57 protein-coding genes (2 of these 57 cut by a window edge) are annotated in these 56,366 nt (G+C 62.4%); 11 read left to right on the top strand and 46 right to left on the bottom strand.

The annotated features are described in order from the left end of the window. Window positions 1–470 carry the 5' end (the start) of a subclass B3 metallo-beta-lactamase gene (gene bla, locus O3298_RS23320; RefSeq protein ID WP_289905704.1) on the bottom strand. It extends 487 nt beyond the left edge of the window, so the window shows 470 of its 957 coding nt (coding positions 1–470); the start codon lies at window positions 468–470; its stop codon lies off the left edge, out of view. Between the two features lie 86 nt (window positions 471–556). On the opposite strand from bla, the gene O3298_RS23315 reads away from it, so the two are divergent. After that, window positions 557–1,414: a metallophosphoesterase family protein gene (locus O3298_RS23315; RefSeq protein WP_305060629.1), complete on the top strand. Its 858-nt coding sequence runs from the start codon at window positions 557–559 to the stop codon at window positions 1,412–1,414. Here the strand turns inward: O3298_RS23315 and O3298_RS23310 are convergent. Continuing rightward, window positions 1,411–1,938, bottom strand: a complete 528-nt coding sequence (locus tag O3298_RS23310) for a dihydrofolate reductase family protein (protein WP_305060628.1) — start codon at window positions 1,936–1,938, stop codon at window positions 1,411–1,413. The two genes, O3298_RS23315 and O3298_RS23310, sit on opposite strands and share 4 nt — an antisense overlap. Window positions 1,939–2,015: 77 nt before the next feature. On the opposite strand from O3298_RS23310, the gene O3298_RS23305 reads away from it, so the two are divergent. Further along, complete coding sequence (locus O3298_RS23305; protein WP_305060627.1) at window positions 2,016–2,579, top strand: TetR/AcrR family transcriptional regulator; 564 nt, start codon at window positions 2,016–2,018, stop codon at window positions 2,577–2,579. On the opposite strand, the gene O3298_RS23300 is transcribed toward O3298_RS23305, so the two are convergent. The 26 genes from O3298_RS23300 to O3298_RS23175 form a co-directional block, all read right to left on the bottom strand. Further along, the gene (locus tag O3298_RS23300) at window positions 2,576–3,355 is read right to left on the bottom strand and encodes an enoyl-CoA hydratase (RefSeq protein WP_289919372.1); all 780 of its coding nucleotides are present in this window, start codon (window positions 3,353–3,355) and stop codon (window positions 2,576–2,578) included. The two genes, O3298_RS23305 and O3298_RS23300, sit on opposite strands and share 4 nt — an antisense overlap. Before the next feature lie 73 nt (window positions 3,356–3,428). After that, complete coding sequence (locus O3298_RS23295) at window positions 3,429–4,625, bottom strand: acetyl-CoA C-acyltransferase (RefSeq protein ID WP_035824191.1); 1,197 nt, start codon at window positions 4,623–4,625, stop codon at window positions 3,429–3,431. Window positions 4,626–4,685: 60 nt separating this feature from the next. Next, window positions 4,686–5,183, bottom strand: a complete 498-nt coding sequence (locus O3298_RS23290) for a PaaI family thioesterase (protein ID WP_289905710.1) — start codon at window positions 5,181–5,183, stop codon at window positions 4,686–4,688. 11 nt (window positions 5,184–5,194) lie between these two features. After that, the gene (locus O3298_RS23285; RefSeq protein WP_289912338.1) at window positions 5,195–7,594 is read right to left on the bottom strand and encodes a 3-hydroxyacyl-CoA dehydrogenase/enoyl-CoA hydratase family protein; all 2,400 of its coding nucleotides are present in this window, start codon (window positions 7,592–7,594) and stop codon (window positions 5,195–5,197) included. A 14-nt stretch (window positions 7,595–7,608) separates the two neighbouring features. Then, the gene (locus tag O3298_RS23280) at window positions 7,609–9,399 is read right to left on the bottom strand and encodes an acyl-CoA dehydrogenase C-terminal domain-containing protein (RefSeq protein ID WP_034753387.1); all 1,791 of its coding nucleotides are present in this window, start codon (window positions 9,397–9,399) and stop codon (window positions 7,609–7,611) included. A gap of 78 nt (window positions 9,400–9,477) precedes the next feature. Further along, complete coding sequence (locus tag O3298_RS23275; RefSeq protein WP_070278980.1) at window positions 9,478–10,080, bottom strand: TetR/AcrR family transcriptional regulator; 603 nt, start codon at window positions 10,078–10,080, stop codon at window positions 9,478–9,480. A gap of 259 nt (window positions 10,081–10,339) precedes the next feature. Further along, on the bottom strand, window positions 10,340–10,729 hold the full coding sequence (locus tag O3298_RS23270) for an RNA-binding S4 domain-containing protein (RefSeq protein WP_077398991.1): 390 nt from the start codon (window positions 10,727–10,729) through the stop codon (window positions 10,340–10,342). After that, window positions 10,726–11,889, bottom strand: a complete 1,164-nt coding sequence (clsB, locus tag O3298_RS23265; RefSeq protein WP_099665671.1) for a cardiolipin synthase ClsB — start codon at window positions 11,887–11,889, stop codon at window positions 10,726–10,728. The genes O3298_RS23270 and clsB overlap by 4 nt, the downstream gene beginning before the upstream one ends. A 9-nt stretch (window positions 11,890–11,898) precedes the next feature. Beyond that, entirely contained in the window at window positions 11,899–12,720 is an 822-nt protein-coding gene (locus tag O3298_RS23260) for an endonuclease/exonuclease/phosphatase family protein (protein WP_251349339.1), read from the bottom strand. Window positions 12,721–12,791: 71 nt separating this feature from the next. Then, window positions 12,792–13,094, bottom strand: coding sequence for a hypothetical protein (locus O3298_RS23255; RefSeq protein ID WP_289912339.1), 303 nt, complete (start codon window positions 13,092–13,094; stop codon window positions 12,792–12,794). Window positions 13,095–13,163: 69 nt separating this feature from the next. Beyond that, window positions 13,164–13,457, bottom strand: coding sequence for a hypothetical protein (locus O3298_RS23250; RefSeq protein ID WP_305060626.1), 294 nt, complete (start codon window positions 13,455–13,457; stop codon window positions 13,164–13,166). 19 nt (window positions 13,458–13,476) lie between these two features. After that, the gene (gene nudB, locus O3298_RS23245; RefSeq protein WP_289912341.1) at window positions 13,477–13,941 is read right to left on the bottom strand and encodes a dihydroneopterin triphosphate diphosphatase; all 465 of its coding nucleotides are present in this window, start codon (window positions 13,939–13,941) and stop codon (window positions 13,477–13,479) included. An 87-nt stretch (window positions 13,942–14,028) separates the two neighbouring features. Further along, a complete protein-coding gene (gene aspS, locus O3298_RS23240; RefSeq protein WP_180278639.1) occupies window positions 14,029–15,831 on the bottom strand; it encodes an aspartate--tRNA ligase in 1,803 nt (600 codons plus the stop codon). Window positions 15,832–15,894: 63 nt separating this feature from the next. After that, window positions 15,895–16,536: a DUF502 domain-containing protein gene (locus tag O3298_RS23235; RefSeq protein WP_077398981.1), complete on the bottom strand. Its 642-nt coding sequence runs from the start codon at window positions 16,534–16,536 to the stop codon at window positions 15,895–15,897. A 40-nt stretch (window positions 16,537–16,576) separates the two neighbouring features. Further along, entirely contained in the window at window positions 16,577–16,885 is a 309-nt protein-coding gene (locus O3298_RS23230; protein ID WP_077398979.1) for an FmdB family zinc ribbon protein, read from the bottom strand. Window positions 16,886–16,964: 79 nt separating this feature from the next. Then, window positions 16,965–17,567, bottom strand: coding sequence for a methyltransferase (locus O3298_RS23225; RefSeq protein ID WP_289912342.1), 603 nt, complete (start codon window positions 17,565–17,567; stop codon window positions 16,965–16,967). Window positions 17,568–17,585: 18 nt separating this feature from the next. Then, window positions 17,586–19,157, bottom strand: a complete 1,572-nt coding sequence (ubiB, locus tag O3298_RS23220) for a ubiquinone biosynthesis regulatory protein kinase UbiB (protein WP_289912343.1) — start codon at window positions 19,155–19,157, stop codon at window positions 17,586–17,588. Continuing rightward, window positions 19,154–19,792: an SCP2 domain-containing protein gene (locus O3298_RS23215; RefSeq protein ID WP_289912344.1), complete on the bottom strand. Its 639-nt coding sequence runs from the start codon at window positions 19,790–19,792 to the stop codon at window positions 19,154–19,156. The genes ubiB and O3298_RS23215 overlap by 4 nt, the downstream gene beginning before the upstream one ends. 152 nt (window positions 19,793–19,944) lie before the next feature. Continuing rightward, the gene (locus tag O3298_RS23210; RefSeq protein ID WP_289912345.1) at window positions 19,945–20,889 is read right to left on the bottom strand and encodes a Tim44 domain-containing protein; all 945 of its coding nucleotides are present in this window, start codon (window positions 20,887–20,889) and stop codon (window positions 19,945–19,947) included. Between the two features lie 42 nt (window positions 20,890–20,931). Continuing rightward, on the bottom strand, window positions 20,932–21,666 hold the full coding sequence (gene ubiE, locus O3298_RS23205) for a bifunctional demethylmenaquinone methyltransferase/2-methoxy-6-polyprenyl-1,4-benzoquinol methylase UbiE (protein ID WP_034753359.1): 735 nt from the start codon (window positions 21,664–21,666) through the stop codon (window positions 20,932–20,934). Between the two features lie 29 nt (window positions 21,667–21,695). Continuing rightward, on the bottom strand, window positions 21,696–22,937 hold the full coding sequence (locus O3298_RS23200) for an RNA polymerase sigma factor (protein WP_305060625.1): 1,242 nt from the start codon (window positions 22,935–22,937) through the stop codon (window positions 21,696–21,698). A gap of 2 nt (window positions 22,938–22,939) precedes the next feature. Next, complete coding sequence (locus tag O3298_RS23195; protein ID WP_289912347.1) at window positions 22,940–23,284, bottom strand: YciI family protein; 345 nt, start codon at window positions 23,282–23,284, stop codon at window positions 22,940–22,942. 95 nt (window positions 23,285–23,379) lie between these two features. Next, window positions 23,380–23,832 carry a DUF971 domain-containing protein gene (locus O3298_RS23190; RefSeq protein WP_289905722.1) on the bottom strand — a complete coding sequence of 151 codons (453 nt, stop codon included), beginning with the start codon at window positions 23,830–23,832 and terminating at the stop codon, window positions 23,380–23,382. A gap of 9 nt (window positions 23,833–23,841) precedes the next feature. After that, entirely contained in the window at window positions 23,842–24,291 is a 450-nt protein-coding gene (locus O3298_RS23185) for an HIT family protein (protein WP_099665682.1), read from the bottom strand. After that, window positions 24,291–28,331 carry a DUF3683 domain-containing protein gene (locus O3298_RS23180; protein ID WP_305060624.1) on the bottom strand — a complete coding sequence of 1,347 codons (4,041 nt, stop codon included), beginning with the start codon at window positions 28,329–28,331 and terminating at the stop codon, window positions 24,291–24,293. The genes O3298_RS23185 and O3298_RS23180 overlap by 1 nt, the downstream gene beginning before the upstream one ends. A gap of 269 nt (window positions 28,332–28,600) precedes the next feature. Further along, window positions 28,601–29,092, bottom strand: a complete 492-nt coding sequence (locus tag O3298_RS23175; RefSeq protein ID WP_077398959.1) for a YqaA family protein — start codon at window positions 29,090–29,092, stop codon at window positions 28,601–28,603. Between the two features lie 201 nt (window positions 29,093–29,293). Between O3298_RS23175 and ilvA the strand changes: the two genes are divergently transcribed. From ilvA to rapZ, 5 genes are all read left to right on the top strand, one after another. Next, the gene (ilvA, locus tag O3298_RS23170; protein WP_099665685.1) at window positions 29,294–30,829 is read left to right on the top strand and encodes a threonine ammonia-lyase, biosynthetic; all 1,536 of its coding nucleotides are present in this window, start codon (window positions 29,294–29,296) and stop codon (window positions 30,827–30,829) included. An 82-nt stretch (window positions 30,830–30,911) separates the two neighbouring features. Next, window positions 30,912–31,754: an NADPH-dependent 7-cyano-7-deazaguanine reductase QueF gene (gene queF, locus O3298_RS23165; protein WP_305056644.1), complete on the top strand. Its 843-nt coding sequence runs from the start codon at window positions 30,912–30,914 to the stop codon at window positions 31,752–31,754. A gap of 333 nt (window positions 31,755–32,087) precedes the next feature. Beyond that, the gene (locus O3298_RS23160) at window positions 32,088–32,570 is read left to right on the top strand and encodes a PTS sugar transporter subunit IIA (protein WP_071079718.1); all 483 of its coding nucleotides are present in this window, start codon (window positions 32,088–32,090) and stop codon (window positions 32,568–32,570) included. 36 nt (window positions 32,571–32,606) lie between these two features. Next, window positions 32,607–33,542 (top strand): HPr(Ser) kinase/phosphatase, encoded by a 936-nt coding sequence (hprK, locus tag O3298_RS23155; RefSeq protein WP_034753337.1) that lies wholly within the window; start codon window positions 32,607–32,609, stop codon window positions 33,540–33,542. 221 nt (window positions 33,543–33,763) lie between these two features. Then, window positions 33,764–34,627 carry an RNase adapter RapZ gene (gene rapZ / locus O3298_RS23150; RefSeq protein WP_099665687.1) on the top strand — a complete coding sequence of 288 codons (864 nt, stop codon included), beginning with the start codon at window positions 33,764–33,766 and terminating at the stop codon, window positions 34,625–34,627. Here rapZ and O3298_RS23145 read toward each other — a convergent pair whose 3' ends face one another. From O3298_RS23145 to O3298_RS23110, 8 genes are all read right to left on the bottom strand, one after another. Then, window positions 34,628–35,713 (bottom strand): enoyl-CoA hydratase/isomerase family protein, encoded by a 1,086-nt coding sequence (locus tag O3298_RS23145; protein WP_305060623.1) that lies wholly within the window; start codon window positions 35,711–35,713, stop codon window positions 34,628–34,630. A 128-nt stretch (window positions 35,714–35,841) separates the two neighbouring features. After that, a complete protein-coding gene (hpf, locus tag O3298_RS23140) occupies window positions 35,842–36,204 on the bottom strand; it encodes a ribosome hibernation-promoting factor, HPF/YfiA family (RefSeq protein ID WP_034778388.1) in 363 nt (120 codons plus the stop codon). A gap of 69 nt (window positions 36,205–36,273) precedes the next feature. Then, window positions 36,274–37,752 carry an RNA polymerase factor sigma-54 gene (locus tag O3298_RS23135; RefSeq protein ID WP_305060622.1) on the bottom strand — a complete coding sequence of 493 codons (1,479 nt, stop codon included), beginning with the start codon at window positions 37,750–37,752 and terminating at the stop codon, window positions 36,274–36,276. A gap of 4 nt (window positions 37,753–37,756) precedes the next feature. Continuing rightward, window positions 37,757–38,512 (bottom strand): LPS export ABC transporter ATP-binding protein, encoded by a 756-nt coding sequence (gene lptB, locus O3298_RS23130; RefSeq protein WP_077398949.1) that lies wholly within the window; start codon window positions 38,510–38,512, stop codon window positions 37,757–37,759. Next, complete coding sequence (gene lptA / locus O3298_RS23125; RefSeq protein ID WP_077398947.1) at window positions 38,512–39,093, bottom strand: lipopolysaccharide transport periplasmic protein LptA; 582 nt, start codon at window positions 39,091–39,093, stop codon at window positions 38,512–38,514. The genes lptB and lptA overlap by 1 nt, the downstream gene beginning before the upstream one ends. Window positions 39,094–39,118: 25 nt before the next feature. Then, window positions 39,119–39,730, bottom strand: coding sequence for an LPS export ABC transporter periplasmic protein LptC (gene lptC, locus O3298_RS23120; RefSeq protein WP_289905730.1), 612 nt, complete (start codon window positions 39,728–39,730; stop codon window positions 39,119–39,121). Window positions 39,731–39,772: 42 nt separating this feature from the next. Next, window positions 39,773–40,306, bottom strand: a complete 534-nt coding sequence (locus O3298_RS23115) for an HAD family hydrolase (protein ID WP_077398943.1) — start codon at window positions 40,304–40,306, stop codon at window positions 39,773–39,775. Then, entirely contained in the window at window positions 40,306–41,340 is a 1,035-nt protein-coding gene (locus O3298_RS23110) for an SIS domain-containing protein (RefSeq protein WP_369811625.1), read from the bottom strand. The genes O3298_RS23115 and O3298_RS23110 overlap by 1 nt, the downstream gene beginning before the upstream one ends. An 84-nt stretch (window positions 41,341–41,424) precedes the next feature. On the opposite strand from O3298_RS23110, the gene O3298_RS23105 reads away from it, so the two are divergent. After that, on the top strand, window positions 41,425–43,404 hold the full coding sequence (locus O3298_RS23105) for a monovalent cation:proton antiporter family protein (protein WP_305060621.1): 1,980 nt from the start codon (window positions 41,425–41,427) through the stop codon (window positions 43,402–43,404). Here the strand turns inward: O3298_RS23105 and O3298_RS23100 are convergent, their stop codons facing one another. The 3 genes from O3298_RS23100 to O3298_RS23090 form a co-directional block, all read right to left on the bottom strand. Continuing rightward, entirely contained in the window at window positions 43,405–44,565 is a 1,161-nt protein-coding gene (locus O3298_RS23100) for a diguanylate cyclase (RefSeq protein WP_305060620.1), read from the bottom strand. A gap of 34 nt (window positions 44,566–44,599) precedes the next feature. Further along, a complete protein-coding gene (locus O3298_RS23095) occupies window positions 44,600–45,451 on the bottom strand; it encodes an MOSC domain-containing protein (protein WP_305053868.1) in 852 nt (283 codons plus the stop codon). Between the two features lie 128 nt (window positions 45,452–45,579). Then, entirely contained in the window at window positions 45,580–46,674 is a 1,095-nt protein-coding gene (locus tag O3298_RS23090) for a type II asparaginase (RefSeq protein WP_099665695.1), read from the bottom strand. A gap of 133 nt (window positions 46,675–46,807) precedes the next feature. On the opposite strand from O3298_RS23090, the gene O3298_RS23085 reads away from it, so the two are divergent. The 3 genes from O3298_RS23085 to O3298_RS23075 are packed head-to-tail and all read left to right on the top strand — an operon-like array spanning window position 46,808 to window position 48,134. Continuing rightward, a complete protein-coding gene (locus O3298_RS23085; protein WP_305060619.1) occupies window positions 46,808–47,302 on the top strand; it encodes a hypothetical protein in 495 nt (164 codons plus the stop codon). Then, entirely contained in the window at window positions 47,299–47,931 is a 633-nt protein-coding gene (locus O3298_RS23080; RefSeq protein ID WP_305060618.1) for a MipA/OmpV family protein, read from the top strand. The genes O3298_RS23085 and O3298_RS23080 overlap by 4 nt, the downstream gene beginning before the upstream one ends. After that, window positions 47,814–48,134, top strand: coding sequence for a MipA/OmpV family protein (locus tag O3298_RS23075; RefSeq protein ID WP_305060617.1), 321 nt, complete (start codon window positions 47,814–47,816; stop codon window positions 48,132–48,134). Before O3298_RS23080 ends, O3298_RS23075 begins: the two co-directional genes overlap by 118 nt. A 12-nt stretch (window positions 48,135–48,146) precedes the next feature. On the opposite strand, the gene O3298_RS23070 is transcribed toward O3298_RS23075, so the two are convergent. From O3298_RS23070 to O3298_RS23040, 7 genes are all read right to left on the bottom strand, one after another. Continuing rightward, the gene (locus tag O3298_RS23070) at window positions 48,147–50,600 is read right to left on the bottom strand and encodes a TonB-dependent receptor (RefSeq protein ID WP_305060616.1); all 2,454 of its coding nucleotides are present in this window, start codon (window positions 50,598–50,600) and stop codon (window positions 48,147–48,149) included. Window positions 50,601–50,706: 106 nt separating this feature from the next. Then, window positions 50,707–51,690 carry a siderophore ABC transporter substrate-binding protein gene (locus tag O3298_RS23065; protein ID WP_305060615.1) on the bottom strand — a complete coding sequence of 328 codons (984 nt, stop codon included), beginning with the start codon at window positions 51,688–51,690 and terminating at the stop codon, window positions 50,707–50,709. A 1-nt stretch (window position 51,691) separates the two neighbouring features. Next, window positions 51,692–52,462 carry an ABC transporter ATP-binding protein gene (locus O3298_RS23060; protein ID WP_305060614.1) on the bottom strand — a complete coding sequence of 257 codons (771 nt, stop codon included), beginning with the start codon at window positions 52,460–52,462 and terminating at the stop codon, window positions 51,692–51,694. Further along, entirely contained in the window at window positions 52,459–53,409 is a 951-nt protein-coding gene (locus O3298_RS23055; RefSeq protein WP_305060613.1) for an iron chelate uptake ABC transporter family permease subunit, read from the bottom strand. The genes O3298_RS23060 and O3298_RS23055 overlap by 4 nt, the downstream gene beginning before the upstream one ends. Beyond that, the gene (locus O3298_RS23050; RefSeq protein WP_305060612.1) at window positions 53,406–54,362 is read right to left on the bottom strand and encodes an ABC transporter permease; all 957 of its coding nucleotides are present in this window, start codon (window positions 54,360–54,362) and stop codon (window positions 53,406–53,408) included. Before O3298_RS23050 ends, O3298_RS23055 begins: the two co-directional genes overlap by 4 nt. Then, window positions 54,359–56,143, bottom strand: coding sequence for an ABC transporter ATP-binding protein (locus O3298_RS23045; RefSeq protein WP_305060611.1), 1,785 nt, complete (start codon window positions 56,141–56,143; stop codon window positions 54,359–54,361). Before O3298_RS23045 ends, O3298_RS23050 begins: the two co-directional genes overlap by 4 nt. Further along, window positions 56,137–56,366, bottom strand: the 3' end of a protein-coding gene (locus O3298_RS23040; protein WP_305060610.1) for an ABC transporter ATP-binding protein. Its footprint extends 1,537 nt past the window's final position; the window shows 230 of its 1,767 coding nt (coding positions 1,538–1,767); its start codon lies beyond the right edge, outside the window; its stop codon occupies window positions 56,137–56,139. The genes O3298_RS23045 and O3298_RS23040 overlap by 7 nt, the downstream gene beginning before the upstream one ends.

Here is a 56,366-nt window from a genome sequence, read left to right as displayed (position 1 = left end):
TCGCCCGCTTGCGGGTCCATGGCGAGCACCGAGCCCGCGCGCAGCGCCTCCGCTCCCAGCGGGCTGGCGATCACTTGCGCGCCGCTGTCGCGGGCCAAGGCGGCGATGCCGCCCGAATGATCGAAATGCGCTTCCGTACTCAGGATGAACTTGATGTCTTGCAGGCGAAAGCCCAGCTCGAGGATATGTTCCTTGATGGCGGCCACCGATTGCGGCAATGCGCCATCGATGAGGATCAAGCCTTCGCGCGTGTCGATCAGCACCACGCTCAAGCCGCCCACGCCCACGTAATACGTGTCGCCGTGGATGCGCGCCGGCTGCTGCGGACGGTTCCACTGCGCCGCATACGGCGAGGCGATCGGCTGCGTCAGGGGATCGACGGCGGGCGTGGCGGCATGCGCCGTCAACGGCAGCGCCATGGCGGCCAGCGCGATACTGAGCAAGGTCTTGGGAAGGAAGAAAGGCGGCATGCGGCTCCAGGAAGATAGGCAGTATGAATCAATGCCACAGGGTAACGTCGCTACCCTCGCGCGGTCAAGCAGACGGGCGTGGCGACTTGCGCTACGATAGAGGCCCATCGACTGCCGTGCGCCTTGCCGCGCCCACTGCCATGCGTTTGCTGATCCTGTCCGACCTGCACCTGGAAGTCTGGGGCGAAAACACGCCCGCCATCGACCTTGCCGCCTGCCGCCCCGACGTGGTGATCCTGGCCGGCGACATCGACACGGGCAGCAATGCCATCGCCTGGGCCGCGCGCACCTTCGGCGCCCTGCCCGTGCTGTACGTGCACGGCAACCACGAAGGCTACGGCCACCAGCTCGAACGCATGCAGGACGCCGTGCGCGACGCCTGCGCCAGCGCGAATGCGCACGGCGCCAACATCCGTCTGCTCGACGGCGACGCCGTGGCACTGAACGGCGTGCGCTTCCTCGGCGTCACGCTATGGACGGATTTCCTGCTGTTCGGCGCGCAGCGCCGGGAAGAAGCGCTGAACGCGGCGCAAGCCTACATGCCCGATTACAAGCGCATCAGCACGGGCGGCGACACGCCCCGCCTGCTGTGCGCCAGCGACACGGCGCAGCTGCACGCGCAGCACCGCGCCTGGCTGGAGAGGCAGCTGGCGCAACCGTTCGATGGCAAGACGGTCGTCATCACGCACATGGCGCCATCGATGCTGTCGGTGGAAGCGCAGTATGCAGACAACCTCGGTTCGCCCGCCTTCGCCTCGCAGCTGGACGCGCTGGTGGCGCAAGCGGACCTGTGGGTGCATGGCCACATGCATGCCTCGCTCGACTACCGCGTCCAGGACTGCCGCGTGGTGTGCAACCCCTGCGGCTACAAACGGCCGGACGGCACGCCCGAGAACGAACGTTTTGACACAGGCTTCATCGTCGACCTGGCCAGCGCCGCTTAACGTTTTCCATAGCGCAGCTGCACCACGCCGCTGGGCAGCTGGCGCGTGCCGTCCAGCCGCCAGTCGCTGCGCGGCAAGCCATCCTCGAACAGGCGCACGCCCCGGCCCAGCACCACGGGCAGCACGGACAAGGCGACGCTGTCGACGACACCCTCGCGCAAGCCGGCGCGGATGACGGCGCCGCCATCGAGGTACACGTGGCGGCAGCCTTCCGCTGCCAGTCCCTTCAGCACTTCCCGCACGCTGCCTTCGCGGCGCTGCTCGCCATGGCGCGGCGCGAAGTCGCGGTGGCTCAAGACCACCACGCGCTTGCCCGCATACGGCCACGGCTCGAAGCCCAGCACGGCGTCATACGTGGTGCGCCCGATCAGCAGGGTATCGACCTGCTCCATCAATTGCGTATAGCCGGTGGCGTCGGGCGAGTCGGGGGCCAACTCGGCCAGCCAGGACAGGTCGCCGTTTTCCCCGGCGATGCAGCCATCGAGGCTGATGCCGAGAAAAACGCTGACGAAAGGTTTTTGCATGAGTGTTCCTTGATTTAATTCTACGGTGTAGAATTATGCCCATGAAAACCCTAAAACTTCAAGCCATGGAATCTCCTGTGCGCCGAGCGGGTCGTCCGCGCCGCGCCCTGCCCGCACTGGACAACGCCAGCATCCTGCACGCGGCCCTGGCCCTGCTGGAAGAAAAAGGCGAGGCGTTTTCCATGCGCGCGCTGGCACAGAGCCTGGGCGTCGACGCCATGGCCCTGTATCACTACTACGCGGGAAAAGAGGAATTGTTGCTGGCCTTGATGGCGCAACGTTTTGCCGCGCTCGACCCGCGCCAGCCGCCGTTTACGCGGCGCCAGGCAGCGCCACGGCGTGTGCTGGCGCTGTGCGCGCTGTACCTGGAACTGGTCAGCGCCACGCCGTATTTCGTGCGCCTGATGGCGCGCGGACTGGTGGAGCAAGCCGACGTTGCCGAACGCTTCACGGTGCTGTTCGAGCTGGCCGTCGAGGGTCTCGCGCTGGACAAGAAAACCCGCTTGCGCGGGCGCGATGCGCTCGTCGATTTCCTGCACGGCTATGCGCTGGCGGGCCGGCCCGCCAGCGAGACCGGCTGGCACGCCTCGGTCGCCCTGATCCTGGCCGGCATGCAGGCCAGTGTTGAAACAAGCGCTTAATTGAACTGCTTGAAATCCGGCTTGCGCTTCTGGAAAAAGGCCGTAAACGCTTCCTTCGCCTCGGCGCCGCCCAGCATGGCGCTGAACAGTTTGTTTTCGTCGGCGATGGCGGCCTTCATCGGCTCCATGCGGCTTTGCTTCATCAGGCGCTTGGTGGCGCGAATGGAGGCGGCTGGCAGAGCCACCAGCTTGGCGGCCTGGCCTTGCGCGAAGGTCATCAGCTCGTACAAGGGCACGACTTTCGACACCAGGCCCATTTCCAGCGCTTCACTGGCCGGGAACGACTCGCCCAGCATCAGCTTTTCCGCCGCGCGCGGGTAGCCGGCCAGTTGCGTGAGCAGCAGGCTGGAACCGAATTCCGGGCACAGGCCCAGCTGCGTGAACGGCATCGAGAAGCTGGCATTGTCGGCCGCGTAGACCAGGTCGCAGTGCATCAGCAAGGTGGTGCCGATGCCGATGGCCGGGCCGGAAACGGCCGCCACCACGGGCTTGCTGCTGCCGTACAGGGCGCGCATGAACTGGAAGACGGGGCGGTCATGGTCGAGCGAGCCATCCTTCGGGCGCGCCGTCTTCATGAAGTCATCGAGGTCGTTACCGGCCGTGAAAATCTCGCGCTTGCCGCAGATCAGGATGGCGCGCACGTCGTCGTCCGTCTCCGCCGCCACCAGCGCATCGGCCAGGGTCTGGTACATGGCGCCCGTGATCGCATTCTTGCGTTCCAGGCGATTGAATTCCAGGGTCAGAATGCCCTCGCTCTTGCTGCACAAAATATCCATGTCGTCTCCAAAAAGATAAAGGGCGCCGGGGTAATCCCGCAGCGCCCTGTTTTATTGCTTTAGCCCGTCGAACTTAGACGCGTTCAAAGATACCTGCTGCGCCCATGCCGGCACCCACACACATCGTGACCATGCCGTACTTCTGCTTGGTACGCTGCAGCGCGTGGATCACGGTGGCTGCGCGGATGGCGCCGGTGGCGCCCAGCGGGTGGCCCAGGGCGATCGCGCCGCCCATCGGGTTGACCTTCGATGGGTCCAAACCCAGGTCGCCGATGACGGCCAGCGCCTGTGCGGCAAACGCTTCGTTCAGCTCGATCCAGTCCAGCTGGTCTTGCGTGATGCCGGCGGCGGCACATGCTGCAGGAATGGCGAATTTCGGACCGATGCCCATGATTTCCGGCGGCACGCCGCGCACGGCGAACGACGAGAATTTCGCCAGCGGGGTCAGGTTGTGCTCGCGCAGGATTTTTTCGCTGACGATCAGCAGCGCGCCGGCGCCGTCGGACATCTGCGAGCTGTTGGCGGCCGTGACGGAACCCTTGGCCGCGAAGACCGGTTTCAGTTTTGCCAGCGACTCCATCGACGAATCGGCGCGCGCGCCTTCGTCGGTGTCGACCGTGCGGCGCGTCACATCCACCTGGCCGGTAGCCAGGTTCGGCGTGCGCGTGATGATTTCCACGGGCGTCGTTTCCGCCTTGAAGAAACCGGCTTGCTGCGCGGCGATGGCGCGGCGGTGCGATTCGACGGAGAACGCGTCCTGCTGTTCGCGCGACACTTTCCATTGCTGCGCCACTTTTTCGGCCGTCAGGCCCATGCCGTAAGCCATGCCGATGTTCTCGTCGCTGAACATGTCGAGGTTCATCGACGGGTGGTGGCCCATCATCGGCACCATCGACATCGATTCGATGCCGCCGGCGATCATCACGTCGGCTTCGCCCACGCGGATGCGGTCGGCCGCCATGGCGATGGCCGTGATGCCCGAAGCGCAGTAGCGGTTGACGGTGACACCGCCCACGGTTTTCGGCAAGCCGGCCAGCAGCACCGAGTTACGCGCGATATTGAAGCCCTGCTCCGCTTCCGGGAACGAGCAGCCGATGATGGCGTCGGTGATCAACGCCGGGTCCAGGCCAGGCGCTTGCGCCAGGGCCGATTGCAGCACGCGCACCAGCAGGTCGTCCGGGCGGGTGTTTCTGAACATGCCGCGCGGCGCCTTGCCGATCGGGGTCCGGGTTGCAGAGACGATGTACGCGTCTTGAAGTTGTTTGCTCATTTTGTTCTTTCAAAGATGTTGAACGAGGTTCGTGTTCTGTCGAATGTCCGGGGTAGAGGCTTATCGCTTCTGCGACAAATACCAGTCCACCGTCACCTGTGCCGCCAGCGTGCCTTCGGAGTCGAAAATATCGACTTCCACGGGAAACGCCACCTTGCCATCCTGCGCCAGCTGCGCCTTCAAGGCAGCCAGGTCGCCCGGTACCCGGCCTTCGGCGCGCGTCGCGCCCCGGGCCACCTTCTGGTACTGGATGCGCGACTCCTTGGCCACCGGGCGCAAGCCCAGTATCAGCTCGGCGAAGCCGCCCGCCATGGCCGCGCCGGAAGCCGTTTCGGCCAGGGTAAACAAGGCGCCCGCATGCTGCGTGCCCAGGTGATTATTCAGTTTTGGATCTTCCGGCAGCGACACCTTCGAGGTGCCGGCGCCGATGTCGTCGATGCTGATCCCCAGCAGCCGCACGAAGGGCAAGGTGTCCATCATCTGTTGTTTGATACGGTCATACACCATGCTTGGCCTCACGCGCAGTAATACTTTAAAAACGAGGGACAGGATCGTCATCGACGCTGTGCTTAGTTGCGTACCGGTTTACCGGTCTGCATCATGCCCATGATCCGTTCCTGGGTTTTCGGATGGTTCAACAGCTCCAGGAATGCCTTGCGTTCCATATCCAGCAGCCACTGTTCGCTGACGAAGCTGCCCTGGTCCACGTCGCCGCCCGATACGATCTCGGCGATCATCTCGCCCAGCTTGAAATCGTGCGCCGAAATGAAGCCGCCGTCGCGCATGTTGACCAGCTGCGCCTTGATGGTGCCCCAGCCGTAACGGCCCGTCACCTGGATCAGCGACGGCAGTTGCGGACGGAAGCCCGCGTCGAACATGGCGCGCGCTTCGACCTTGGCCACGTGCAGCAGCTCGTAGGCGTTGAACACGATCACGTCGTCTTCCTTCAGGTAGCCCATTTTCTTCGCTTCCAGCGCCGATTTCGACACGTTGGCGGTGGCTGCATTGGTGAAGCCCGTTTTCAGGAATTGCAGGATATCGTTGCCCTTGGCTTCCTTGTAGGCGCGCTGCGCCGCTTCCTTCAAGCCGCCGCCGGCTGGAATCAGGCCCACGCCCACTTCCACCAGACCGATGTACGACTCGATCGAGGCCACGCGCTTCGATGCGTGCAAGGCCAGCTCGCAACCGCCGCCCAGTGCCAGGCCAGCGACCGCGGCGATCACCGGCACATTCGCGTATTTCAGCGACATGAAGGTGTTCTGCAGTTCGGCGATGATCGGATCGACGGCTTTCACGCCGCCTTGCATGAACGCCGGCAGGGCCGATTGCAGGTCGGCGCCGGCCGAGAAGGCGCCGCCTTCGGCTGCGTCGGCGTGCCAGATCACCAGGCCCTTGAAGTTCTTCTCGGCTTCAGCCAGCGCGAGCTTGAGTCCGTTAATCACGCCTTCGCCAATCACGTGCATCTTGGTCTTGAACGAGATGATCAGCACATCGTCACCCGTATGCCAGACGCGCACGGATTCGTCTTCGAAGACGGTGGTGCCGGCGGTCTTGCCGTCGATGGCGCCGCTGCCCAGGACTGGCGCGCGGAATGGCTGGCGGTCGTACACGGACAGGGTCGAACGTGGCACGAAGCTGTTCGACACGGCCGAATACGAACCTTCCGGCGTATGCACGCCGCCTTTTTCAGCGACCGGGCCTTCGAAGACCCATGCCGGTAGCGGTGCATTGCACAGCGCGTGGCCGGCGTCGATGTCTTCCTTGACCCAGTTGGCCACTTGCAGCCAGTTCGATGCCTGCCACGTTTCAAACGGACCCACGTTCCAGCCGAAGCCCCAGCGCATGGCGAAGTCGATGTCGCGCGCATTGTCGGCCACGGTGTCGAGGTGGATGGCGATGTAGTGGAAAGCGTCGCGGAAGATCGCCCACAGGAACTGGCCTTGCGGGTTCGTCGATTCGCGCAGCGCCTTCATCTTCTTGACCGGATCCTTTTCCTTCAGGATGCGGGCGATGATGTCGGCAGCCTTGGCGCCGCCGGCCACGTATTCACCGGTGGCGAAGTCCAGGCGCTGGATTTCCTTGCCGACCTTCTTGTAGAAGCCTGCGCCGCTCTTCTGGCCCAGCGCGCCTTTTTCCACCAGCTGTGCCAGGACGGCCGGCGTCTTGTAGACGGCAGCGAACGGATCGTTCGGCAGGTAGTCCTGCATGGTCTTGATCACATGGCCCATGGTGTCCAGGCCGACCACGTCCGCCGTGCGGAAGGTGCCCGACTTGGCGCGGCCCAGCTTGGCGCCCGTCAAATCATCGACGACGTCCACGGACAGGCCGAATTTTTCGGCTTCATGCACGATGGCCAGGATGCCGAATACGCCAACGCGGTTGGCGATGAAGTTCGGCGTGTCCTTGGCGCGGACCACGCCCTTGCCCAGGGTGGTGGTCAGGAAGCCTTCCAGCTGATCGGCGATCTGCGGCTTGGTGAACTCGGTCGGGATGATCTCGACCAGGTGCATATAGCGCGGCGGGTTGAAGAAGTGCACGCCGCAGTAGCGCGATTTCAGGTCGGCGTCGAAGCCTTCGGCCAGCTTGGTGATCGACAGGCCCGAGGTGTTCGAGGCGAAGATCGCGTTCGGGCCGATGTGCGGGGCCACCTTTTGGTACAGGTCGTGTTTCCAGTCCATGCGCTCGGCGATGGCTTCGATGATCAGGTCGCAACCGGCCAGCAGGTCCAGGTTGTCTTCGTAGTTGGCCACCTGGATCAGCGCGGCGTCATCCTTGTTGCCCAGCGGCGCAGGCGACAGCTTTTTCAGGTTCTCGATGGCGCGCAGCACGATGCCATTCTTCGGGCCTTCCTTGGCCGGCAGGTCGAACAGCACGACCGGCACTTTCGCGTTGATGCAATGGGCGGCGATCTGCGCGCCCATCACGCCGGCGCCGAGGACGGCTACTTTTTTAACGATGAAATTGGTCATATTTTCCTCAAGTCTTAGAACAGGTCTGCGTCGAGTGCCATCAGGTTGGCCGAACCGGAACGCGCCTGACGGATCAGGGTTGCCGTTTCAGGCTGCAAGCGGGCGAAGTAGAAACGTGCGGTAGCCAGTTTGGCGGTGTAGAACTTGTCGCCGCTGGATTCTTTTTCGAGGGCGATCTTGGCCATCTGCGCGAACAGATAGCTGTAGATCATGTGGCCGACGACGCGCAGGTAAGGCACGCATGCCGCGCCCACTTCGTCCGGATTCTGGAATGCCTTCATGCCGATTTCCATGGTCAGCTTGGTGACTTTGTCGCCCAGGTCGCCCAGTGGGGTGACGAATTCGCTCATCGCTTCATCGGTACCGTTGTCTTCGACGAAAGCCTTGATCTTTTCACCGAACTTGCGCAGCTTGGCGCCGTTGTCGCCCAGGATCTTGCGGCCCAACAGGTCCAGCGACTGGATCGTGTTCGTGCCTTCGTAGATCATGTTGATGCGCGCGTCGCGCACATACTGCTCCATGCCCCATTCCGAGATGTAGCCGTGGCCGCCGAACACTTGCATCGCGTCCGAGGTGGCGATCCAGGCGTTGTCGGTGATGAAGGCCTTGATGACAGGCGTCAGCAGCGCCACTTCATCGGCCGCTTCCTTGCGCACGTCGGCGTCTGGGTGGTGCAGTTCGCGGTCGATCTGCAGCGCCACATAGGAGGTGAAAGCACGCGCGCCTTCGGCGTAGGCTTTACCCGTCAGCAGCATGCGGCGCACGTCAGGGTGCACGATGATGCGGTCGGCCGGCAGTTCCGGGTTCTTGATGCCGGACAGCGAACGCATTTGCGTGCGGTCCTTGGCGTAGATCAGCGCGTTCTGGTAAGCGATTTCCGTCAGGCCCAGCGACTGCATGCCCACGCCCAGGCGGGCCGCGTTCATGAAGACGAACATGGCGTTCAGGCCCTTGTTCGGCTGGCCGATGATCCAGCCTTTCGCGCCGTCCAGGTTCATCTGGCAGGTCGAATTGCCGTGGATGCCCATTTTTTCTTCAATGGCGCCGCAGGTGATCGGATTGCGCTCGCCGACAGTTCCATCCGCGTTCGGCAGGAATTTCGGCACCAGGAACAGCGAAATGCCTTTCGAGCCTTCCGGCGCGTCCGGCACGCGGGCCAGCACCAGGTGCAGGATGTTTTCCGCCATGTCGTGCTCGCCGGCCGAGATGAAGATCTTGTTGCCGGTGATGGTCCAGGAACCGTCCGCCTCAGGCAGCGCTTTCGAGCGCAGCAGGCCCAGGTCGGTGCCGCAGTGCGGTTCGGTCAGGCACATGGTGCCCGTCCATTCGCCCGACACCAGCTTCGGCAGATACACTTCCTTCTGGTGGTCGGTGCCGTGTTCCTTCAGGCACTCGTAGGCGCCGTGCGACAGGCCCGGGTACATGGACCAGGCCTGGTTCGACGAGTTCAGCATTTCATAGAACGAATTGTTCAGCACGACAGGCAAGCCCTGGCCGCCGTATTCCGGATCGCACGCCAGGGCCGCCCAACCGCCTTCGACATACTGCTTGTAGGCTTCCTTGAAGCCTTTCGGCGTGGTCACGCTTTTCGTGACGGGGTCGTGGTGGCAGCCTTCGCGGTCGCCGGAGTGGTTCAGCGGGAACAATACTTCGGAGGTGAATTTGCCGCCCTCTTCCAGTACCTGGTTGATGATGTCGGCGTCGACGTCGGCGTACGACGGCATTTGCTTCAGTTCTTCTTCCACTTGCAGGAACTCATGCAGGACGAATTGCATATCCCGGATTGGCGCGACGTATTGACCCATAATTTTCTCCTGAAGGCGATTAGCTAAAGTGTTGTACTTGTAAGTGCGTGTGCGTTGTTGCGGATACTGCCTGACGGCTTATTTGCTTGTGACGGAATTCTGGTATGACGCCAGCAGGCGGACAAAGCCCGCTTGCGCCCGTTCGATGCTGCCCGGCACGCGCAGGAAGCGCGCATCGTGATGCAGGGCCAGGATCAGGCCATACATCTCGTACACCAGCTGCTGGGCATCCGTGTCCGCTTTCAAGTCGCCCGTGGCGATCGATTGCTCGACACAGCGCAGCAGCGCGCCCTGCCAGGCCCGTACCATGGCCACCAGGGCCTCGCGGATGGGACCAGGACGGTCGTCATACTCGACGGCGCCGCTGATATAGATGCAGCCGGAAGCGATTTCCACGCTGACCCGCTTGACCCAGCGCGCAAACATCGATTGCAGGCGCTGGATGCCGCGTGGTTCTTTCATGCTGGGAAAAAAGACTTCTTGCTCGAAACGATAGTGGTAAAGCTTCAGCACTTCCATCTGCAAGTCTTCGCGCGAGCCAAAGTGGGCAAACACGCCCGACTTGCTCATGTTCATTTTGTCCGCAAGCAACCCAATGGTCAGGCCTTCCAGGCCGTCGCGGCTGGACAGGTCCAGCGCCACGTCGAGGATGGCTGCACGGGTCAGTTCGCCCTTGCGCATGAATTTGACTGAAGTATTCAAGAGGTCCGTTCTAAAAGTGATGTTGCCGATTTGGCGGACTGAAGCGAGGGTAAAAAAAAAGCACGCCTCGAAAAAATCCGAACGCTCGTACTATTATCCACTACCACGTAAAAGTCAAACGGGAACTTTAGAGCCGGTGTTCTATTGGTGCAGCGCAGCATTTTCAGGCTGCGTGTTTACAGCGATTTCAGGAGGGCAAAAGCGTCGCGCGCCCTTGCCGCTCCACATCAGGCGAGCCTCAGGAAAGGTCGCCTGCCTTGCTCAATTGACGGCGATCGCGCTTGGTCGGCCGCCCCTTGATGGTGGTGCCCGGCTCGCGGAACAGCTTGCGCTCCTCGGCCAGCTGCTCGCGGCGGGCGATGCTGGCCGGCGTCTCGCCATACAGCAGGCGCGCCACAGGCGCCGCGCCGCGCTTGTCGGACAGGCCCAGCACGGCCACTTCCCACGTCTCCGCGCCATTGTCGATGGCCAGCTCGTCGCCCACGCGCAGGCTGCGCGCCGGTTTCACGCGCTCGCCGCCCACTTTGACTTTCCCCGTGTCGACGGCTTCGCTGGCCAGCGAGCGCGTCTTGAAGAAGCGCGCCGCCCACAGCCATTTGTCCAGCCTTACCGTTGTCATCTCGTTCATGCGTACTTGCCTACTGAAAAAATGCGCATCACCAGCCGGTACACGAGGAACGCGGCTTCATAGCCGATGCGCCGGAAACGGCCAATGTGCTTGAAATCATCCTGGTGAATCACAATGCCGTCGGCCACGCCCTGCTCTATATGCTGGCGCAAGCTTTGCGCGAACGCCACGTCCTTGATGACCACGTTCGCTTCCTGGTTCAGGAACAGGCTCAGCGCATCGATATTGCTGGAGCCGACCGTCGCCCAGTCATCGTCAACGACGGCTACCTTGGCGTGCAGCTGCGTCTTGCGGTATTCGACGATTTTCACGCCGGCGGCCAGCAGCTTCGGATAAAACGAGTGCGCCACGGCGTCCTGCATGCGGAATTCGCCCACGCCGATCAACAGCACCACGTCCACGCCCCGCTGGGCCGCCTGGGCAAGGGCGCGGCGCAGCTTGTGGCCGGGCGCGAAATACGGGTTGGCCAGCATCACGCTTTTCCTCGCCTGGCCCAGCGCCTGCAGATAGGCGCGCTGGATGGTGCGGCGGTTGCGCAGGTTATCGCGCACGACAAAGCCAGCCACCACGGGGTTCTTCGCCAGCTCCTTGCTGACGACGCGCATCTTGCGGTACAGCTTGATACGCCGCACCAGGTTCATCTTGCCCAATCTTGCCCACTGCGCCTGCACTTCCTCGTGGATGGCGTCCACCAGCGGGCCCTTCACCTGCACGGCGAAATCCCAGCGCGGCGCTTCCAGGCTAATGTTGTGGTCGTAGTCGCAAAACATGTCGTCGTTGATATTGATGCCGCCCACCAAGGCGATTTCACCATCGGCCACGCAGATCTTGCGGTGCGTGCGCGTGATGCCGCGCCGGAACCACGGATTGAAGATGCGGTGGTGCACGCCAGCCGCTTCCAGCTCTGCATGCATGGCGTTGACCCGGCGGTTGCCCGTGCCGAACCAGTCCGTGATCATGCACACCAGCACGCCGCGCGCGGCCGCACGCTTGAGCGCATCGAGCACCAGGGCGCCCGTGGCGTCGTCGGCAAAGATATACGTTTCAAAATACACTTCCGAGCGCGCGCCGTCGATGGCGGCAATCAGCGCGGGGAAGTAATCGGTGCCGCAATACAGCAGCTGGATGTCGTTGTGGGCGATGAAATTGACTGTGCGCATGCCGGCAGTCTACGCGAGTTTCAAAGCGGCAACTATCGGCGCGTGGTCCGACAATTTGGCCCACAGGGTGCCGTGCATCACTTGCGCGCCTTCCACATGGAAACCGCGCACATAGATGCGGTCCAGGCGGAACCACGGCAAGGCGGCGGGAAAGGTACGCGCCGGCACGGGGATCGGCGTTTTCGTCTGGCGCCGCGCCAGGGTGCGCACCAGGTCGCCCAGGGCCGAGTTCGACGCGCGCTGGTCGAATACCTCGACCACGCCAAGCGCATTGCGCAGCTTGTCGCTGAGCGTGTTGCGCCAATCGTTGAAATCGCCCGCAATGATGACGGGCTCGCCATTCGGCGCCGATTCCATGACGGCATCGATCAGCGCCTGCGTCTGGCGGCCCCGCCCCGACTCGAACAGGCCCAGGTGGACGACGTAGCAATGCACATCGGCCTGCGGCGTCTTGAGCACGCAATGCAGGATGCCGCGTTGCTCGTAGGCATGGTCGGACACGTCGTGGTTGGTTTGCGAAGCGATGGGAAACTTGCTCAGCAAGGCGTTGCCATGGTGGCCATGGTCATACACGGCATTCATGCCGTAGGCGGAATGGTGCTCGGGGCCGGCAAAGAACTCGTGCTGCGACGCTTCCGGCCAATGCTTGTGGCCGTTTTTCTCGGCGCCGTAGCGGGCCGCGTTGCGGTCGTGCTTGCCTTGCACCTCTTGCAAAAAGACAACATCGGCATGAAACAGGGCAATCGCCTGCTTTAAAGCATGCACGCGGGGCAAGCCCCGCACGGAGGAGACACCCTTGTGTATATTATAAGTTGCTACGCGGATTTTCATGCATTGATTCTACTCCCAGACGGGCCCCGCGCGGCGCCAGCGTAGGTGCGCGTGCGCACCCAAGTCCCACTTTATCTGCCTGCCATCGCTCCCAGCAAACTATCGGCGGCGCTGATGCTGCCTACCACGCTGCCGATGAGCCACAAGCCCTTCACAAGCACGGGTGCGCTGCTCCAGCTGAAGGCGCCCCGTCCGCCGGCAAAGCAGCGGGGGTGCAGGAGAAATCCCAGCATCAGCAGGGGCAAGCCAGCCTGCGGCAGGCGGGCATGCGGCTGATCGGGAAAACACACGGCATACAGGGCGCCAAAGACCCAGGACAGAAATATGGCGCCCCAGAGGCGCTGCTGAAAAGAAAGTTGAGACCAGTTCAGCATGGACACCTTTCGTCAGGAAGTGAGATTGCGATTAAAGCAATAATACCACATAACAATAGTTTCAGCGGCTCAGGCCAGCATGCGTCCCATGCCCGCCGTCACGCTAACGATCAGCGCGGTAATGCCGGCCGCCCAGACGATCTTCACCAGCAACGGTGCGCCGCGCCAGGCCACGGTGCGCTTGCCCTTGGCAAATGCGCCCGGATGCAGCAGCCAGCCGATGGCCATCAGCGGCATGCCGATCGGTGGCGTGCGCCCGGGCACGGTGGAGCTGAACAGCAGGAAGATAAAGCACAGGCAAAAAACGATGCCCAAGGTGCCCAGCAGTTTTTGCTGCGCAGTCAAATGTAACCAGTTCAACATGGAATGCTTTCTAGGGAAATCAGGTAGGACGCGCCAGACCCGTCATGGCCGGCAATTGCAAGATCGCTTCCGCGTTGGACGACGAGAAACAGCGGTCGGCCGCCGCCAGATACGGCAGCCACGCGTGCTGCAAATGCTCGCGCGGACTCAGGGTGACGGCGATGTCGCGCGGCACTTGCACGCTGAACACGTGTTCCGTGTTGCGCGTCACGCCCGGCGCATAGCGGTGGCGCCAGATCGGATAAATCTCGTACACATTCGACAAGTTCCAGTCGCGCAGCACGATATCGTGCCCATCGACAACGATGCCGGTTTCTTCAGCCAATTCGCGCGCGGCCGTCAGCAGCAGCGGTTCATCGACGGCGTCGACGGACCCCGTCACGGATTGCCAGAAACCGGGTTGGCCCGCGCGCTCGATCAGCAAGACGTCTAGGTCAGCCGTATGGATGACGACCAGCACGGAAACGGGAATTTTATGGCTCATATCAAGAATGAAAAAGGCGCCTCGCAGCGCCTTTTTTTGCCTCAGCAAGTAAAACGGTAGCGGCTGCCTGGGCAGCCGCATGCTTCATTACACTACTTTTGGCTCGGTGCTGCGCAAACGGATGTGCAGTTCGCGCAGTTGCTTCTCGTCAACTTCCGACGGCGCATGGGTCAGCAAATCTTGCGCGCGCTGGGTTTTCGGGAAGGCGATCACGTCGCGGATCGATTCGGAACCCGTCATCATGGTCACGATACGGTCCAGGCCGAATGCCAGGCCGCCATGCGGTGGCGCGCCGTATTGCAGGGCGTCGAGCAGGAAGCCGAATTTCAGCTGCGCTTCTTCGGCGTCGATCTTCAGTGCGCGGAAGACCTTGCTTTGCACTTCTTCGCGGTGGATACGGATCGAACCGCCACCCAGTTCCCAGCCGTTCAAGACCATGTCGTAGGCCTTGGCGATGCAGGCGCCCGGATCGCTTTCCAGCATGTCTTCATGGCCGTCTTTCGGCGCCGTGAATGGATGGTGGGTCGCCGTCCAGCGGTCCGCTTCCTCGTCGTGCTCGAACATCGGGAAGTCGACCACCCACAATGGCTTCCACACGTCTTCGAACAGGCCGGCTTTCTTGCCGAACTCGCTGTGACCGATTTTCACGCGCAGCGCGCCGATGGCGTCGTTGACGACCTTGGCCTTGTCCGCGCCGAAGAAGATCAGGTCGCCGTCTTGCGCACCCGTCTGCTCCAGGATCGTGGCCAGCACGTCGGCAGGCAGGAACTTGACGATCGGCGACTGCAAGCCTTCAGGACCCTTGGCTTTCTCGTTGACCTTGATGTAAGCCAAACCCTTGGCGCCGTAGATGGCGACGAACTGGGTGTAGGCGTCGATTTCCGAACGGGGCATGCTGCCGCCTTGCGGTACGCGCAGGGCGACCACGCGGCCGCCCTTCATGTTGGCGGCGCCGTTGAAGACCTTGAATTCGACCGACTTCATGACTTCGGTCAAGTCCGTGAAGGCCAGCTTGACGCGCATGTCCGGCTTGTCGGAGCCGTACAGGCCCATCGCTTCGGCGAAATCCATCACCGGGAACGGGTTCGGCAAGTCGATGTTCAGCGTGTTCTTGAAGACGACGCGGATCATGTCTTCGAACAGGTCGCGGATTTCCTGTTCCGTCAGGAACGAGGTTTCGCAATCGATCTGCGTGAATTCAGGCTGGCGGTCAGCGCGCAAGTCTTCGTCGCGGAAGCACTTGGTGATCTGGTAATAACGGTCGAAGTTGGCGACCATCAACAGTTGCTTGAACAACTGTGGCGATTGCGGCAAGGCGAAGAAGCTGCCCGCGTTCACGCGCGACGGCACCAGGTAGTCGCGCGCGCCTTCTGGCGTGGACTTGGTCAGCATCGGCGTTTCGATGTCGATGAAGCCCAGCGCGTCGAGGTACTTGCGCACTTCCATCGTCACCTTGTAGCGCAGGCGCAGGTTGTTTTGCATTTGCGGGCGGCGCAGGTCCAGCACGCGGTGCGTCAGACGCGTCGTTTCCGACAGGTTGTCGTCGTCCAGCTGGAACGGCACGGGCACGGAAGGGTTTAGCACTTCCAGCTCCGAGCAGACCACTTCGATCTTGCCCGACTTCAAGTTGTTGTTGATCGTGCCTTCGATACGGTTGGTCACGACGCCCGTCACGCGCAGGCAGAATTCGTTGCGCACGGCTTCGGCGACCTTGAACATCTCCGCTTGTTCCGGGTTGCAAACGATTTGCACCAGGCCTTCACGGTCGCGCAAGTCGATGAAAATCAGGCTGCCGTGGTCGCGGCGGCGATGTACCCAGCCGCACAGGCTGACGGTTTGTCCCAGCATGGCTTCGGTAACGAGGCCGCAGTATTCAGTACGCATAGACATAAAATTCTCAGTTCAGGTTAGTGAGTGTTCAATCCGGCCACGTCCCGCATGGGACGCCTGCCTTTATTCTTTGGCTGCCGGGGCCGGTACAGCAACAACTTCCGCAGGCGCCACCACGCCCATCGAGACGATATATTTGAGCGCCGCATCGACGCTCATGTCGAGTTCGACGACATCGCTGCGCTTCATCATCAGGAAAAAGCCCGATGTCGGATTCGGCGTCGTCGGCACGTACACGCTGACATAGTCGCCCACCAGGTGGTTCGCCGCATCGCCGCCCGGCACGCCGGTCAGGAAAGCGATGGTCCAGGAGTTCTGGTGCGGATACGGCACCAGCACGGCCTTGCGGAAGGCATTGCCCGACGGGGAAAACAGGGTATCCGACACTTGCTTGACGCTCGAATACAGGGAATTGACGATGGGTATGCGTTGCAGCAATTTTTCCCACAGTTTCACCACGTAATTGCCGACCAGGTTATTCGTTAGCAAGCCCGTGAAGAACACGATCAGTACCGTCAAGACCGTGCCCAGGCCGGGAATGGTGCTCAGCGCGGGAATCTGGCGGCCGAACCAGACGCTGGGCTGCGTACTGCCGGGCACCAGCAACAGCGACTGGTCCATCGTGCTGATGACCAGATTCAGGACCCAGGCCGTAATGGCCAGGGGCACCAAAATCAGTAATCCGGTAATAAAGTATTTACGCATCGGTTTCTCGGTAAGGGATCGTATCGGCGCGGCGCGCTTTTCAGTCCGCTTTCGGCGCAGCGGCAGCCGGGGCGGGCGCAGGGGCCGCGGCAGGCGCGCTCTCTGCTGCCGGGGCAGGCTTGGCGTTATCGGCGGGGCCCGTCGGAATGGCCGTGGTAGGCGCCGTGCCGCCGCGGAAATCGGTCGCGTACCAGCCGGTGCCCTTCAATTGGAAACCGGCGGCCGTCAATTGTTTCTTGAAACTGGGCTTGCCGCACGACAGGCACACCGTCAGTACTGGATCGGAGATCTTTTGCAAGACGTCCTTGGCAAAACCACACTCGTCACAACGGTAAGCGTAAATCGGCATCTCTACTCCGAGAAAATCATCAAAAACCCTGAATTATAAAGCTTTTCCTTTGTCGCCAGCGGAAATTGCCCCGCCCGCCTCAGTCTGCCCGGCGGCGCCAGCTCATCCAGCGCTCCTTGCCGGCGAAGACGGCGATGGAATCGTCGACGGCGTCGTCAGCCAGGCAATCGAAATGCGGCGCCAGCAATTCCTGCAGTGTCTCACGGGATATGCCGAACGGCGGCCCCTTGGCATTGTCGTCAAAGAAGAAGTAACCGGCCAGCATGGCACCGGGCGCCAGCAGCTGCGCCCAGCGGGCCGCCACTTGCGGCCACATGGCGCGCGGCATGGCGCACAGGAAAGCCCGTTCATAGATCAGGTCCAGCGGCGCAACGGGTTCCCAGGCAAAGAAATCCGCTTCCACCACCTGCCCTGCCCGCGCACCGACGACGGCGCGCGCGGCGGCCACGGCGGCTGGCGAAAAGTCGATGGCCGTGGCATCCCAGCCGTGATCCAGCATGAAGACCAGCTCATACGCCGAGCCGCAGCCGGGAATCAGGCAGCGCAGCGGCGCCGGGCTGCCGGCAACGAAGCTGCGCAGGCGCGCAGGCACGCCGCCGTGGTCCCAGGGCGTGAATTGCTTCTCGAAACGCTCGTCCCAGAAGGCGGGCGAGAGCGGGTCACGGGTATGGAAGTCAGCCATCACTTACGTCCTCAGCCTTTAAAACGGCAGTTGATGCCAGCGCATGAACACTTGCAAGCCCAGCGCGCCGAGCGCAAAGGCGCCCACGAAGTAGACGATAAAGCTCAGCAGGCGGTTCGTCTGGCGTTGCTCCGCCAGCAAGGTTTTCATCAGTTCCACCTCGTTTTCGCGCGGTTCGCCATGCACCGTCAAGGCCTGATGCAGCAAGCGCGGCAGTTGCGGGAAGATGTGCGCATAACGAGGCGCCTCGGCGCGCAGGCGCTCCATGAAGCCTTGCGGCCCCACCTGGTTGCTCATCCATTTTTCCAGGTAGGGTTTGGCCGTTTGCCACAGGTCCAGTTCCGGATCCAGCTGGCGGCCCAGGCCCTCGATATTGAGCAGGGTCTTTTGCAGCAGCACCAGTTGCGGCTGCACTTCCACATTGAAGCGGCGCGAGGTCTGGAACAGGCGCAGCAACACTTGCCCAAAGGAAATATCTTTCAGCGGACGGTCGAAGATCGGCTCGCAGCAGGCGCGCACGGCCGCTTCCAGCTCATCGACGCGCGTATCCTTCGGCGCCCAGCCCGATTCGATATGCGCCTCGGCCACGCGCTTGTAGTCGCGGCGGAAGAAGGCGAGGAAGTTTTGCGACAGATAATCCTTGTCGTAGTCGTTCAAGGTGCCGACGATGCCGAAGTCCAGCGCGATGTAGCGGCCAAACGACTCAGGCGCGATCGACACGAGAATATTGCCCGGATGCATGTCCGCATGGAAAAAACCATCGCGGAACACTTGCGTGAAGAAAATCTCCACGCCATCGCTGGAGAGTTTACGCAAGTCCACGCCGGCAGCCACCAGGCGCTCCGTCTGCGACACGGGAATGCCATACATGCGTTCCATGACGATGACGCTGCTGGAACAGTAATCCCAGTGCATTTCCGGCACCAGCAGCAAGTCCGAGTTGGCGAAGTTGCGGCGCAGCTGGCTGGCGTTGGCCGCCTCGCGCATCAGGTCCAGCTCGTCGTGCAGGTATTTGTCGAACTCGCCCACCACCTCTTTCGGTTTCAGCCGCTTGCTGTCGGCCCACAGGCGGCTGGTCCAATCGGCGGCGATGTGCATCAGGGCCACATCTTCGTCGATCAGCTTTTTCATGCCTGGACGCAAGACCTTCACGGCCACTTCGCGGCCGTCTTTCAGGGTGGCGAAGTGCACCTGGGCAATCGAGGCGGACGCCACCGGTTCGCGCTCGAAGCGGGCAAACAGCTGGTCCGGGTGCGCGCCCAGGGACTTGGTGATCTGTGCGATGGCCAGGTCGGAATCGAACGGCGGCACCCGGTCTTGCAGGCGCGCCAATTCTTCGGCGATGTCGAGCGGCATCAGGTCGCGCCGGGTCGACAGCACCTGGCCGAATTTGACGAAAATCGGGCCCAGCTCTTCCAGCGCCAAGCGCAGGCGCAAGCCCCGTGGCGACGACAGGTCGCGCCAGAAAATCAGGGTGTCGATCAATTTGGCGGTGCGGGGAACTTGCAGACCAGAAATCGCTATCTCATCCAGGCCGTACTTGATGGAAACACGGATGATTTTAAACAGGCGCAGGAATTTCAATATCATGTAGACAAATCCGGTGAGGAGGGCTGCGGCTGGACGGCGGCGGCCGCCTTTTCCAGCCGGGCAAGGCGCTTGGCCAGGCGTTCGACGTCATCGCGCACGCGCGTCACGCCAGCGGAATACTCTTGCAGGGTAGAAGGACGGATCAGCATCGGCTGTTCGTCGAGAAAATATTCGGCCACGTTTTCCGCCAGCTTTTGCTGGCCCGTGCGCACAAAGGCGGCCGCATCCTTCGCGCCGGAAACGAGGCGCGTGGCCAGCATGGGGCCGACGACCTTTTCCAGGTCGTGCTCGGCTTCCCAGCGCAAGCCCTTGCTCAATTGGGAAATCGCATTGGCAAACTCGGCATCGCCTTCGATCTTGACGTAGGAAAACGCCCGCTCGCGGTTTTGCAGGATCAGCGGCACGTCGGACAATTTCACGCGGATGGTGACGTTGGCCGGCATGTCGGCCGGCGCCGCCTCCAGCATGCCGGCGCTGTCGACGCGCAGGCGCAGGGCCACGGCACCCGTGTCGATGCAGGCCAGCTTGCCGGCGTGCACGGCCAGTTGCTGGCGCGCCCACGGCTCCTGCGCCAGCAAGTGGTTGATTGTCGCGATGACGGGCGTCATCAGGGAGAGATCGGAAAGTGGTGCCATCTATATACTGCGCGCCGCGCGCGCCCCCAAAAAGAAAAAACCGCCCATCAAACAAGGTGGGCGGTTTCGATCTTACCAGTTCAGCAGGAAATATCTGTCAAGCATCCTGCATTCCGCATGGACTTAAGCCATTATTCAGCAAGTTTTTACAATTAATTCAATTGCTGGATGCCTGCCAGAACCCAGCCGCTATTGCCGCTGACGGGTTTCGACATATTCCACACTTCCGCGAACGGTTCCGCTGCGGCGCCCGGCGCCGAACGGATCAGGCCCGTAAACTTCACGCTGGCCAGGTAGTCGTTGACGCTCGTTTCGATTCCCAGCAGTTCGGCATCGATGGTGACGACATCCGTAAAGTCTGGCTGCGCGCCCCGTTCCTGGATTTGCATGCGCAGTTCCGCATACACTTCCGGCGACGTGAATTCGCGGATATCGTTGACGTCCGCCTTGTCCCAGGCCGCTTGCAGGCGAATGAAATTGCTTTTCGCGTGGCGCAGGAAGGCGTCCTTGTCGAAGTCGCTTGGTACGCCCCATGGCGCGGCAGCCGGGACCGGCTTATCCAGGCCTACGCCGGACGAGACGGGTTGCAGCGGCGGCAGCGGCGGGATGCGCGAACCGATGTCAGGCACGTTGCCCGCTGGCGCAGGCTGGTTGCCGCCAAAACCGGCGAACGGCGCATTGCCGCCTGCATTGTTGTCGCGTTTGCCACGTACCATGCGGTAGATGAAGAACGCCACGCCGGCCAGCAAGGCCACCATCAGCAGGGTGCTGATCATGCTGGCCAGGGCGCCGCCCAGGCCAAAGTGCGACAGCAACGCGCCCAGGCCCAGGCCCAGCAAGGCGCCGCCCAGCAAGCCCTTCCAGCGGCTCGGTGCCTTGGCGGCAGGGGCCGGTGCGGGGGCTGGCGCAGGTTGTGCCTGGCGTGGCGCGGCGGCCGGCGCCGGGGTTGGTGCCGGCGCAGGCGCCTGGCGGCCCACGTTTTGCGACTGGCGGCCAAACGAACGGCCACCGCCCATGGGACGGGCCAGCGCCTCGCCCAGCATGGATACCGTGGTCGCGGCCAGCATCATGCCGACCATAAATTTCTTCAATTTCATTCCATCTCCTAAAATCACCGGCTTGGTGAGTTACAGCTTGAGTTACATCTTGATGCCGGTATGCAAAGCCGCAATGCCTGCCGTCAAATTGTAGTACTGCACGCGCTCCAGGCCCGCCGTTTCCATCATGGTCTTCAGCGTTTCCTGGTCCGGATGCATGCGGATCGATTCTGCCAGGTAGCGATAGCTTTCCGCATCGCCGGCGATTTTCTGTCCGAACCACGGCAAGACCGAGAACGAATACAGGTCGTACGGCTTTTGCAGGGGCGCCGCCACCTTGGAAAACTCCAGCACCAACAGCTTGCCGCCCGGTTTCAATACGCGGCGCATTTCCGCCAGCGCCACATCCTTGTGCGTCATGTTGCGCAAGCCAAAGGCCACGCTGACCCGGTCGAAATAATTGTCGGGGAACGGCAGTTTTTCCGCGTCACACAACAAGGTGGGGGTGAGCAAGCCGCGATTCAAGAGGCGGTCGCGGCCTACGCGCAACATCGATTCATTGATATCGGTCAACCAGACTTCGCCGGTAGGGCCCGCCTGCTTGGCGAATGCCTTCGACAGGTCGCCCGTGCCGCCGGCGATGTCGAGCACCTTGAAACCGGGGCGCACGCCCGCGTTGGCAATGGTAAACGTCTTCCACAGACGGTGCAGCCCGCCCGACATCAAGTCATTCATCACGTCGTATTTGGCAGCGACGGAATGGAACACCTTGGCGACTTCGCGCACTTTGTCGTCTTCTGCAACTGTTTTGTATCCGAAATGGGTCGTATTGGTCATGGTAGGCAGTCTGTTTGAACTTGGGAGCATTATACAAGCGGCAGGCGCATTTCCCCGTGACGCCGGAGAAGGTATTGCCTTTCCACCGCATTCGCGGCCAGCATGGCCGCCCGGGCATATGCCGCCAGCGCCCCCCGCCGGTCGCCCTGGCGGCGCAGCAAGTCGGCCCGGGCCGCGTGCAGATAATGCGAATTGGCAAGGCTGGGCACGGCTTCCAGGCGTTCAAGCCACGCCAGGCCGTGCTCTGCGCCATGCGCCATCGCGCAGGCGATCACGGCATTGAGCAAAATCAAGGGTTCCGGTTTGTGCCGCAACAAGGCGCCATACAGGGCGCTGATCTGGCGCCAGTCCGTCTGGCTGGCCGTGACGGCCTTGGCGTGCAAGGCGGCAATGGCCGCCTGCAGTTGGTAGGGCCCCGGCGTGCGCGCCGGCAAGGCTTGCTCCAACACGGCCAGCCCTTCGGCAATCAGGTCGCCCTGCCACAGGCGCCGGTCCTGCTCTTCCAGGGTCAACAACTGGCCTTCGGGCGAGAGGCGGGCCGGGCCGCGCGACGCCTGCAGCAGCAGCAAGGCCAATAGCCCCTGTACTTCCGGCTGGCCGGGCTGCAGGCTGTCGAGCAGCCGCCCCAGGCGCAGCGCTTCCGCGCACAGGTCGGCGCGCAGCAGGCTATCGCCGCCGCTGGCGCAATAGCCTTCGCTAAACACCAGATAAATGACATGCTGCACTTGCGCCAGCCGTTGCGGCCAATCCTGGGCCGGCGGCAACTCGAAAGGGATGCGCGCTTCGGCGATCTTGCGCCTGGCGCGCAATAGCCGCTGCGACAGGGCCGCTTCCGCCAAGCCGAAGGCGCGCGCGATCTCGCCCGTGGACAGGCCACACAGGGTGCGCAAGGCCAGCGCCACCTGCGCCTCGGGCGCCAGCGCGGGATGGCAGCAGATGAACAGCAGGCGCAGGCGGTCGTCCTCGATGGCTTGCGTTTCATCAAGCATGGCGGCCGGCAGGCAGGACAGCACGGCCTCGGCCTCGCTGACGCTCTTGCCCGCGCGGCGCACGTGATCGAGGCCCGCGTTGCGCGCCACCGAGCTGAGCCAGGCCGCGGGATTGGACGGGATGCCCGCCTGCGGCCACAGTTCCAGCGCCTTGCGGCACGCCTCCTGCAACACATCTTCCGCCAGGCCCAGGTCGCCGAAACGCCGCATCAGGCCGGCCAGCACCCTGCCCTTTTCCTGGCGAAAGACGTGTTCGACGGCCGCAATGGCGTCACTGGCCATGTTTATGCCGTGACAGGCCGCACTTCGATGGTGCCCAGGGAAGCCGCCGGACAACGCGCGGCCCAGGCCAGCGCCTCGTCCAGGTGGGCGCAGTCCAGCAGGTAATAGCCGCCCAGCTGCTCCTTGGTTTCCGCGAACGGCCCATCCGTGATGACAGGCTTGCCGTTTTGCACACGCACGCTGGTGGCGCTGCGCACAGGCGCCAGCTCGGCGCCGCCGCGCATCACGCCCGCCGCCTCCAGGTCCTGCGTATAGCGGGCAAAGTCGGCCATCAGGCTGGCCATCTGGCCCTCCTCCATGGCGGCATAGCGCGCCTCGTCGGCGTAGATCAGGATCATGTATTCCATAGTCTCTTCTCCAAAAGAAAAATGCCCGCAAGCGCGGGCATCCATACGACGAACGGGGCGGCGGCAATCCGACAAGATTACCGCATTATTTTTAATTAATGCTTATGACCGCAACTGGGTCCATGAACATGACCGCCGGAAGATTGCTTGACCGTCATGTCCGCCTTGGCATCGCGGCCGCTGTCGCCCGGGTAGCCGGCGGCTGCCAGGCGATCCAGGTAATCCTGCCACAGGGTCGCTTGCTCGGCGCCCAGCTTGTACAGATAGGCCCAGGTGTACAGGCCGGAATTGTGGCCATCGCTGAAGGTGGGCTGCACGGCGTAGTTACCGACCGGCTCCAGACCCGTGATACCGACCAGGCGCTTGCCCAATTGCAAGGTTTCCTGGCCCTTGCCATGGCCCTGCACTTCGGCCGACGGCGAATACACGCGCAGGTATTCGAACGGCAGCGCAAATTCGCTGCCATCGTCGAAGGCCACGTCGAGCACGCGCGACTGGTTGTGCACGGTCAAGCCGGTGGGTTGGGGTGTTGCTGCTTTTTCAGTCATGACAATACTTTATGCGGATAAACGTTGAAGGATGGCGTCGCGCAAGGCCGGCAGCAGGGCGCGGCGCGCGGCCAGCACCTCGGGCGCCGTTTCGCGCTGGATCACCGCCCAGCTGGGGTTCGGGAAATGCGCGTCGTCGCGGTAGCGGGGAATCACGTGCCAGTGCACGTGCGGCGTCATGTTGCCGAAACTGGCGACATTCACCTTTTCCGGCTGCATCACTTCCCGCACGGCCAGTTCGACTTGCCACACGACTTCCATCACGTAATTGCGCTCGCCGGGCGTCAAGTCCGTCATTTCCTTCACGTGCTTGTTCCAGATCACGCGGCAAAAGCCGGGATAGGCAGGATCGTCGACAGCCACGACGGACAAGCGCTCACTGCGCCACAGCAAGGTCTCCAGACCCTGCTTGTTGGCGTAGCCGTCCAGCAAGTTGCACAGATCGCAACTCGTGGACATCACACGAGCACCCGTTCGATGCCGCCGTCATTGGCGCGTTTCACATAATCCGGCATCCAGTTCTCTCCCAGCAAGTGTTTGGCGATCTCGACGACGATGTAATCGGCCGTCGTGCCCGAATCGTCATTGTAGCGCGACAAGCCTTGCAGGCACGACGGGCAGCTGGTGAGGATTTTGACGTCGCCCGTGAAACCGTCACCGCGCAGCTTGTCGGCGCCCTTGACCATCTCTTCTTCCTTGCGGAAACGCACTTGCGTGGAAATGTCCGGGCGCGTGACGGCCAGCGAACCCGATTCGCCGCAGCAACGGTCATTCTTCTCGATCTTCACGTTGTCTACCGTGCTGATCAGGGAATTGATGGTCTTGCCCGATTCCTGCAGCTTCATCGGATTGTGGCATGGCTCGTGGTACATATAGCGCGTGCCGTTGACACCTTCCAGCTTGACGTTTTTCTCCAGCAAATACTCATGGATATCCATGATGCGGCAGCCAGGGAAAATCTTTTCAAACTGATACGTAGCCAGCTGGTCGTAGCAAGTGCCGCACGACACGAGCACCGTCTTGATGTCCAGGTAATTGAGCGTGTTGGCCATGCGGTGGAACAGGACGCGGTTATCCGTCATCATCTTCTCGGCCTTGTCGAACTCGCCCGCGCCCCGCTGCGGATAACCGCAGCACAAATAGCCCGGCGGCAAGACCGTCTGTACGCCCACTTCCCACAGCATCGCTTGCGTGGCCAGGCCCACTTGCGAGAACAAACGTTCCGAACCGCAACCAGGGAAGTAAAACACGGCTTCCGTATCGGCCGTCGTCGTCTTCGGATTGCGGATGATCGGGATGACTTTATCGTCTTCGATATCGAGCAGCGCGCGTGCCGATTTCTTCGGCAGGTTGCCCGGCATCTTTTTGTTAATAAAATGAATCACCTGCGCCTTGACGGGCGGCTTGCCCGTCGATGGCGGCGGCGCTTTGGTTTGCTTCTTGGCAAATTTCTTCAGCAAGTCATGGCCCAGGCGCTGCGCCTTGTAGCCCCAGCCGATCATGACCTTGCGCGTGGCGTTGATGGTCACGGGATCGGTGGCGTTGAGGAACATCATCGTGGCCTTGGTGCCCGGATTGAAGCTCTTCTTGTCCATCTTGCGCAGCAAATTGCGCATGTTCATCGACACATCGCCAAAGTCGATGTTGACGGGGCAAGGCGTCACGCATTTATGGCAGACCGTGCAGTGGTCGGCCACGTCCTCGAACTCTTCCCAATGCTTGATGGAAATACCGCGGCGCGTCTGTTCTTCGTACAGGAAGGCTTCGATCAGGGACGAGGTCGCCAAGATCTTGTCGCGCGGCGAGTACAGCAAGTTGGCGCGCGGCACGTGGGTCGAGCACACGGGTTTGCACTTGCCGCAACGCAAGCAATCCTTGACGCTGTCGGCGATGGCGCCGATATCGCTTTGCTGCATGATCAAGGACTCATGCCCCATCAGGCCGAACGATGGCGTGTAGGCATTGCGCAAGTCGGCGCCCATGCCCGGCAGGTTCAGCAATTTACCCTTGTTGAAACGGCCTTCCGGATCGATGCGCTGCTTGTAGCTGCGGAATTCGCCGATCTCTTCTTCCGTCAAGAATTCCAACTTGGTGATGCCGATACCGTGTTCGCCGGAAATCACGCCATTGAGCGAGCGGGCCAGGATCATGATGCGGCCCACGGCTTCGTGGGCGTCCTGCAGCATTTCGTAATTGTCCGAGTTGACGGGCAAGTTCGTGTGCACATTGCCATCGCCCGCATGCATGTGCAGCGCGACGAATACGCGGCTACGCAAGATGCGCGCGTGGATGGCGGTGGCCTCGTCGAGGATCAGCTTGAACGCGGCGCCGTTGAAGATTTGGCGCAGCTGGGCGCGGATCTCTTGCTTCCAGGTAATGCGCACGGTGCGGTCCTGCACCACGTCGAACAGGGTGGCGTCCGGCTGCGTTTCCAGGCGCGCATCGAACACGGGCAACAAGCGCTCCATGCCCAGTTCGGCCAATTCGCCCTTCACGTCCGCCAGCGGACGGTCCAGCTGGGCCAGCAGATAGGTCCAGCGTGCCGTGACTTGCGCCAACAGCTGCTGTGCCTGCTCAGCGCGGTCGCCCAGCATTTCCGCATCGTCGACCCGGTCGTCGGACGCATCGTCGCTCTTGCCTACTGGCAAATTACCCTTGCCAAAGAATTCGCTGAGGGCATCAGCCAATTGCAGTTTATTCTTGATCGACAGCTCGATATTGATGCGTTCGATACCATCCGTGTATTCGCCCATGCGATTGAGCGGGATCACGACATCTTCATTGATCTTGAACGCATTCGTGTGCTTGGCGATCGCCGCCGTGCGAGCACGGTCGAGCCAGAATTTCTTGCGCGCTTCCGGGCTGACGGCGACAAAGCCTTCGCCCACGCGGGTGTTGGCGATGCGCACCACTTCCGACGCCGCTTGCGCGACAGCATTTTCATCGTCGCCGACGATGTCGCCGAACAGGGCCATCTTCGGCAGTACGCCCCGCTTCGACTTGGTGGCGTAACCGACGGCGCGCAGGTAGCGCTCATCCAGATGCTCCAGGCCCGCCAGGCGGATGGTCGTGTATTGCTCGCCTTTCGCCGGCAAGCCGTCGAGGTAATCCTTGATTTCCACGATCGACGGGATCGCGTCGCGCGCCTGGCCGAAGAATTCCAGGCAGACGGTACGGGCGAACTTCGGCATCTTGTGCAAAATCCAGCGCGCCGACGTGATCAGGCCGTCGCAGCCTTCTTTCTGGATGCCCGGCAAGCCGGCGAGGAATTTATCGGTGACGTCCTTGCCCAGGCCTTCCTTGCGGAACTTGCGGCCAGGAATTTCCAGGATTTCCGTCTTGAACGGCGCGTTCGGTTTCGTGGCGTCGCGCGTGCTCGGGTGACGCCATTCCAGTTGGAAACGTGCCAGTGCGATATCGTGGATCTTGCCCAGGTTATGGTCGAGGCGCGTGACGTCGAGCCAGTCGCCGTTCGGGTCGACCATGCGCCACGAGGCCAGGTTGTCCAGCGCCGTACCCCACAGCACGGCTTTCTTGCCGCCCGCATTCATGGCGACGTTGCCGCCAATGCAAGAGGCGTGCGCCGACGTCGGGTCGACGGCAAACACGAAACCAGCCTTTTCCGCCGCTTCCGACACTTTATTCGTGATCACGCCGGCGCCCGAATTGATGGTCGCGTATTCGTGCGTGAGGCCCGGCAAGACCGTCATTTCCACGGCGCCCAGGGTGATGAGTTTTTCCGTGTTGATGACGGCCGACATCGGCGTCAGGGGAATCGCACCGCCCGTGTAGCCGGTGCCGCCGCCGCGCGGGATGATGGTCAGCCCCAGCTCGATACAGCCCTTCACCAGGCCGGCCATTTCCTCTTCCGTGTCGGGCGTGAGCACGACGAACGGGTATTCCACGCGCCAGTCGGTGGCGTCCGTCACGTGCGACACGCGCGTCATGCCGTCGAAGCGCACATTATGCTTTTCCGTATAGCGTCCCAGCACCTTGACCGTGCGCTTGCGCAAGTCGTAGGTCTTGCGGAATTCGTCGCCAAAGTCGGCCACGGCCTTGCTGGCCGCTTTCAGCAGCAGCTCCACATTGGCGCTGCGCGCTTGCGCCACTTCGGGCGATTCGCCACTGGCGGCCACGTCGCCGCCGGCTGCGTCGATGGACAGGCGGCGCTTGTCGACTTCGGCCAGGCGGTGATGCAAGGCATCGATCAAGCCCTGGCGGCGCTTCGGATTGTCGAGCAAGTCATCCTGCAGGTAGGGATTGCGGCGCACGACCCAGATGTCGCCCAGCACCTCGTACAGCATGCGGGCCGAACGGCCCGTCTGGCGGGCGCCGCGCAGCTCGTCGAGCAGGCGCCAGGAGTCCTCCCCCAACAGGCGTATGACGATCTCGCGATCGGAAAACGACGTGTAGTTATACGGGATTTCGCGCAGGCGGCTTGCTGCGGGACCATTCGGCGTTTCTGCCAGTAAAGCTTGGATATGTGCGGGAGCGTTCATGGAGTGTGGTGACGATGTGGACTGGACCCTAAAGGCCCATTTTATCTTATTGCGCCGCACCATGCGGGAACAGCCTTATGCCGCCCAAGGTTTAAGCACCGCATCCGTCACCATAGCAAATACGGAAAAGCCCTATTTTGCATGAATAAAAAACCAGCTTTAATCATTTTTCGACGCAAAAATGCCAAGAATCAGAGTCTGCTGCAAACTATCGAACTGCCCAAAAATGGGGCAAAACGGCGTTGCATTACGCCCCGTTTGCGCCCACTTTACGCCAGCATTTGTCCAATCCGGTGCCATACGCCATCGGGCACATACAGCAGCAAGCCCGTCATGGTCAGGTAGCGCGCGCACTTGCCGACGGCCATGTAGGCCACGCTGGGCCAGAACGGCAGCTTGAGCCAGCCGGCCAGGGTGCACAGCGGGTCGCCCACGATGGGCAGCCAGGCCAGCAGCATGGTCTTGGCGCCATAGCGGGCCAGCCAGCGGAACCAGCGCGTGTCGCGTTCCTTGGCAAACGCCTGCTTGGCCCGGTAGCCCATCCAGTAGTCGACGACGCCGCCCAGGGTGTTGCCCAGGGTGGCGACGCCGATGGTGGCCCAGAACAACGCGGGGTTGGCCTTGATGACGGCAAACACGGCCGGTTCCGAGCCGAGCGGCAAGAGGGTGGCGGAAATAAAGCTGATCAGAAAGACCGATGTCAGCCCGACTTCCGGTGCTGCGATCAGCTGCAGCAGCCAGGCGATTGCGGATTCGATCATGGAACACTTCGCGATGCAGTAAGGCTCTCCATTATAATGAAGAGCAGCTTGCGCGCCGCACAATCCGCGCCGGCCGGCACAGGCCTACCCGCCCGCAGTTCCACAGAGCATTATTGTCGCCAGGCTATCCGCCGCGGCGCCGCCGCTATCGCCCGACACGCTCCAGACCCTTTCTGGCCCAGAATCACTTGCTTGCAGACTATGAACATCGACTACCTCAAGAAAATCCTGACCGCCCGCGTCTATGACGTCGCTACCGAAACGCCGCTGGAACTGGCCCCTGCCCTGTCGCAGCGCCTGAACAACCAGATTTACTTCAAGCGCGAAGACATGCAAAGCGTGTTCAGTTTCAAGATTCGTGGCGCCTACAACAAGATGTCCAAGCTGAGCGAAGCGGACCGTAAACGGGGCGTGATTTGCGCCTCGGCCGGCAACCACGCCCAGGGCGTGGCCCTGTCGGCCGCGCGCATGGGTTGCCGCGCCGTCATCGTCATGCCGACCACCACGCCGCTGGTGAAGGTCGAGGCGGTCAAGGGACGCGGCGGCGTGCACGTGGAAGTGGTGCTGCACGGCGAGTCGTACACGGATGCCTACAACCATGCGCTGACCCTGGAAAAGGAACAGAAGCTGACCTTCGTGCACCCGTTCGACGATCCGGACGTGATCGCCGGCCAGGGCACGATCGGCATGGAAATCCTGCGCCAGCACGCCGGCCCCATCCACGCCATCTTCGCGCCCATCGGCGGCGGCGGCTTGATCGCCGGCATTGCCGCCTACGTGAAACAGATCCGTCCCGACATCAAGATCATCGGCGTGCAAAGCGTCGATTCGAACGCCATGGCCCGTTCGCTGAAAGCGGGCGAGCGCGTGACCCTGAACGACGTGGGCCTGTTTGCCGACGGCACGGCCGTGCGCCTGGCCGGCGAGGAAACCTTCCGCCTGGTGCAGGCGTATGTCGATGAAATCATCACCGTCGACACGGACGCCATCTGCGCCGCCATCAAGGACGTGTTTACGGATACGCGCAGCATCCTGGAGCCGTCCGGCGCGCTGGCCATCGCCGGTGCCAAGGCCTATGTGGAACGGGCCAGCCTGACCAAGCACCCCGTCAACAATGAAACCCTGGTCACCATCGCCAGCGGCGCGAACATGAATTTCGACCGTTTGCGCTTTGTCGCGGAACGGGCCGAACTGGGCGAATTCCGCGAAGCCGTGTTTGCCGTCACCATGCGCGAACAGCGGGGCAGTTTCAAGCGTTTCTGCTCGCTCATCGGCGCGCGCAACGTGACGGAATTTAACTACCGCATCAGCGATGAAAAGGCCGCGCACGTGTTCGTCGGCATTCAAATTGCCGACCGACATGAATCAAGCGTGCTGGCGAAGACCTTCGAGGAACACGAATTCAAGACCCTGGACCTGACCCACGACGAGCTGGCCAAGTCGCACATCCGCCACCTGGTGGGCGGCAAGAGCCGGCTGGCGCAGGACGAGCTGCTGTACCGCTTCGAGTTCCCGGAGCGCCCGGGCGCCCTGATGCGCTTCCTCGACAGCATGGCGCCGAACTGGAATATTTCCCTATGTCACTACCGCAGCCAGGGCGGCGACGTCGGGCGCATCCTGATCGGCCTGCAAGTGCCGCCCGATGAAATGGGAGAATTCGCCCGCTTCCTCGATACCCTGGGATACCGTTACTGGGATGAAAGCAGCAATCCCGTCTATAAGCTGTTCCTGGGGTAAGCATCACCTCCCGGCGGCGGCTACTCGCCGTCGGGAGAATTAGGCTACCATGCGTGCTTGACTGAATTCACGCCACACGACCATGACCACCACCAACGACCTCGCCGAACAATCCCCGCTGGGCAAAAGCTCCGCCTACCGCACCGATTACGCGCCGGAACTGCTGTTTCCCATTCCCCGCCAGGGCAAGCGCGACGAGCTGGAATTGCGCGGCACATTACCGTTCTTCGGCCTCGATATCTGGAATGCGTATGAACTGTCGTGGCTGAACCAGCGCGGCAAGCCGCAGGTGGCGATTGCCAAGGTCAGCGCGCCGGCCGATTCGCCGAACATCATCGAATCGAAGTCGTTCAAGCTCTATTTAAACTCGTTCAACCAGACCAGGCTGGACAGCCCGGATGCGTTGCTGGCCCTGCTCAAGCAGGATTTATCGAACGGTTTCGGCGCGCCCGTGCAAGTGGAACTGACCTTGCAGGACGATTTCGGCAAGCTGAAAATGGGCGAATTCGACGGCGTGCTGCTCGACCGCCTGGACCTGGAAATCACGCAATACACGCCCTCGCCGCTGCTCCTGAAGGCGGCGCTCGATGAAGCGCCGGTGGAAGAAAAACTCGTCTCGCATTTGCTCAAATCGAATTGCCTGGTGACGGGCCAGCCCGACTGGGGCAGCGTGCAGATCGAGTACGCGGGACCGCAGATCGACCAGGAAAGCCTGTTGCGCTACCTGATCGGTTTCCGCGAACACAACGAATTCCACGAGCAATGCGTGGAGCGCATCTTTGTCGATATCTTGCGTCAGTGCAAGCCGCAAAAACTGTCCGTGTATGCGCGCTACACGCGCCGCGGCGGCCTCGACATCAATCCCTGGCGCAGCAACTTCAGCACCGGGGCGATGCCGGGCAATCTGCGCAATGCGCGCCAGTAACGCCAAACAACACCCCGCAACCATGCCAACAGGAATGTTGGCTGTGTTTTAAAACAACGTTGCAGTAGTGCCGCAGAGCATGTCAAAGACGCTGAAAAATCGGAAAATCGGCATTCGGCGGCGGAAAAACCGGCGCACCGCGTGTTTTTAATCAAGAAATAGCCGATACACGCCGATGTTATTTTTTTGCTAAAATGATGACCACGTGGGCTGTAGCGCCCACTGCGCCCGCAGCGGGCGTATACTGTTGAGAATTGGCGTTACAGGCCGCCGAAACAGGCCTATAATTCGGCTCGCAAGCCCTCTGCGCATTGCACCATTTCATTGAGTGTCATGACTAATCTTAGCAAAATATTATCCCTCGAGAACGTCCTGCTGGACCTGGAAGTCTCCAGTAAAAAGCGCGCCTTCGAGCAAGCCGGCCTGATCTTCGAAAACAATTACGGCATCGCCCGCTCTACCGTCTCGGACAATCTGTTTGCCCGCGAACGCCTGGGCTCGACCGGACTGGGTCATGGCGTGGCCGTGCCGCATGGCAGAGTCAAGGGCAGCAAAACCTTGAAAGCGCCGCTGGGCGCCTTCGTGCGCCTGGCCGAGCCGATTCCATTCGAATCGCCCGATGGCAAGCCCGTCAATCTGCTGTTTTTCCTGCTGATTCCAGATCATGTCACCCAGCAACATCTGGAAATTCTGTCGGAAATCGCCGAAATGTTTTCCGACGACGCCTTCCGCACGGCATTGGCCACGGATCCGGAACCGAAATCCGTGCATTCGCGCATCGTCAATTGGCAACCCAGTCTGCAAGCGGCAGGTTAAACTTCAGGTATTCCTCCACTCCTGAAGAAGACTGCCATGTTGCAAACGCCGCTGACGATACAACGCCTGTACGACGATAATCGTGAAAGTCTGCAACTGGGCTGGTTCGCCGGCTTCCCCGGCGGCGAGCGCCTGATCTCGGGCGACGTCTCGTCGGCCGCCGACCAGGTGGGCCACTTGAACCTGATCCATCCGGGCCGCATCCAGGTCTTCGGCCACCAGGAAATCAATTATTACCAGCGCCTGAAGGTCAACACGCGCACCCACGTGATCGGCGAACTGATCGCCGGCGGCCCGCCCGCGCTGATCATCGCCCAAGGGCTGGAAACGCCGCCCGACATCCTCGCCATCTGCGACGAACAAAACATTCCCCTGTTCTCCACCCCGCTGCCGGCCGCGCAAGTGATCGACTTCCTGCGCGTCTACCTGTCGAAAAAACTGGCGCAGCGCATCATCATGCATGGCGTGTTCATGGACGTGCTGGGCGTGGGCGTGCTGATCACGGGGGACTCGGGCCTGGGCAAGAGCGAGCTGGGGCTGGAGCTGATCTCGCGCAGCCACGGCCTGGTGGCCGACGACGCCGTCGAATTCTCGCGCATCGCGCCCAATATGATCGAAGGCCGCTGCCCGCCCCTGCTGCAAAACCTGCTGGAAGTGCGGGGACTGGGCTTGCTCGATATCAAGGCCATCTTTGGCGAAACGGCCGTGCGCCGCAAGATGCGTCTGAAACTGATCGTGCACCTCGTGCGCCGCAACGCGCTGGAAGAAGAAGTCGAACGCCTGCCTTTCCTGTTCCCCACGGAAGACGTGCTGGGCTTGCCCGTACGCAAGGTCGTCATCCCCGTCGCCGCCGGCCGCAACATCGCCGTGCTGCTGGAAGCGGCCGTACGCAATACGATTTTGCAACTGCGCGGCATCGATACCTTGCAGGAGTTCATGGAACGGCAGAGATTAGCAATGAGTGGTGACTAGTCTGCAATGGAGTTCGCCCTTGCAAGGGCGAACTCCATTGCGCAGGCACGCAGCAGTGCTGCGTGAATTCCCTGCTACACCAGAGATTGGCAATCAGCGGGGATTAATCTGCAAGAAGCACGCCCTCTTTTGTTTAACCAATACTACAGTCGAAATTGCAATAATTTGTAAAGATAGTTGCCTTGGGAGCGGAGCGCCGGTCTTTATTGTATGATCGGGCTATGCATATCGTCCTTATCACCGGAATATCCGGCTCCGGTAAATCCGTCGCGCTCAATGTGCTGGAAGATACCGGTTACTATTGTGTCGACAACCTGCCACCGGCCTTGCTGCCCAGCCTGGTGCAGACCCTGCTCGACGAAGGTACACCGCAACTGGCCGTCGCCGTCGATGCGCGCAGCGCCGAGTCGCTGACCAGCCTGCCGCACAATGTGGCCCTGCTGCGCGACCAGGGGCACGACGTCAAGGTCATGTTCCTGACAGCCACCACGCATTCGCTGGTGGCCCGCTTCTCGGAAACGCGGCGCAGCCATCCGCTGTCGCACGAATTGCGTCCGAACCAGAATCCGGCCAGCCGCCGCACCCTGATCGAGTGCATTTCGGAAGAGCGCGAACGCCTGTCGACCATCGAACAGCTGGGCCATGTGATCGACACGTCGGAACTGAGCGCCAACAAGCTGCGTGCCTGGATCAAGGATATCGTCGCCTCCGAACGCGCGCCGCTGACCCTGTTCTTCGAATCGTTCGCCTTCAAGCTGGGCGTGCCGCTGGACGCCGATTTCGTCTTCGACGTGCGGGCCTTGCCGAATCCCTATTACGACCTGGCCTTGCGCCCCCTCGACGGCCGCGACGCGCCCGTGATCGCCTTCCTCGACGCGCAGCCGAGCGCGCTGGAACTGCTGGCCGATATCCGTGCCTTCATCGAAAAATGGTTGCCGTCATTCAAGTCCGACAACCGCAGCTACCTGACGGTAGCCCTCGGCTGCACGGGCGGCCAGCACCGCTCCGTGTACATGGCGGAGCGGCTGGCACAATATTTCGGCCCCAACGAGCGCGTGGTACTGCGCCACCGCGAGCGCAGCTAATTAATCGAGGTGGCGCAGCGGATGCGCCGCAGCCGGCCAGACGGGGGCAAAGAAGCGCGCCACCATGGCTGTATCGACTTCGTCCAGGCTGGCGGGGTTCCAGCGGGGCGCATTGTCCTTGTCGACCACCAGCGCGCGCACGCCCTCGAGCACTTCGCCATGTTCGAAATTGTGGCGCACGACTGTGCGCTCCAGGCGCAGGCAATCGGCCACGCCCAGGTGGGCGCCCCGCTGCAGCAATTCCAGGGTCACCGACATCATCAGGGGCGAACGCAGGCGCATGGCCGCCAGCGCCTTGGCGGCGAACGCGCTGTCATCCTGCGCCAGCGAAGCCATGATGGCCGCCACCGAACCCGCGCTGAAATGGCGGTCCAGCGCCGCGCGCGCCGTGGCCAGGGGAGAAACGCCTGCCTCGGCCTGGAATGGCGCCGCCAGCGCCTTGATGGCCACCGGCAAGGCCTCGCCCGGCGTCGATTCAAACAGGTCCAGCAGCGCCCCCATCTGCGCTTCAGGCAGGTAGACATCGGCCAGGCCCGTGTACAGGGCGTCGGCCGCGTTGATCGTCAAGCCCGTCAAGCCCAGGTACAGGCCCAGCTGGCCGGCCAGGCGGGACAGGAAATAACTGCCGCCCACGTCCGGAAACAGACCGATATTGACTTCCGGCATGGCCATGCGCGTGCGGCCCGTCACGATGCGCAAGCGGTTGCCTGGCCCGGCTTGCGCCACGCCCATGCCGCCGCCCATCACCACGCCATCCATCACAGCGATATACGGTTTCGGGTAGAAATGAATTAAATGATTTAAAGCATATTCTTCCGTAAAGAAATCTTCCAGCAAGGCGCTGCCGCCTTGCGGCGTGGCCAGACCCGCATCGTAAAAGAAACGGATGTCGCCACCGGCGCACAGGGCCTTGTCGCTGCTGGAGCGGATCACGACGGCGTCCACCTGCGGATCGTCGCGCCAGGCCAGCAGGGCCGCGCTCAGCGCGCGCACCATCTCCAGCGACAGGGAATTCAAGGCTTTCGGACGGTCGAGCACGATGTGCCCGGTGCGGTTGCCGATGGAAGTCTGGACGAAGTCGCTCATGGCAGGCTAGAAAGAAGTGAAAGTGCGAATATTCTAATGCCTGCGCGGGGAACATTGCGTTCCGCTGGGCGCAAAAAAGGGCGCAATGTGCGCCCTTAGTTGATCACAACTGCTGGAAGCGGGTGGCCTTAGACGGCGACGACGGCTTCCTCCTCGGAGTTGTCTGGCAGATGCTTGATCGCCTCTTTACCGTGCCCTTGCACTTTGGTTTTGTATTTCATCACTTGCCTATCGAGCTTGTCGATCAGGGTATCGATCGCGGCGTACAGGTCGTGCGCCAAGCTTTCCACATAGACAGTCTTGCCGCTCAAACGCAGGTTGACTTCAGCCTTTTGACGTTTTTCTTTCTCTTTGAGGTTATCCACGGTCAGAATCACGGCGATATCGATGACTTGATCGAAATGACGTTTCACGCGCTCCAGCTTCGTTTGTACGTATTCACGGATGGCTGGTGTCACTTCGAGATGATGTCCGCTGATGGTGAGATTCATACACACTCCTAAAGATGATCGGGTTCGTGCGGTCCATCCTATCCGGCCCGCAGAGGAACCGAAAAAAACTTACAAACACTTACGCAGGCTCACTGGCGGAATTTTTAATGCTTCCCGGTATTTGGCAACAGTACGTCGCGCAATCACCATGCCTTGTTCCCCCAGCATGTCCGCAATCTTACTGTCGGATAAAGGATTTTTAGGGTCTTCTGCTCCTGTCAGTTGCACGATCAATGCCCGTATCGCCGTCGATGACGCTTCGCCCCCCGCTTCGGTGGCGATGTGGCTACCAAAGAAATATTTCAACTCGAACATGCCGTGCGGGGTCAGCATGTACTTTTGAGTTGTTACCCGCGAGATAGTACTCTCGTGTAAACCCAGTGTATCAGCTATTTCACGGAGCACAAGGGGGCGCATGGCAACGGCCCCATGCGAGAAAAAGTTCTTTTGTCTTTCTACTATCGCCTGCGCCACGCGCAGGATCGTGTCGAAGCGCTGGCGCATATTCTTGATCAGCCACTTGGCTTCCTGCAACTGTGCACCCATGGCGCCCTCCCCCTTGCCCTGCTTGAGCAAGTTGGCGTACATGGCGTTGACGCGCAGGCGCGGCATGACGTCGTTGTTCAGGGTGACTTGCCAGCCATTGCGCGCGCGCTTGACGACGACGTCGGGCACCACGTAATCGGAGACGTCCGAGGCGAACACGGCGCCCGGATGCGGATTGCACTGGCGAATCACCGTCTGCGCTTCGCGCAAGTCTTCATCGTCGCAATCGAGGGCTTTTTTCAGCTTGTTGAAATCGCGCTGGGCAAACCAGGCCAGGTGCTTTTCCACGATCACGAGGGCCATGCGCCGCGTCACCATGGCGATGTGCGGCAAGCGCTTGATTTGCAGGGCCAGGCATTCGGACGCGTTGCGCGCGCCCACGCCCGGCGGATCGAAACTTTGCAGCAGCGACAAGGCCGTGCGCATCTCGTCGGCGTCGATTTCCAGCTCTTCCGGCAGGCGCGCCAGGATGTCGTCGAGCGACTCTTCCAGGTAGCCATTGTCGTCAAGCGCGTCGATGATCAGCTCGACCAGCGCGCGGTCGCGCAATTCGAGCACCGTCACACGCATCTGCTCCATCAGGTGTTCGCGCAGGGTGCAGTGATGGGCCTCCAATTGCGGACGCGAATCTTCGTCGTCGGGCGCCTTGCCCCGGCTTGCCTCGCTCCAGTCGCTGTCGCCGCCATCCGCGGCGGCCGGGCTGTCGCCCCCCTCGCCGTCAAACGCTTCCGCTTCGGCCGGCGCCGCAGGCGCCTCCTGGCCTGGCGGCTGAGGCGGCGCTTCGGTCGGCGCGGCCGTGGAACTCAAGGCCCCGTCGGACAGCAGGCGCAGCGAGCGGTCGAGCGGATCATCGAGGCGTTCGAGCAAGGGATTGTCTGTCAGCAATTGCTCGAGTTCCTGGTGCAATTCCAGGGTAGACAATTGCAACAGGCGTATCGATTGCTGCAACTGCGGCGTCAGTGCCAGGTGCTGCGAAGTGCGCAGCTGCAATGATTGTTTCATTGGCTTACATGCGGAAGTGTTCGCCCAGATAGACCCGGCGTACCGACTCGTTCGCGATGATGTCGTCGGGGCGTCCCGACGCCAGCACCGAGCCCTGGTTGATGATGTAGGCACGGTCGCAAATACCCAGCGTCTCGCGCACATTATGATCGGTAATCAGCACGCCGATATTGCGCTCCTTCAAGAAACGCACGATGCGCTGGATCTCGATCACGGCGATCGGATCGACGCCGGCGAACGGCTCGTCGAGCAGCACGAAACGGGGATCGGTGGCCAGCGCGCGGGCGATTTCCACGCGGCGGCGTTCGCCACCGGACAGGGACAGCGCCTGGTTCTCGCGCAGCTTTTCAATCTGCAAGTCGGCCAGCAATTTATCCAGCCGCTCCTCGATCTCGGCCTTCGTCAGCGGACGGCCTTCGACGGTCTGGATTTCCAGCACGGCGCGGATATTGTCTTCCACCGTCAGCTTGCGGAAGACGGACGCTTCCTGCGGCAGGTAGGACAGCCCCATCTGCGCACGGCGGTGGATCGGCAGGCTGGAGATATCCACGCCGCTGATATCGATACTGCCGCCATCGGAAGGCACCAGGCCGACGATCATGTAGAACGAGGTGGTCTTGCCGGCGCCGTTCGGGCCCAGCAAGCCCACCACTTCGCCGCATTCGACTTGCAGCGAGACATCATGCACGACTTGCCGCTTGCCATAGGTTTTTTGCAACCCGCGAACGATCAGGGTGCTGCCGCAACGTGTATTTTCCATTATTTCTTTCCTGGCGCGGGCGTGGCCGGCGCTTTCTCCGCTGCCGGCGCCTTGGTCTTCGGCTGGATCACCATGCGCACGCTGCCGCCATCGGCGGTGCTGGTGCCGCTGTTGGAATTTTCCATCGCAAATTCTTCCTTGCGGCTGTCATACGAGATGAAGGCGCCGTTGGCCACATCGGTGACTTTCGCCCCTTCCAGGCGCGTCAGCTTGGCTCTGGAAAACAGTTTCACCACTTCCGTCTTGTTGTCGTATTCCACGCGCTCCGCTTCGCCTTCGACCCACAGGTCGCCCGCGCCATCGCGCTTCTGGCGGAAGGTCGCGAGCTTGCCGGGATCGGCCCAGAAGGTGATGAACTGGTAGCCTTGCGGGTCTTCCGTGATCAGGGCCCGGCCCGCCTTCATGGTCAGGGTACCCTTGACCAGCACGACGTCACCCGTCAGGGTGCGCACCTGCTTGATGTCATCGACGTGGCCGCTGCGTGCCGTGATGACGGCTTCCTTCTCGGAATCGGCCTTCTCGGCATGCGCCACGCCCATGATGGCCAGCGAAAATACGGTCAACAGCAAGATGTTCTTCATAATATGGTTTCCTTGTTTCATTCTGTCATTTTGCCGCCGCGGCCGGGCGCGGTTTCGGCGGGAGGACCATGCGCAGCGCATTCTGCACTTCCACGACGCCGGTGGCGTTATTCGCCTTCATGCCGACGCCATTGATGCGCGAGGCGCCCGTCAGGATATCGACAGGCACATCCGTTTCCATTCTTTCCTCGTCCGGGAACACCGTCAGCGCTTCCGTCTTGACCGTCAGGTTCTGCGCCTTCGGACTGGCCACGCGGTCGATCACGACCTTGCGGTGCAGTTGCAGCCGGGTATTATCCTGGTCGATATGCGCCAGTTCCGCATTCATGTTCATCGGCGGCATGCCTGGCGTGAGCTTGCGCACGAAGGGCTGGTCGATATCGGACGAGTCGTCCAGCGGATAATGCGTGAGCTTGGTGCCCGACACGATATAGCTGGGTTTACCCGTCAAATCCATGCGCACCAGGCTGAAATTGGTGATGAAATAGTCAGGTTCATCCAGATGCTTGCTGGCCGTGATGTCCTGGCCATTCTTGTTCATCACCTCGAGCAGCCAAAAGCTGCCCAGCGCGACGACAACCGCGCCCAGCACGGTAAAAATCATGCGCCAGCGATGGGCGCCTCCTGGCTTACGCATAGGGCTTCACTCTTTCAAAGGTCACTGGCGAGGCGGCGCGCCTCACTCCAGGAACGGCGCCATGACGCGCGCATAGTTGTCCTGGGCGCGCAGCAGGAATTCGCAGATCTCGCGCACCGCGCCGCGGCCGCCGCCGGCCTGCGTCACATGGTGTGCCAGGCCCTGCGCCTCCGGACGCCCGCCCGGCACGCTGACGGCAAAGCCCACGCGTTTCAGGATGGGCGCGTCGATGACGTCGTCGCCGATATAGCCGCATTGCTCTTCCGTCAAGCCCGTCAGCGCCAGCAATTCGCGAAACGGCGTCAGCTTGTCGTGGCCGCCCTGGTGCACATGGGTAATGCCCAGGTCTTGCGCGCGGCGCGCCGTGATGGCCGAGCGGCGCGCGCTGATGATGGCCGTCTGCACGCCCGATTCCTGCAGCAGCTTGATGCCCAGGCCATCATACACATTAAACGTTTTCATCATCTCGCCGTCCGGGCCGAAATGCAGGCTGCCGTCGGTGAGCACGCCATCGACGTCAAAGATCATCAGTTTGACCTTGGCCGCCCGTGCCAGGTTGTCCGCTACGCTGTCCATCAGATCACCTTCGCTTGCGTCAGATCATGGATATGCAGCGCGCCCACCAGCTTGCCGTCGGCATCGACGACCAGCATCTGGTTGATGCGGAACTGCTCCATCACGGCCACGGCGTCGACGGCCAGGCGTTCGGGCGCGATACTGCGCGGCTGCGCATGCATGACGTCGCGGATCGCCACTTGCGTGAAATCCTGCACGCGCTCGAACATGCGGCGCAGATCGCCATCCGTAAACACGCCCACGGGGCGGTTGTCCGCATCGACGACGGCCGTCATGCCCATGCCTTTCTTGGTCATTTCTTCCAGCGCCTGCAGCAAGGAAGCGTCCACGGGCACCTTGGGTACGCGTTCGCCGCTGCGCATGACGTCATGCACGTGCGTGAGCAAACGGCGGCCCAGGGCGCCGCCCGGGTGCGAGCGGGCGAAATCTTCTTCCTTGAAGCCGCGCAAGTCGAGCAAGGCCACGGCGATCGCGTCGCCCAGGGCCAGGGTGACGGTGGTGCTGGCCGTCGGCGCCAGGTTCAGCGGACAGGCTTCTTTCTCAACAGAAATATCCAAGTGCACGTCGGCCAGCTGGGCCAGGCTCGAATTGGGCTTGCCCGTCATGGAAATCAGCACGCCGCCCATGCGCTTGACGACGGGCATTATGGCCATCAATTCCGACGATTCACCGGAGTACGATATGGCAATAAAAGCATCGTCCGAGGTGACCATGCCCAGGTCGCCATGGGCCGCTTCGGCCGGATGCACGAACAGGGCCGGCGTGCCGGTGGAAGCGAGGGTGGCGGCAATCTTGCGCGCGATGTGACCGGACTTGCCGATGCCGGAGACGACGACACGTCCCTTGCATTGCAGCAACATCGCCACGGCGCGGCCCACGCTGTCGTCCGTGGCCAGGCGCGCGTGCAGCGCAACGATGGCGTCGGACTCGATCTGCAAGGTGGTGCGGGCCAGCGCGACAGCGCGCTCGGTCGTCGCTTGCATGTCAATTCGATCAAAAGCTTTCAGCATTGTTTTTTCATGGGTTACACTCATGCCCAAAGTATAAACGAATTAGGAAAGCAAAAAACTTGCCAGTCACAACAAACAACGATTTCCATTGACCGTACCGGGCAACCCATGTTTTCCTCGCTTGAACTGACCCTGATGTTACTCGGCAGCGCCGTGCTGGGCGTGGTCGCTTTCAGAATGTTGCATTTGCCGCCCATGCTGGGCTACCTGGCCGTTGGCATCGTCATCGGCCCCCACGCGCTGGGCCTGGCAGCGGAAAACGAGGCCAGCCACACCCTGGCCGAGTTCGGCGTCGTCTTCCTGATGTTTTCCATCGGGCTAGAATTCTCTCTACCCAAATTCCTCGCCATGCGGCGCATCGTCTTCGGCCTCGGCATGGCGCAGGTGGTCACCACCATCATCGCCACCGTCGTCTTCGGCTGGTTTGTCGCCCGCTACCTGTCCGCCTACATCCACCTGAGCTGGCAAGCCGCGTTCGCCCTGGGCGGCGCGCTGGCCATGTCGTCGACGGCCATCGTCTCGAAAATGCTCACGGAGCGGCTGGAACTGGAAAGCGAACACGGCCGTAAGATCATCGGCATCCTGCTGTTCCAGGACCTGGCCGTCGTGCCCCTGCTGATCCTGATTCCCGCCCTCACCCGCGATTCGGACAACCTGGCCGAAACCCTGGCCTGGGCCGGCGGCAAGGCCCTTGTCGTGCTCATTTTGCTGCTGTTCATCGGCCAGAAGATGGTGCGCGGCTGGCTGACCATCGTCGCCAAGCGCCGCTCGCAAGAATTGTTCATGCTCAACCTGCTGCTGATTACCCTGGGGGCGGCGTGGATCACGGAACGGGCAGGATTGTCGCTGGCCCTGGGGGCCTTTGTTGCCGGCATGCTCATTTCCGAGACGGAATTCAAGCACCAGGTGGAAGAGGATATCAAGCCCTTCCGCGACGTGCTGCTGGGCCTGTTCTTCATCACCGTCGGCATGCTGCTCAATATCCGTGTGGTGCTCGACAACTGGTGGCTCGTGCTGCTCTTGCTGTGCGGCCCCGTGTTGCTGAAATTCGCCCTGATCGCGGGCCTGGCCCGGCTGTTCGGCTCCAGCAACGGCGTTGCCTTGCGCACGGGGCTGGGCCTGGCGCAGGCGGGCGAATTCGGCTTCGTACTGCTGAACCTGGCCGGCGGTATCAAGCTGATGGACCCGTTCGTCGTGCAGGTGGTGCTGGCGTCGATGGTGCTGTCGATGCTGGTGGCGCCCTTCCTCATCGCCAAGTCCGACGCCATCGTCATGAAACTGGCGGCCAACGACTGGATGATGCAATCCTTGGCGTTGACGAAGATCGCCACGCGCACCATGGCGTCGCAGAAACACGTGCTGATTGCCGGCTTCGGACGCAGCGGGCAAAGCCTGGCGACCCTGCTGGCGGAAGAAAAGATCGAATACCACGCGCTGGACCTGGACCCGGAACGGGTACAGGAAGCGCAGCTGGCCGGCGCCCACGTGTCCTACGGCGACGCGGGCCGGCGCGAAAGCCTGGTGGCGGCCGGTATCTACCGGGCCAGCGCCGTGGTGATCACGTACGCCAACACGCCCTCGGCCTTGAAGTTATTGCATTTACTCAACGAAATGGCGCCCACCTTGCCCGTCATCGTGCGCAGCCACGACGATACCGATCTCGACCAGTTGAAGAAGGCGGGCGCGGCCGAAGTGGTGCCGGAATTGATGGAAGGCAGCCTGATGCTCGCTTCGCACGCGCTGATCATGATGGGCGTGCCCCTGCGCCGCGTCGTGCACCGCGTGCAGGCGGCGCGCGAGGAGCGTTATGCCTCGCTGCGCGGCTATTTCCACGGTTCCAGCGACGCGGGCGACGATGCCGAGCTGGAACGCCTGCATACGGTCACCGTCAGCGACGGCGCGCATTGCGTGGACTTGCCCTTGAGTGCGATCGACGTGGCCGGCTGCGGCGCGTTTGTCACGGCCATCCGCCGCGGCCGCGGCCGCCTCGAAGTCACCCCCGAGACGCAGCTGGCCAGCGGCGACGTGGTGGTGCTGCGCGGCACGGCCGACGCCGTGGCCAAGGCGGAAACATTACTATTGAAATAATTAGTCCGACGGTGCCTGCCAGCTGATGACCTTGTTGCGGCCATCGGCCTTGGCCTGGTACAGGGCCTGGTCGGCGTGCGCCACCAGTTGCTGCGCCACCGTTTCGATCGGTAGCAGCGCCGCATCCGCCTCCAGGCTGGCCACGCCGATCGAGACGCTGACCCACGCTTGCGCGCTGCCCGGCAAGTCGAACATGGTGCCGGCGATGCTGGCGCGGATGCGTTCGGCAACGAATGTCGCACTGTCGAGGTCAGCGTCGATCAGCAGCACGACGAATTCCTCGCCGCCGAAGCGGCCCAGCGCATCGGAGCGCCGCAATTCCGTGCGGATGCGCGTGGCCACTTCGCGCAGCACTTCATCGCCGCCCTGATGGCCATAGGTGTCATTGACCAGCTTGAAATGGTCGATATCGATATACATGCATGAAATGCAATAATTCTGGCGCCGCGCGCGGGCGATTTCTTCCAGCAGCCGGCGGTCGATATAACGGCGGTTGTAGACGCCCGTCAAGGAATCGGTCAAGCCGATGTATTTCAGCATTTCATTGCTGATCACGTTTTCCAGGCAAATGGCGATGATGGAAGCCATATGCTTGATGAAATCCGTGCCCAGCACGGGCGTAAAGCGCGTCACGTCGCTGCTGGCCAGGTTCAGGCTGCCGATCAGGCGCTTGTTGCGCAGCAAGGGCACCAGCGCCACGCTGCGCAGGGGCGAGCCGATGCCCGGGAAACGCGGGCCATGCACGGCGGCATCGAAGGCGCCCAGCAGCGGCAGCGGCGGCAAGGCCGCTTCGCCTTCGGCCACGGGCGCCGACGGGGCAAAACCCAGCTCCGCCACGGCATGCACGAACAGCAATTGCGGGAAGGCGCTGAAATCGACGCCCAGCTTTTCCATCACCAGCACGATATCGTCATCCTCGTCGAGCAGGCTCAAAGTGACGCCGTCGAGGTCGGAAATCACGGGCAAGGTGCGGAAAATGGTGCCGATCAGCTCGGGAAACGTGGACGCGCCGACGATTTCCAGATCAAACGCCTGGTGGCGGCACATGATGTCGTGGTTGCGCTCGACCTGTTCCAACAGGAAAGCCATGCGCGCCCGCAAGGCCTGGTTTTCGGCTTCGAGGCTGGCAATGCGCGGGTCCGGCGGTATTGCTTGATTCATAGAAACCTTAAACCCTTCTGTGCGGGCGCCATGCTTAAAATGCCAGTTCGAAACCGATGTCCTGCCCCACTACGATACGCTCATCGCCGCCTTCGGTGACGATGGCGTTCATGCCGAAGCAGATGGCGCCGTCAAGCTCGGGCTTGGCGCGGTAGCCATGCATGACGTCGAGCGGGTCCGGTCCGGGCACGCCCGTGGCCTGGTCCACCGACGGAATCGGGCAGCGCGAGCACGGCTTGACGGGTTTTAACACGGTCGCGCCGAATTGCAGGAAGTCGGCGTAGTCTTCCTCGAAGGCGCCGATATCGCCGATGACGAGGTTGGGACGGAAGCGGTTCATCGGCAAGGCCTCGCGGCCGGCGGCGCGCAGCTTGTCATTGACGTCGGCTAGCGAGGCGCTGCCGGCGATCAGCACCGGGTAGCCATCGGCAAACATGGTCGAGGCGGCCACGCCGTCCGTCCACTTGGTGCTGGTGGCGCGCACCACGTCCGGGTGAAAGCGCACGAGGCGGCACGGCACGCCGACGGCGTTGGAAAACCAGGTGGCCGTGACGTCGTCGCAATCGTAGGCGCGCACGGTATCGTCCCACACTTGCACGTCCAGCATGGGCGCCAGCTGCGGATGCGGCAAGCCCAGCTCGATTTCCAGCCGCAACATGCCCGGAGCGCGCAATTCCAGGGTGGTGGCCTTGATGGACGGCACGATCAGCGCCATGCGCGGATGTTCGCGCTGCGTCAGGAAACGGCCGTGCTCGTCCACCACCATCCATTCGCGGTCGAACACGTGTTCGCTCATCAGCCCTGAGCGCGTCAGGACCGCCTCGCGCAAATGGATGCCGGCGCACGATTTGATCGGATACAGGATGATGTCGGACAGGATAGCCATGGACAGGGGAGAAGGAACAGTGTTGCTGCTTCAGCCAGGAAGTTATTCAAAAACGAAGTATGGCAGCAAAGCGGGCAAGCGTAAATCCGCCAAGCCCAGCCGCAGTGGCCGGGCCGGCGTGACGGCGATCAATACGTGTAGAAAATACGCTGGATTTCTTGCGTACTATTGGTTTTGGTCAAGGCCAGCATCAGCAGGATGCGGGCTTTTTGCGGGTTCAGGGTATCGGATACGACACTGTCGAGTTCATCGTCGTTGGCTTCGCCATTGCGCGCCACGATGCCCTGGCCAACGCGGCTCGAACGCACGATCAGCACGCCCTTCTGGCGCGCTTCCACCAGGGCCGGCTTCATTTGCGCGGCCACGCTGCCATCGCCCACGCCCGCGTGGATGATGCCCTTGGCGCCGGCGGCGATGAAGGCGTCCATGCCGACGCGGTTCATGTTGGCGTAGCCGTAGACGATGTCCACTTGCGGCAAGGCATCGAGCTTGCTGATGTCAAATTCCGACTCCAGCGTGTGCTTGCGCGTCGACTGGCGGTAGAAGAAAGCCTTGCTGCCCTGGATGTAGCCGAGCATGCCCAGTTCCGGCGACTTGAAGGTGTCGGTGGTCGAGGTGTTGGTTTTGGTCACTTCGCGCGCGGCGTTGATCTGATCGTTCAAGGCCACCAAGACGCCCTTGCCCACGGCTTCCTTGCTGCCCGCCAGCATCACGGCGTTGTACAGGTTGATGGGGCCGTCAGCCGAGATGGCCGTCGACGGACGCATGGCGCCCACCACCACCACCGGTTTATGGCTCTTCACGGTCAGGTTCAGGAAATACGCCGTTTCCTCGATGGTGTCGGTGCCGTGCGTGACGACCACGCCATCGACATCGCTCGAGGCCAGCAGCACGTTGATGCGCTTGGCCAGGGCCAGCCAGTGGCTATTGCCCATGCTTTCGCTGGCGATCTGGAAAACTTGCTCGCCCTTCACGTTCGCCACTTTTTTCAATTCCGGCACGGCCGCGATCAGGCGCTCGACACCCACGGTGGCCGAGGTGTAGCCGACGGTGGTGGTGCTGTCGGCGCCGCTGCCGGCGATGGTGCCGCCCGTGGCCAGAATCACCACATTCGGCAATTTGACGGCCGCCTGCTGCGCGCGCGCGGGGGAAGCGGCGATAAAGCCCATCAGCATGGTAGCCAGCATCAGCTGTGCACAAGAATGGAATTTGCGTGAAAACATGGTGCTCCCGTGAGGTGTACTGTCAAAAATAACAAAGTCGTGTGCAAATTATATGTCATCCATGCCGGGGCAAATCCCGAATTCATGCGTATCGCGCAAACGTGCGCGCCTTCCCTTGCGCTACAGTGGCGCCATGTCCACACTGCCGCCCATCCGGTCTTGCCTCCTCCTGCCGCTCGTCTTGATGGCGCTCAATGCCTGCGCCACGCAAATCGAACTGCGCACGGCGGCGCAACAGGAGCAATGGGGGCGAGAAGCGGCCAGCCAGGGCGACTGGACACAAGCCATGCGCAACTACGCGGACGCCGTCGGGAATGTCGAACTGGGACACGGCGATCTCGCTTGGCAGGCACGGCTGCACCACCAGGCGGGACGCGCCGCCAGCGGGGCCTGCCGCTACGATGCGGCCGAATTTCATTTCCGCCAGGCCATCGCGCTGGCGAAAAGCAGCAAACAATCGAGCGCCCTCGGCTACAAGGCGCTGATCGACCTGTATGAACGCCAGGGCAAGGCGACGGAAGCCTTGGCCGTGCGCAATGAACTGGGGTTTCATCAATCGTGGGCACTGGGCGCCTTTGCCGACCTGGAATCGCTGCCTTTGGGCAAACCTTGCGGAGTTGCTCGATGAATATCGCACGCACCTTGCTGGCCGCCTCCACCCTCTGCGCCGCCATGGCGCCGGCGCGCGCCGTCGAAGCACCGCTGCCCTTATGGGAAGCGGGCGTGTTTGGCGGCACGGCCGTCACGCCCGCCTATCCGGGCGCCAGCGAACGCTCGACGCGCAGCCTGGCCCTGCCCTATCTGATTTATCGCGGGAAAGTGCTGCGTGCCGACCGCTCCGGCGTGGGCGCGCGCCTGCTCGATACGGACCGCTTGGCCTTCGACGTAGGCTTCGCCCTGTCCTTGCCGGCCAGGTCCAGCGACGTGCCGGCCCGGCGCGGCATGCCGGACCTGGGTACCCTGGTGGAATTTGGCCCGCGCCTGAAAATCAGGCTGGCCGAGCCGACGCAGCACAGCCGCCTGGGGCTGGAGCTGCCCTTGCGCGCCGTCATCGAAGCGCGCGGCGGCCTGCGCCGCCAAGGCACCACCTTCGAGCCGCGCCTCGTCTTCGCGCTGCAAGACGGCAGCAGGCCTGGCATGTGGATGCCAGCCTGGGCGCCGTGCTGGGCAATGCCGCCATCAACGATTACTTGTATGGCGTCAGTCCCGCGTTTGCCACCGGCCAGCGCCCCGCGTATGCGGCAAAAAGCGGGCTGATGCTCACGCGGCTGGGCCTGGGCGGTTCCTACCGGCTGCAGCGGGACTGGCGCGCCTTTGCCTTTGTACGCTACGACACTTACACAGGCGCCGCCAACCGCGCCAGTCCCCTGCTGCGCCAGAACAGCGGCACCTCGGCCGGCATCGGCCTGATGTGGACGTGGCAACGTTCAAGCAGCCTGGCGCGGGGCCCGGACGAGTAATAACAAGACGGTTTAAAACTCCGTCGTGGCCGACAACATGACCGTGCGCGGCGCGCCCAGGCCCAGGCTGGTCCATTGCGGCAACGCCCAGTACGCCCTGTTGCCGACGTTCGTCACGCTGGCGCGCACGGTCAGGGGCCGACCCGCCGCCTTCGTCGCATAGCGGGCGCCCAGGTCAAACACGGTGCGGCCCGGCACGGACATCGAATTGTCGGCATTGATGTATTGCTTCGATGCCGCCGTCGCGTTCGCCGTCAGGGTCACGCCAGGGATGGCGGGCGTATCCCACTCGACGCCCAGCTTGGCTTGCAGCTTGGGCACGCCCGTCGCCTGCTTGCCCTGGTTGGCGCCGCCCATGGTCTTGCTCAAGACCGGGTCGACATACGCCACGCCGCCCATCAGGCGCACGTCGCGCAGGGGCGAGCCGAAGAAGCCCCAGTCGATGCCGCGGTTGCGTTGTTCTCCGCCAAAGGAAAAGATATTGCTGACGGGATCGACATAGCTGCTGGGCCGCTTGATTTCATACACGCTGACCGTATGCGCGAACTCGCCCAGGTCGACCTTGACGCCAAGCTCCGCCTGCTTCGATTTGTACGGCGCAAAGACCTCGCCCGAGTTGGCGGCCGTCAACGGCGCCGTGGCACCCTGGCTCAAGCCTTCGATGTAGTTGCCGTACAGAGAGACCGTTTTGCTGGCCTTGACCAGCAGGGCGACGGCGGGCGTGGTGGCGCTTTCGTCATAGCGCGAGGTGCGCGCGCCCGTCTTGATGTTGAAGTTATCGCTGAGCACTTCCTGGCGGCGCAAGCCCACCGTCAGCTGCACGGTGTCTTGCGCAAAGGAAAGTGTATCGACCAGGCCAAAGCTGGCCAGGCGCAGTTCCGCCTTGGAAATTTGCGGCGCGTCGAAGCGCGTCGCCGGGCCCCAGACGGGATGGTAGATGTTCGTGATCCAGTCTTTCGCCAGGGTATTCCTGCGGCCGTACTGCTTGTCCGTGTGGTGATAATACGTGGCGTTGACGGCCCATTGATGGCCGATGTCGCCCGTGCGCAACTTGCCCCGCAAACCCGCTTCGGCCGACTGTTTTTCCACGTCGAAGCCCAGGTCGGCGACGTTGGTACGGTAATCGCCGGCCGTGTTGAATACCTGGATCAGGTAAGCGCCCGTCGACTGGTAATCGGCCCGGCTGGCGCCCACGGCCGCGTACGCCATCACTTGCGCGTTCAAGTCCAGTTCGCCGCGCAGCATGGCGCCCTTGTCCTTGGTGTCGTAAAACGCCCAGCTGGGATTGAGCAGAGTTTCCGCTTTCGGCGGACGCGGCACGGGCAAGCCGGGGGCCAGGTTGACGCCCCGGTTCAAGCCATCGGCGCGGTCCTCGCTGTGATACAGGTCGGCGGACAGGCGCGCGCCATTGCCACGCCAGTCCAGGCCAAGCGAGACGAGCCGGGTCTTCTTTTTCTGGTGGTCGATGGCGCCGTCGCCGTCGCGGTAGACGCCGTTGACCCGGATGCCGAATTGCTGATTCTCGCCAAAACGTTGACCCAGATCAATATGCCCTCCCCATTGCGAGTCCGACATGTACGACGCCGTCACGCGCGCCAGCGGCGCATCGCCCGCGCGCTTGGGCACGAGGTTGATGCTGCCGCCCACGGAACCGCCCGGTGGCATGCCGTTGAGCAAGGCCGATGGCCCCTTCAGCACCTCGATACGCTCGAACATTTCAGGCGACGTGCGGTAATAGGGAGAGATGCCGTACAGTCCGCCAAACGCGACGTCGCCGATATTCGAGCTGAAGCCCCGTATCGAATAATTCTCGCCGATGATGCCCGTCATGCCGCTGCTGAAGACGGTAGGGTCGGCGGCGGAAATCACGTCGGTGATGTCGCGCGCCTGCCGGTCTTCGATGAATTTATCCGTATAGCTGATGGTGTTGAACGGCGTTTCCATGAAATCCTTGTCGCCAAGAAATCCCACGCGGCCGCCGGACGCCACTTGTCCGCCTGCATAGGCATCCGTCACGCTGTTGCCCTTGCCCCACACCGTCACGGCCGGCATAGTGGCGGCGGCTTCGGCGGCGGCGCTGTGCGCCGGTTCGCGGCGCACCGTGTAGCTGCCATTGCCCTCGCGCACGGCTTGCAAGCCATGGCCGCGCAGCAATTCGTAAAAGCCTTCGGGCACGCTGTAGCTGCCGGACAGGCCGGCGCTGTTCTTGCCTTGCAGCAAGCTAGCCTCGACCGTCAATTCGACGCCCGCCTCGGCCGCGAAAGTGTTGAGCGCCAGGCCCAGCGTACCGGCCGGCACGCTGAACGCTTGCCGGGCCTGGCCCGCCCCCGCTTGCGCGTACGCTGGCGGGGCCGCCACGCCCAGCGCCCCCACGGTCAAGCCCGTGATGAGCGCCAGTTGCACGGCGGTGGCGATACGGCTCAGGTTCAAGGCGGGAAGATGGCGCGTTGCCATGCGTTGGGTCATAAAGTAAATCCTTTCAGAAGGGATGATTGCTTGTTCTCACCCTATCTCCCGAACGAAAAGGCAAAACCCTCAATGCAAATACGACTCATTACGAAAATAATTTATCTCACTGATAACCCTTGAGCACGTCGTCGATCACCCGTTTCAGCGACGTCACGCTGGCCGCCGTGATGTACCAGGCGTCCGCATCGACGAAAACCACGCGGCCATTTTTCCACGCATTGGTCTGGCGCAACAGCGGATTGGCCATCTGTTCGGCCGTCATGACGGGACGGTGTTCCATCACGGCCGTGCGGTCCACCACATAGATGATGTCGGGATTGGCTTGCTGGATGAATTCGCTGGAAATGGGCTGGCCATGCAAGCCCGCCTCGATGGCCGAGCTGGCAGGCTTCACGCCCAGCGCATCGAAAACAAAACCGTAGCGCGACCGCACGCCAAAGGAACTGAAGGCGCCGTTGTTATGCAGCACGATGAGCGCCTTCTCGGGACGCTCCTGCGTCACCTTGCGCGCATCCGCCACCTTCGCGTCGAGCTCCGCGGCTTTCCGGTTGGCAATGTCTTCCTTGCCAAAGATGCGTCCCAGTGTCAGCAAGTGTTGCTTGACCACCTCGATGTGCTTGCTCTCACTGTTCTGGTAATCCACGTCGAAATGCAAGGTGGGCGCGATCTGGCTCAGTTCCTTGTAATGGTTGGCCTGGATCGACGTCATCAGTATCAAATCGGGCTGGAGCGCGTGGATATGCTCGAGATTCGGCTGCACGATGGCGCCCAGGTCGCGGATGCCCTGGTCTTCCTTGTAGCGGGTGAGGAAATGCGGCACGTAATCCTTCACCATGCCGGCCACGGGCACGCCCAGCTGGTCGAGGAAATCGACTTCGTTCATGTCGAGCACGGCTACCCTCTGGGGACGCTGCTTGAGCACCGTCGTGCCCAGCTTGTGCTCGATGGTGATGGGCGCAAACGCCTGCGGTGGCGCGGAGGCGGCAGGCGATGGCGGCGTCGTGGCTGCCTTGTCGGTGCAGCCTTGCAGGGCGGCCATGGCGGCGAGCAGCACGGCCAGCGCGCAGCGGGATTTGTTCCAGATCATCTCAAGCTCCTGTGGGGGTAAAGTAATTGCAGACGCAGCCGCGCTCGTTGCGCACGATGTGAAAATCGATGTCGTACAGCGCGCGCAAGCGCTCTTCCGTCACGACCTCGTGCGAGGGGCCGGAAAAGCGCACGCCGCCGCCCTGCATGGCGACGATGTGGTCCGAATAGTTGGCGGCGAAATTGATGTCGTGGATCACCAGGATCACCGTGCGGCCCTGCTCGTCGCACAGGCGCCGCAGCGCGCGCATGATTTGCACGGCATGCTTCATGTCGAGGTTGTTGAGCGGCTCGTCGAGCAGCAGAATATCGGTCTGCTGGGCGATCGTCATGGCCAGGAAGGCCATCTGCCGCTGGCCGCCGCTCAGCTCATCGACATACGCCAGGCGCAGATGCTCCAGCGACAGGAAGGCGATAGCGTCATCGATGGCTTGCCGGTCCTGTTCGGTCAACGCGCCTCGGCTGTAGGGAAAGCGGCCGAAGGCGACCAGCTCTTCCACCGTCAGGCGCAAGTGAAAATCAGGCGACTGGCGCAGGGTGGCCACGAGTCGCGCATAGTCCCGGATCTGGATGGCTGCAATGCTGCGCCCGTCTATCGTAATCTCGCCGCCATGCGCTTCCTGCAGGCGCGCGATGAGCATCAGCAAGGTCGTCTTGCCGGCGCCGTTCGGGCCGATCAAGGACGTCACTTTTCCCCTGGGAAACTGCGCGCTGACCTTGGCCAGCACGCGCTTTTCGCCGTAGCTTTTTTCAATCTGTTTGACGTGGATCATGCTGTACCTCGGGTGCGGACCATGAGCGCGAGGAAGTAGGCGCCACACACCAGGTTGACGAGGATGCCAACCGTGGTCCGGTAATTGAAAACGTGTTCGACCAGCAACTGGGCGGCCAGGAAGATGGCGATGGCGATGGCGCAGCCCAGCGGCAAGGTGACGCGGTGGCGCGCCGTGCGGGCCAGGGCGTAAGTGGTGTTCGCTACAAAGATGCCCATGAAGGCCGTCGGTCCCAGCAAGCTCGTCGACACCGCCACCAGCACGGCGATCAGCGCCAGCTGCAGCCGCACCATGCGCCGGTAATCGATACCGAGCGAGATGGCCTGCTCGCGCCCCAGCGCCAGCACGTCGAGCGCCGGCAAGGTTTTCAACACCGCCACGCAGGCGGCGCCCGCCAGCACGGCCGAGTACAACAACTGCACGGGCTGCGCCTTGTTGAACGAGGCCTGGCTGAATCCTTGCAAGATGGCAAATTCACCGGGACTGATGCGCAACTGGATGAACTGGGTAAATGTGCCTATCACCATCGTCAGCACGAATCCCAGCAGCAACAGGAAATACACGTTGTTCTTTCCATCACGAAACAGCCAATAGTGGATGGCCCAGGAATACGCAAGCATCAGCGCGATCGACACGACAAAATTGCCGTTCTGCCCCAGCAGCACGACGCTGTGCATGCCCATCGCGAGGATCAGCAGCGATTGCAGCAGCAAATACACGGCTTCGTAACCCATGACGGCCGGCGTCAGGATGCGGTTGCCGGCGATGGTCTGGAACACAATCGAAGACACGGCCACGCAAACGCCGCCGATGACGATGGCGGCCAGGCGCGACATGCGCTTGGGAATGACGTAATCGAAATCCAGATTTGCGCCGATGAAGAGGAAAGCGAGCGCCAGGGCCAACACGGCCAGCCAGAGCATGCGCTGGTTCAAACGGCGCCTCATCGCCGCCCCCGGATGATCAACATGAGGAACAGCACGCCCCCCACGCCCCCTGCCGTCAGGCCGATGGGCACTTCGAATGGATAGATCAGCAAGCGCCCCGCAATGTCGCAGGCCAGCAGCAGCGACGCGCCGCCCAGCGCGACAATGGGCAGGGTGCGGTCCAGCTTGTCGCCGTAGCGCAAGGCCACCAGGTTGGGAATGGCCAGCCCGACAAACGGGATCGCCCCCACCGTGATCACCGTGGCCGCCACCGTGACGGCCACCAGCATCAGGCCCAGCGCCACCGTGCCCCCATAGTTCAAGCCCAGGCTGGTGGCCATGCCCTCGCCCATGCCCAGCACCGTAAAGCGCTGCGCATACAGATACGTCAGGGCAACGATGGGCAGGATCAGATAAATGATTTCATAGTTGCCCTGCACGATCTTCGAGAAATCGCCCAGCAGCCAGCCCTGCATGCTTTGCAGGATGTTGTTGCGGTAAGCATAAAACTCGGCCACGGCGCTGAGCACGCCGCCATACACGAGGCCGATGACGGGGACGAGTATCGTATTCTTGAAGCGGATGCGGCGAATCAACGCCACATACACGAGGCTGGCCGCAAAGCAGAAGGCCAGCGCGAGCGCCATCTTGCCGGCCGTGCCCGCCGCGGGCGCCACGGTGAGCGCCACGAGGATGCCCAGCTTGGCCGCGTCGAGACCGCCCGAGGTGGCCGGTTCAACAAATTTGTTGCGCACGATGTGCTGCAGGATGACGCCGCACACGGACAGGCCCGCGCCCGTCAGCACCAATGCCGCCAGGCGGGGCAGCCGGCTGGCCGTCAGGGTCAGCCAAGCGTCGGCGGACAGCGCGTCGGACGAGGACAACAACTGTGCCCACTCCATCTGCCGCGCACCGACCAGCAAGGACGCGCAGCACAGCAGGAAGAAGGCGAAAAACAGACGCGCGCGTGTCAAATGCGGGACTCCGTGCCTGCCTGGCGGGCGGGCGCGGCGATGCGCCAGCCCTTGGCCGCCTGGCGCTGGGCCAGGAAGTGCGCGTACAGGCCGTGCTGCGCGCGCAAGGTGGCTGGCGCGCCTTGCTCGCGGATCACGCCACCGTCCAGCACGACGATCTGGTCGGCCATGGCCACCGTCGACAACTGGTGGGCGATGACGATCACCGTGCGCTTGCCGCGCAGCCGCGCCAGCGCTTCGGCGATGGCCGCCTGGTTTTCCGCGTCGAGCGCGGCCGTCGCCTCATCGACCAGCAAAATCGGCGCATCCTTGACCAGGGCGCGGGCAATCGCGATGCGCTGGCGTTCGCCGCCGGACAGGCGCGCGCCGCCCTCGCCGACCAGGGTATCGAGTCCCTGCGGCAGGCGGGCGATGATCTCGGCCACGCCCGCCTGGCGCGCCGCTTCCCGCACCTCGGCATCGGTGGCGCCAGGCTTGCCGATGCGAATGTTGTCGCCGATGCTGCCCTGGAACAGATAGCTGTCCTGGAATATCTGGCTGATCTGGCCAGCCAATTGCTCGCTGGACATATCGCGCACATCGACGCCGCCCACCAGCACCGCGCCTGCGCTGGCGTCAAAGAAACGCGCGATCAGGCGTACCAAGGTCGTCTTGCCGGAGCCGGACGCGCCGATCAGCGCCGTCATGCTGCCCGGCGCAATGCGCAGGTTGATATCAGTCAAGACGTCGGCCTGATCCTGTGCATAGCGGAAAGCCACGCCGCGCAATTCGACGGCGCCGTCGCGCGGCGCTTGCGGCTTGTCTGCTTCCGGCAGCGGCTGCACGGCGAAAATATCGCGCGCCGCGTCGAGCGGGCCGCGCGCGCCGCGCAACACCTCGCCATAGCTGGCCACTTCCTGCAGCGGGTCGACAAAGCGCACCACCAGCAGCAAGGCCACGATGACGGCGATGGCGTCGCCCGCGCCGGCAGCACCGCCCGCCAGGCTGTCTAGCCACAGCGCGGCGGCGGCCAGCAAGGCGGCGAAGATGGCTTGCACGGTCCAGGCGTTGAGCACCGACGACAGTGCCGACAGGTAAATGAGCCGCGTGCCCGCGTGGCGCTGCGCGTCGATCGCTTGCTGCAGGAAACGCGTGCCGCCGCCATCCCCGTTGCCATTGAATGCGCGCAAGACGGATTGCGCTTGCGCAAACTCAACGAGGCGCTGGCTGGTCTGGGCAAAATGGTGGTGATAGGCATCGTCGGCACGCTGGCCCAGGTACGCGGTGAGCCGCAAGGCGCCGGCCAGCAGCGGCAACGCCAGCAGCGCGATGAGACCCAGCTGCCAGTGCAGCGCGAACAGCGCGATGAGCATCACGACGGGCGTGACGGCGCCGCAGATGACGGGCGTCAACACGTGGGCGGGCAGCTGGGCCACATTCATCATGCCTTGCGTGATGACGTGGCCCAGTTTTGCCGTGTTGTCCGGCGTGAACCAGCCCACGGGCAGGCGCGCGACGTGGTCGCCCAGGCGCTGGCGCGCCCCTTGCAGCACCGTCACGCCCACGCGCACGCCGGCCTTTTCCACCTGGCGCCGCCAGGCCCAGCAGGCGACCAGCCCGGCCAGCAGCACCAGCAGCCACAGGGCCGCGCCGCCCACGTCGCCACCCAGCAGGCGGCCCAGGGCCAGCACCAGCGCCGTGATGGTCAGCCCGCTGAGCACGCCATACGCGAGCGCCATGGCACAGTAGCGGCGGAACACGGGCGCGTCATCGCCCAGCAGTTGAATAAACGTTTTCAGCATGGCAGCACCGTGTCTTCCTGGAAATCCTGATAGCCGCCCAGCGCCCACAGTTGCGCATAGCGGCCCTTGTCGGCGAGCAAGCCGGCATGGCTGCCCTGTTCGACGATGGCGCCGTTCTCGACGACGACGATGTTGTCGGCATGCATCACCGTGTCGAGCCGGTGCGCAATGATGAGCAGGGTGCGGTCCCGGGCAAAGCGCGACAGCGCGTCCTGGATCGCCA

Source organism: Janthinobacterium sp. SUN137, assembly GCF_030587265.1.
Lineage (GTDB): Bacteria > Pseudomonadota > Gammaproteobacteria > Burkholderiales > Burkholderiaceae_D > Janthinobacterium > Janthinobacterium kumbetense.
Note: the sequence above shows the minus strand (reverse complement) of the source record. Positions and strands in the feature narration are given on the sequence as shown.

Coding starts and splice junctions, on each gene's coding strand:
- O3298_RS23235 (WP_077398981.1), bottom strand. CDS start 16,536: ATGCGTAAATACTTTATTACCGGATTACTGATTTTGGTGCCCCTGGCC.
- O3298_RS23310 (WP_305060628.1), bottom strand. CDS start 1,938: ATGCAAAAACCTTTCGTCAGCGTTTTTCTCGGCATCAGCCTCGATGGC.
- O3298_RS23210 (WP_289912345.1), bottom strand. CDS start 20,889: ATGAAATTGAAGAAATTTATGGTCGGCATGATGCTGGCCGCGACCACG.
- O3298_RS23185 (WP_099665682.1), bottom strand. CDS start 24,291: ATGTCCACGAGTTGCGATCTGTGCAACTTGCTGGACGGCTACGCCAAC.
- aspS (WP_180278639.1), bottom strand. CDS start 15,831: ATGTCTATGCGTACTGAATACTGCGGCCTCGTTACCGAAGCCATGCTG.
- O3298_RS23080 (WP_305060618.1), top strand. CDS start 47,299: ATGAATATCGCACGCACCTTGCTGGCCGCCTCCACCCTCTGCGCCGCC.
- O3298_RS23045 (WP_305060611.1), bottom strand. CDS start 56,143: ATGCTGAAAACGTTTATTCAACTGCTGGGCGATGACGCGCCCGTGTTC.
- O3298_RS23230 (WP_077398979.1), bottom strand. CDS start 16,885: ATGCCGATTTACGCTTACCGTTGTGACGAGTGTGGTTTTGCCAAGGAC.
- O3298_RS23250 (WP_305060626.1), bottom strand. CDS start 13,457: ATGTTGAACTGGTTACATTTGACTGCGCAGCAAAAACTGCTGGGCACC.
- O3298_RS23225 (WP_289912342.1), bottom strand. CDS start 17,567: ATGGCTGACTTCCATACCCGTGACCCGCTCTCGCCCGCCTTCTGGGAC.
- O3298_RS23290 (WP_289905710.1), bottom strand. CDS start 5,183: ATGACGATCCTGTCCCTCGTTTTTAAAGTATTACTGCGCGTGAGGCCA.
- lptB (WP_077398949.1), bottom strand. CDS start 38,512: ATGGAAAATACACGTTGCGGCAGCACCCTGATCGTTCGCGGGTTGCAA.
- O3298_RS23190 (WP_289905722.1), bottom strand. CDS start 23,832: ATGACTGAAAAAGCAGCAACACCCCAACCCACCGGCTTGACCGTGCAC.
- O3298_RS23085 (WP_305060619.1), top strand. CDS start 46,808: ATGTCCACACTGCCGCCCATCCGGTCTTGCCTCCTCCTGCCGCTCGTC.
- O3298_RS23215 (WP_289912344.1), bottom strand. CDS start 19,792: ATGGCACCACTTTCCGATCTCTCCCTGATGACGCCCGTCATCGCGACA.
- O3298_RS23105 (WP_305060621.1), top strand. CDS start 41,425: ATGTTTTCCTCGCTTGAACTGACCCTGATGTTACTCGGCAGCGCCGTG.
- O3298_RS23285 (WP_289912338.1), bottom strand. CDS start 7,594: ATGACCAATTTCATCGTTAAAAAAGTAGCCGTCCTCGGCGCCGGCGTG.
- O3298_RS23195 (WP_289912347.1), bottom strand. CDS start 23,284: ATGGAATACATGATCCTGATCTACGCCGACGAGGCGCGCTATGCCGCC.
- O3298_RS23095 (WP_305053868.1), bottom strand. CDS start 45,451: ATGGCTATCCTGTCCGACATCATCCTGTATCCGATCAAATCGTGCGCC.
- O3298_RS23115 (WP_077398943.1), bottom strand. CDS start 40,306: ATGGACAGCGTAGCGGACAACCTGGCACGGGCGGCCAAGGTCAAACTG.
- O3298_RS23070 (WP_305060616.1), bottom strand. CDS start 50,600: ATGACCCAACGCATGGCAACGCGCCATCTTCCCGCCTTGAACCTGAGC.
- hprK (WP_034753337.1), top strand. CDS start 32,607: ATGTTGCAAACGCCGCTGACGATACAACGCCTGTACGACGATAATCGT.
- O3298_RS23255 (WP_289912339.1), bottom strand. CDS start 13,094: ATGCTGAACTGGTCTCAACTTTCTTTTCAGCAGCGCCTCTGGGGCGCC.
- O3298_RS23200 (WP_305060625.1), bottom strand. CDS start 22,937: ATGGCCAGTGACGCCATTGCGGCCGTCGAACACGTCTTTCGCCAGGAA.
- O3298_RS23270 (WP_077398991.1), bottom strand. CDS start 10,729: ATGAACGAGATGACAACGGTAAGGCTGGACAAATGGCTGTGGGCGGCG.
- O3298_RS23135 (WP_305060622.1), bottom strand. CDS start 37,752: ATGAAACAATCATTGCAGCTGCGCACTTCGCAGCACCTGGCACTGACG.
- O3298_RS23295 (WP_035824191.1), bottom strand. CDS start 4,625: ATGAGCAAACAACTTCAAGACGCGTACATCGTCTCTGCAACCCGGACC.
- clsB (WP_099665671.1), bottom strand. CDS start 11,889: ATGCGCACAGTCAATTTCATCGCCCACAACGACATCCAGCTGCTGTAT.
- O3298_RS23275 (WP_070278980.1), bottom strand. CDS start 10,080: ATGCGCAAGGGCGAACTGACCCGTGCAGCCATCCTCGACGTGGCGCTG.
- O3298_RS23280 (WP_034753387.1), bottom strand. CDS start 9,399: ATGGGTCAATACGTCGCGCCAATCCGGGATATGCAATTCGTCCTGCAT.
- O3298_RS23065 (WP_305060615.1), bottom strand. CDS start 51,690: ATGATCTGGAACAAATCCCGCTGCGCGCTGGCCGTGCTGCTCGCCGCC.
- queF (WP_305056644.1), top strand. CDS start 30,912: ATGACCACCACCAACGACCTCGCCGAACAATCCCCGCTGGGCAAAAGC.
- O3298_RS23175 (WP_077398959.1), bottom strand. CDS start 29,092: ATGATCGAATCCGCAATCGCCTGGCTGCTGCAGCTGATCGCAGCACCG.
- O3298_RS23180 (WP_305060624.1), bottom strand. CDS start 28,331: ATGAACGCTCCCGCACATATCCAAGCTTTACTGGCAGAAACGCCGAAT.
- O3298_RS23300 (WP_289919372.1), bottom strand. CDS start 3,355: ATGGATATTTTGTGCAGCAAGAGCGAGGGCATTCTGACCCTGGAATTC.
- O3298_RS23055 (WP_305060613.1), bottom strand. CDS start 53,409: ATGAGGCGCCGTTTGAACCAGCGCATGCTCTGGCTGGCCGTGTTGGCC.
- rapZ (WP_099665687.1), top strand. CDS start 33,764: ATGCATATCGTCCTTATCACCGGAATATCCGGCTCCGGTAAATCCGTC.
- ubiB (WP_289912343.1), bottom strand. CDS start 19,157: ATGATATTGAAATTCCTGCGCCTGTTTAAAATCATCCGTGTTTCCATC.
- O3298_RS23100 (WP_305060620.1), bottom strand. CDS start 44,565: ATGAATCAAGCAATACCGCCGGACCCGCGCATTGCCAGCCTCGAAGCC.
- O3298_RS23090 (WP_099665695.1), bottom strand. CDS start 46,674: ATGTTTTCACGCAAATTCCATTCTTGTGCACAGCTGATGCTGGCTACC.
- hpf (WP_034778388.1), bottom strand. CDS start 36,204: ATGAATCTCACCATCAGCGGACATCATCTCGAAGTGACACCAGCCATC.
- lptA (WP_077398947.1), bottom strand. CDS start 39,093: ATGAAGAACATCTTGCTGTTGACCGTATTTTCGCTGGCCATCATGGGC.
- nudB (WP_289912341.1), bottom strand. CDS start 13,941: ATGAGCCATAAAATTCCCGTTTCCGTGCTGGTCGTCATCCATACGGCT.
- O3298_RS23260 (WP_251349339.1), bottom strand. CDS start 12,720: ATGAAAATCCGCGTAGCAACTTATAATATACACAAGGGTGTCTCCTCC.
- O3298_RS23110 (WP_369811625.1), bottom strand. CDS start 41,340: ATGAGTGTAACCCATGAAAAAACAATGCTGAAAGCTTTTGATCGAATT.
- O3298_RS23160 (WP_071079718.1), top strand. CDS start 32,088: ATGACTAATCTTAGCAAAATATTATCCCTCGAGAACGTCCTGCTGGAC.
- ilvA (WP_099665685.1), top strand. CDS start 29,294: ATGAACATCGACTACCTCAAGAAAATCCTGACCGCCCGCGTCTATGAC.
- O3298_RS23060 (WP_305060614.1), bottom strand. CDS start 52,462: ATGATCCACGTCAAACAGATTGAAAAAAGCTACGGCGAAAAGCGCGTG.
- ubiE (WP_034753359.1), bottom strand. CDS start 21,666: ATGACCAATACGACCCATTTCGGATACAAAACAGTTGCAGAAGACGAC.
- O3298_RS23145 (WP_305060623.1), bottom strand. CDS start 35,713: ATGAGCGACTTCGTCCAGACTTCCATCGGCAACCGCACCGGGCACATC.
- lptC (WP_289905730.1), bottom strand. CDS start 39,730: ATGCGTAAGCCAGGAGGCGCCCATCGCTGGCGCATGATTTTTACCGTG.